This window comes from Streptomyces sp. BF23-19 (assembly GCF_041106355.1).
Taxonomy (GTDB): Bacteria; Actinomycetota; Actinomycetes; order Streptomycetales; family Streptomycetaceae; genus Streptomyces; species Streptomyces virginiae_A.
In genome coordinates this window covers 1-55,640 of record NZ_JBGBPT010000035.1, presented here as the reverse complement: position 1 = coordinate 55,640, position 55,640 = coordinate 1, and the positions used below count along the sequence as shown (strand labels likewise).

The following is a 55,640-nucleotide window of genomic DNA, read 5'->3' as shown; positions in this document are numbered from 1 at the left end:
TGAGCATGCCCAGGGAGAAGTCGCAGGGGACGACGTACGCGCCGGTGGCCGCGAAGGGCAGCGAGGAGGTGGCGGTTCCGGCGGCCAGGTCGAGGACCACGTGCCCGGGACGCGCCCCGACCGCCTTGGCGACCTCCTTGCGCCACAGTCGGGCCTGGCCCAGCGAGATGACGTCGTTGGTGAGGTCGTATTTCGCCGCGATGCCGTCGAACATGGAGGCGACTTCGTGCGGCTGCTTGTCCAGGGAAGCCCTTGTCACTGGCGTTCGCCCCTCGGTGTGCGATGCGGATCGGCGGGTACGCACCCATCCTCTCAGGCCGCACCCTCCGCGAGCCGCGCGGGCTCCGACACCCCCGCCCTCCCTTCCCACCGGACGGGTGTCGGAAACTGTTCCGAAGGACAGTTACGCGACGCCCCGGCGGACACGTTGACTGACAGGGTGCGGCCCGGTGAGGGTCACCCACCGGATCGGTGACCGAATCGTGGCCGGTCCGGCAGGGGCCGCCACGAACAGGAAGCTTCACGATGCCGGCAGGCCATTCCAACGGTCGCTCCCGCCGCAGCAGCCCGCGCGCCCAGCGCCGGGCCGAGCGGCGCAAGCGGCTGCGGCGCACGATCCTCCTCGGCTCGGCGGCGGTGGTCGTGCTCTCGGCGACCGCGTACACCCTGCTGCCCCAGGACGACGACGCGAAAGCCGCCGCGGGCCGGGCGGCGGCCCAGCCGGACCCGACGGCCGGGGAATCCGCGGACGGTTCCGGGAACGCCGTCCCGCAGGGCGGCCAGGAGTCCCCCTCCCCGCAGCCGTCCACCTCACCGGTGGCAGCCTCTCCCCCGGCCTCGCCCACACCCTCGACCGGCGCCGCGACACCCACCCAGCCGGGCGCCTTCAAGGCCTCCACCACCGCCGGCAAGGCGCAGGGCAAGGGACCCGCGCGCCGTTGGCGGGTCGAGGTCGAAGACGGCAGCGGGGTGGACCCGGAGTCGGCCGCCCGCTCGGTCGAGGCGATCCTCGGGGACCCGCGCGGCTGGACCCAGGACCCGAAGTACGGCTTCCAGCTCGTCGCGGCGGGTCAGCCGGTCGATTTCACCATCAAGATCGCTACGCCCAAGACCACGGACCGCCTGTGCGACGTGGTCACGCCCGAGCTCATCGGCGAGACCAACTGCAGCACCGGGCACACCGTCGTGGTCAACCTCAAGCGCTGGCAGGAGGGTTCGCCGCAGTTCGACGGCACGCCCGAGGAGTACCGGGCGCTGATCGTCAACCACGAGGTCGGACACGAGCTCGGCCGCGGGCACGAGAGCTGCCCGGCCCCCGGCAAGCCCGCTCCCGCGATGATGCAGCAGATCAAGGGGCTCCTCGGCTGCAAATCCAACGCCTGGCCGTACGACGCGAAGGGAACCTACCTGTCCGGTCCGTCCGTCCTATAGGGGGAGAGCCGACCAACAGGACGGGTCGGCCGGGGGGCTAGGAGAAACACGTGCGCGTCGTCAGCTTCAGCGTCCCGGCGTGGTTCCCCTCGTACGAGGAGCCGGGCGCGGAGGCGCAGGCACCCTCCGAGGACGCGCCGGACGGCACCGCGGCGAACGGGGACGGCCCCGCCGAGCGACCCACCGACGCCCAGCTGACCGAGCAGGAGTCGGCCGTGTTCCTGTGCCTGGCCACCGGCGCCTCCAACCGGGAACTCGCCGTCGAGCTTCAACTCTCCGTCAGCACCGTCAAGTTCCACGTGGTGAACATACGGGCCAAGCTCGGCGGCATCAGCCGCCTGCAGGCCTGCCTGCTGGCCGCCCTCGCCCGGGAGGACACCCGGCGCGCCGCCGATGCCTCCGTCGCCGCCGGGCCCTGCGACCGGATCGGGCTCAGCGACGGCGGTGGAGCAGCCGTCCCCCGATGACCGTGGCCACGCACGTGGTCGCACCCCGCTCCAGCAACTCGGCCTCGTCCGCCACCGCGAAGGCCGCGAACCGCGCCGGGACCCCCGCCTCCAGGATGCCGTGGAAGGCCTCCGCCGCAGCACCCCGCCCGGCGAAGGGATCCAGGTCGGGCAGCCCCTCGTAGGCGGCCGGTGGCAGGATCGCGAGCCCCGACCGGGACACCGCCGTGCGCACCGCCGGGATCGTGAAGCGGCCGCAGACCGCCACCACCCCGCGGGCCAGCAGCCGCTGCGTACCGCGCCGGGCGCTGTGACCCCACCGCGGCTCGGTCATCTTCAGCGCGTCCAGCGCGCTCGCACCCCGGATCGGTTCGGCGCCGAGCTCGGTGACCTCGTACGGGTCGTCCGGGTAGTAGGTGCGCTCCAGCAGCTCGTCCGCCCCGCGCACCACCAGCCCCGGGGTGATCACCCCGGGCCAGCGGCGGGTCCGGGCGTGCGGGTGGGCCGCGGCGACCTCCTCGTACGGCCCGACGCGGGCTATCCGGTCGCCGTCGACGAGGACCGCGCCGCCCGGCAGCGGCGCGGACCCCGGCCCTATGACCAGGAGTTCGGCGGTGTGCAGCGTCAGCATCGGTGGGCAGGCGTCGTCAGTTCGTGGAGATGAGCTTCAGCTCGGGGTGCGCCGTGCCGCCCTCGATGGCGGTGGAGGAGATGTGCGAGACCACCCGCTCGTCGACCGGGTCGTTCGCCGGGTCGTCGTGCACCAGCAGGTGCTCGTACGTGGTCGCGCGCTGCGCCGGGGTGCGGCCCGCCTTGCGGATCAGGTCGATGATCTCCTGGCGGTTGGAGCGGTGCTTGGCACCGGCCGAGGAAACGACGTTCTCCTCCAACATGATCGATCCGAGGTCGTCGGCGCCGTAGTGCAGCGAGAGCTGGCCCGCCTCCTTGCCGACGGTCAGCCAGGAGCCCTGGATGTGGGCGATGTTGTCGAGGAACAGGCGCGCGATCGCGATCATGCGCAGGTACTCGAAGATCGTCGCCTGGGTGCGGCCCTTGAGGCGGTTGTTCTCGGGCTGGTAGGTGTACGGGATGAAGGCGCGGAAGCCGCCCGTACGGTCCTGGGTGTCCCGGATCATCGCGATGTGCTCGATGCGCTCGGCGTTGGTCTCGCCAGTGCCCATCAGCATGGTGGAGGTGGACTCCACGCCCAGCTTGTGGGCGATCTCCATGATCTCCAGCCAGCGCTCGCCGGACTCCTTGAGCGGGGCGATCGCCGTACGCGGCCGCTCCGGCAGGAGCTCGGCGCCCGCGCCCGCGAAGGAGTCGAGGCCGGCGGCGTGGATGCGCTGGATGGCCTCCTCCGCCGAGACGCCCGAGATACGGGCCATGTGCTCGACCTCGGACGCGCCGAGGGAGTGGATGACCAGCTGCGGGAAGTCCTTCTTGATGGCGGAGAAGTGGTGCTCGTAGTACTCGACGCCGTAGTCCGGGTGGTGTCCGCCCTGGAACATGATCTGCGTGCCGCCGAGCTCGACGGTCTCCGCGCAGCGGCGCAGGATGTCGTCGAGGTCGCGGGACCAGCCCTTCTTCGTGTCCTTGGGGGCCGCGTAGAAGGCGCAGAACTTGCACGCCGTGACGCACACGTTGGTGTAGTTGATGTTGCGCTCGATGATGTACGTCGCGATGTGCTCGGTACCGGCGTAGCGGCGACGGCGCACGGCGTCGGCCGCCTGGCCCAGCGCGTGCAGCGGCGCGTGGCGGTAGAGGTCGAGCGCCTCTTCCTTGGTGATCCGGCCCCCCGCGGCGGCGCGGTCGAGGACAGACTGGAGAACGGCCTGGTCGGTCACCGGTGAGTCACCTTTCGGCGGTGTGTCTGTGTCAAGGTCCGGACCGATCCAGCCTACGCCAGGGCCTGAAGCGCCAAGCCCTGGGGCTCGGCGCGCGGGCTTCAGGGGCTGCGCCTGAGATCGCCCTCGGGGTTTCCGGCCGGGGTGTCGCCCGACTTGTAGTGGAGTGTCCCGTCCGCGTTGAGCGTGAAGCGCTCGTCGGCGGAGCCGTTGGAACAGACCCCCGGGGCCGGGTTGGGGCCGCCCGCGGTGTCCAGGACCAGCGAGCGGTCGGTGGCCGAGGAGAGCTTCCAGTCGCCGCTGCAGTCGGTGCCCAGGATGTCCAGGACGGACTTGTCCCGGCCGACGACCTCACCGACCCGGCCGGCCTTGATGGTGATCTCGAACTCCGAGGAGAGGCCGAGCCGGGCGGTGGTGACCGTGCCCTTCCAGGTGCCGACGAGCTCCTTGGGGACGTCCTGCCGGGTCCCCTTGGGCGCGGCCTGGCTTCCGCTCGCGGTGGGGGTCCCCGTCGGATTCGGGGCCGAGGCCGCCGGGCCCGGCGCCGAGGCGGAGGTGGAGGGACGCGCCCCGGCGTCGGCCAGGTCCCGCTCCTTGCCGCCCTGACCCGGCAGGACGTCCATCCAGTACAGCCCGCCGGACAGCACCGCCAGCACGGCCGCGGCGGCCAGGACCACGGTGCAGCTGAACCGGCGCCCGGCCGCCCTGACGGTGACCTGCCGCCCCGGATCCTCCGCGCCGGTCCGCTGCCCGGGCAGCCCCCCGCCGGCGGTTCCCGGGCCGGGGGTCGCGTACGGACCGGATCCACCGGGCGGGTCCGCGGCCGCGGTCGGCGAGCCGACGCCCGGCCCCGGCGCCCCGTACGCGGGGTCCGGCGGCCCGAAGCCGACCGCCCCGGCCGGGCCTCCGTACGAGGCGGCCGTGAACGGCACCGGCCCTGACGGGCCGTCCGCGTACGGAGAGTGCGACGGGAGCGGGGCGGCGAAGCCCCGGCCCGCCGACGCCTCGGGCTCGCCGCCGGAGGTGTCCGCGTCCAGGTCGAGCAGCGCCACCGCGGCCCGGCTGGCCTCCTCCACCAGCGGTCCGGGCAGCCAGCCGGGGGCGCCCAGCGCCCCGCCCAGGGCCGCCGCGACCGCCTCGGGGGCCGGCCGCTCGGCGGCCGTCTTGGCCAGGCATGCCTCGATCAGCTCGCGCAGCTCCCCGGCCGGGAGCGCGCCGAGCTCCGGCGGCTCGTGGACCACCTTGTAGAGGAGGGTCGCGGAGTTGTCCCCGCTGAAGGGCGGCCGCCCGGTCGCCGCGAAGGCCATCACCGCGCCGAGCGAGAACACGTCGGCCGCCGCGGTGACCCCCTTGCCGAGGATCTGCTCGGGCGACATGTAGCCGGGCGAGCCGATGGAGACCCCGGTGGAGGTGAGGGAGGCGGTGCCGTCCGTGGCCCGCGCGATCCCGAAGTCGATCAACCGCGGCCCGTCCAGGGTGAGCATCACGTTCGACGGCTTCACGTCCCGGTGCACGAGGCCCAGGCCGTGCACGGCCACCAGGGCGCGGGCCAGCCCCGCGCCGATGGCCCGTACCGAGGTCTCGGGGAGCGGGCCGTGCGCGGCCAGCGCGCGGTCCAAGGAGGGCCCGGCCACGTACCCGGTGGCCACCCACGGCACCGGAGCCTCGGGATCCGCGTCCAGCACCGGCGCGGTCCACTCCCCGCCCACCCGGCGGGCCGCCTCCACCTCACGGCGGAACCGGGCCCGGAACTCCTCGTCGGAGGCGAAATGCGGGTGCACGATCTTGACGGCGACGGTCCGGCCGCCCGCGCTGCGCCCCAGGTAGACCCGGCCCATGCCACCCGCGCCGAGCCGGCCGAGCAGCCGGTAGGCGCCGATGGTGCGCGGCTCACCGGCTTCGAGCGGCTGCATCGCGTCCCCCAATTCCCCGTGATCCCGGGCGCCTTGTGCCGCCCGGCCGAGCAGCAGCCTAGTGTCGGGGTGGGGTGGGGGCGGAGCACGGTCACCCTTTTGTATTTCCACACCGAGCCGAGAAATGCAAAAAGGGCGGGAATTCCCGGTAAACCGCACATTCGACCGTCCGACCTTTGGACTACCCCCGGGTAAACCCGCTCAGCACTCCTGGACCACCGTGCTCAGCAGCTCCACGGCGACATCCGCGGGATACCCCGTCGTCGCTCCCGTACGGCGCGCGAATTCACGTACGCCGGCCAGCTGATCGGGACCGAAGCGGAAGTCGAGCGTCGTGAAGTACCGCTCCAGCAGCTCCGCGTCGAAGGCCTCCCAGCGGGCCGCCTGCTCGGCCACCTTGGTGACCTCCTCCAGGGACACGTCCCGGGAGGAGAGGAAGGCCTCGTGGACCTCCCGCACGACGGCGGGCTCGCGGGCGAGGTAGTCCTTGCGGGCGGCCCAGACGGCGAAGACGAACGGCAGCCCGGTCCACTCCTTCCACATGTGGCCCAGGTCGTGCACGGTCAGCCCGAGCCGGGGCGCGTCGTGCAGGGAGGCCCGCAGCGCGGCGTCCCCGATCAGTACGGCCGCGTCCGCCTCCTGCATCATCACGCTCAGGTCGGGCGGGCAGGTGTAGTAGTCGGGTCGTACCCCGTACTGCTCGGAAAGCAGCAGCTGAGCGAGGCGTACGGACGTACGAGAGGTGGAGCCGAGTGCGACGCGAGCTCCGTCGAGCTGCTCCAGGGGGACCTGCGAGACGATCACGCAGGACATCACCGGACCGTCGCAGCCGACGGCGATGTCGGGGAAGGCGACGAGCTGGTCGGCGTTGCGGAGGAACTCCACGAGGGTGATCGGGGCGATGTCCAGGTCGCCCTGGACGAGGCGCTCACTGAGTTTCTCGGGGGAGTCCTTGGTCAGCTCCAGGTCCAGCAGAGTGCCGGTTCTGGCCAGCCCCCAGTAGAGGGGCAGGCAGTTCAGGAACTGAATGTGGCCGACACGGGGCCGGCTGCGATAGGCGTCCACATCGCGAGACTAGCCCCCCTCTCAGCGTCAGCCTTGCGGCGGGTCTCAAACGTCCGGGTGACGTGATCTTTCCCTCTGGTCTCCGCCGCAGGGTGCGTGCTAGGCTCGACGCAAGTTGCAGTTTGGTTTCCCTTGCAGTACGAGGCCTGCGGAGAATGTGACCCGCAGGCTTTTGTAGTTTTCAGACTTCTTAGCAGGTTCTGGAGCAGGGCGACCCTTTGGCCCATAGGAGGGCTCATGGCTACCGGAACCGTGAAGTGGTTCAACGCTGAAAAGGGCTTCGGCTTCATCGCCCAGGACGGCGGCGGCCCGGATGTCTTCGTCCACTACTCCGCGATCAACGCCTCTGGCTTCCGCTCCCTCGAGGAGAACCAGACGGTGAACTTCGACGTCACGCAGGGTCCGAAGGGCCCGCAGGCGGAGAACGTCACCCCGGCCTAGTCGCCTGGGCCAACCTAAATCGCGGGTTGGAAAAGCAGTACCCAAGGAGCCCTGTCCCCTCTGCGCGAGCAGATCAGGCAGGGCTCCTGCCTTTCCCCCTCCCCCCGGCGGGGTGGAGAGGGGCCACTGGCGTACGGGCCTCAGGGGCGGGCCGGGTCCTTCGCGGGGACCGGGTCCTTCGCCGGAACCGGAACCGGGTCCGGGGTCGGGGTCGGCGTCGTCGGTGTGGTCGGGCTCGTGGCCGGAGCGGTGACCTTGAGCTCCAGGACGAAGGTCACCTTCTCCTTGGTCGTCAGGCGCACGAAGTAGGGGCCCGGGGCCACGTCCGTGGTGAACAGCTCCGGCAGGACGATCTTGCCGTCGGCCGCGGACTTGGCCAGCAGCCGACCGAAGACCGGCTTCCCGGCCTCGTCCTTGAAGAACGGGGCCTTCGCCGTCTCCGGGTCCACCGGGACCCACGCGCCGTCCTTGTCCTTCACGACCAGGTCGGCGATGGCCTCGGTACCCGCGACGGGCTTCCCGGCGGCCGTCGCGAAGACCTCCACGCCGGTGAAGCTCTTACCGGCGACCGCCTCCGGCACCTTCGCGCCGTCCGCACGGGCCAGCTTGTCGGCGACCGTCACGGTGACCTTGCCGTCGAAGTTCACGGTGAACCCGCCCTGCGGGTCGTAGGCCGAGGCCCGCAAGGTGAAGGTGCCGGCCTTGGAGCCCGCCTTGAGCCCGGGTGCGGCGGCGATGCCGTCGGCGCCCGCCTTGACCACCAGGGAGTCCGCGGTCCCGAAGCGGGTGCCGCCGGTGGTGTCCTTCTCGACCGCGAAGACCACCTCCTGGTTGACGGCGGGCTTGCCGTCGCCGAGGAGCACCTTGACCCGGGGAACCTCCGCGAAGGTGGCGCCGGCCTCGGCCGTGAGGCCGGGACCGTCGAGGACCGTCAGCGACGCCAGGCGCGGCGTGGTGGGCTTCGGCTGCTCCGGGGTCGGGGTCGGCGTGGGCTTCGGCGTCGGCGTGGGGGTCGGCTTGGGGGTCGGGGTCGGCGTCACCGGATTCGACGGGGTGACCGGCACCTGCGGGGTGGGCAGGGTGCCGGGCGGCTGCGTCGGATAGTCCCCGACGGGCGGGTTCGCCACCTCGCCGACGCCGGCCTGGTACTGGCGCATGAAGCCGAGCACGGTGTTCACGTACTCGCGAGAGTCGTTGTAGCTGAGGATCGCCTGGTCGAGCTTGGCCTCGTTCGACAGGTCGCGGTCACCCGCGCACAGGTAGAGGCCCGCGCCCAGCGCCGCGTCGTAGATGTTGTTCGGGTCCCGCTTGGCGTCGCCGTTGCCGTCGGCGCCCCACTTGGTCCAGGTGGACGGGATGAACTGCATCGGGCCGACGGCCCGGTCGTACACCGCGTCCGCGTCCCACTCGCCCTTGTCCGTGTCCCGGATCTCCGCGTAGCCGTTGCCGTCGAGGCGGGGACCGCGGATGGGCTTCTCGGTGTAACCGTCCGCCTTGAGCCCGTAGCCCGAGGCGTGGACGGACTCCACCCGGCCGATGCCCGCGAGCAGCTGCCAGGGCAGCTTGCAGTTGGGGAGCGCGGCAGCCACCGACAGCTCGGCACGGTGATAGGCGTCGAGGGCGGTCGCGGGTATCCCACTGGCCCCCTCCGGAGCCCCCACCCCGGTGGGCGGCGGGTCGGCGACGATGTCGGGCAGATCCAGCCGGGCGTCACCGCGGTCGGCGGCCTGCGGACTGTCCGGAGTGGGCTCGGACTCTCCCGCGTCTGCGGTCGACGGACTGGTCACGACCGCGGCGGTGGTCAGGCTGGCCGCGAGCGCGGCCGTGCACAGGACCTTGCGCGAGGTGTTGACGAGGTGGCGGTGAAGCGGCTTCACAGTGCGGCGATCCCCCCAAGGAGCCGTCAAATGTATACGGCTGGTCCAGCCGTGAATATCCACTGTCTATCAGGTATTCGCCCCCGACTCGCCGTCCCTTCGCGAGATGTGACGCACCATTCGTCTCGACTTCACCCAGGTCTCATGACCGAATGGACAGACGTCCGACACCCTCGCCCGAATCACCCCTTGGCGGCCCTTTTCTACCATCTCCCGCCGGTCGCGTCGGCGGCCGAAGGTACCCACGGAACCCGCCGCCGCCGAGTACGGTGCCCGGGAGTCACCGATGATGTGACCCGGATCACTCGGCAAGGCTCGGCCGGGCGCGATGAGTTCCGGGGAGCACGACGGTCTCCCCTCCGTACACCCCGGACCGAGGCAGAGGAACGACCCCATGCGCATCGTCATCACCGAGTTCATCAGCCTGGACGGCGTCGTACAGGCCCCGGGCGGCCAGGGCGAGGACGACGACGGCGGCTTCGCCCACGGCGGCTGGTCGCACCCGTTCTTCGACCCGGAGGTGGTCGGCGGCTCCTTCACCGAGGCGATGGAGAACGCCGAGGCCCTGCTGTTCGGGCGCCGCACCTGGCAGACCATGGCCGCGGCCTGGCCCGACCGGGCGGGCGACCCGTTCGCCGACCGGATGAACTCCATCCCCAAGTACGTCGTCTCCCAGACCCTGGGCGAGGGCGACCTGACGTGGAACAACACCACGCGCATCGCCGGCGACAAGGCCGTCGCCCGTCTCCGGGAGCTGCGCGAGACCGAAGGCGGCGACCTGGTGGTCACGGGCAGCCCCACCCTCGTACGCACCCTGCTGAGCGAGGGCCTCGTCGACGAACTCCGGCTGATGGTCATGCCGGTACTGCTCGGCGGCGGTAAGTCGATCTTCCCGACCGACGGCGGGCTGCACACGCTCGAACTGGTCTCCACGGCGATCAGCCCGGCCGGTGTGCACGTGTGCACCTACCGCCCGATCGCCAAGAGCTAGGGGAGCGGGGCGGCGCCGATCAGAAGATCAGCATGCCGATCTCGACCAGGATCCCGGCGACGGCGGCCGGCACCACGGCGATGACCAGGCCCGCCAGGGCCACGAAGACATAGCCTTCGCCGTCCGCCACCCTGCCGTGGCGCGCGCAGGCGAACAACCAGGCCGCCAGGACCAGGAACGGCACCAGCAGCAGGCCGATGACGCTGCCGAAGCGGAACACGGCGCCGCCCGACAGTTCGTACGCCCGCCCCCGCGCCGTCCTGACCTCCACCCGGGTGCCGGGCCGGTAGTCGTCGGCGGCCGTGTCCAGAACGATGTCGCGGGGCGGCCCGTCCGACCGCCGGGGGGTGTAGCGGCCGGTGCAGTCGGTACCGGTCGCATAGCCCTCGGCGTCGCTCGCCTCGTAGCACTCCTGGACGGAGACGACCCCGTCGACGGGTCCGTACCCGAGCACGGCGGCCATCTGCGGCCCGGGCAGCAGCCACGTCAGCCACGCGGCGAGACCGAGGATCACCACGGCCCCGGCCCCGGCAACCCCCCGCCCCCACACCCGACCAGCACGCCCCACCACACCCCGCCCCCTCGATCCCTTGGAAGGCGAATACCCACGGGGAGGGGCGGCGACGCGGGGGTGTCCGGGTCGGGCCGGTGCCCCGAGGCCCCCGCGCCCTCATTCCCCGTACAACCCCGCGATCTCCCTCGCGTACCGCTCCGCCACCACGCCCCGGCGGAGCTTCAGCGACGGCGTCAGGGTGCCCGCCTCCGGGGTGAAGTCCTGCGGGAGGACGTGGAAGGCGCGGATGCGGGACGGGCGGGAGACCGTGGTGTTGGCTTCCGTGACCGCCGCTTCGACGAGGGCGTGCACCGCCGGGTGCGTGGTGGGGGTGGGGCCCAGGTCGAGGGCCTCGCGGGCCGCCCAGGCCGTGATCTCCTCCGCGTCCAGGGTGATCAGGGCGACCGCGTACGGGCGGCGGTCTCCGATCAGGACCGCGCGGGAGACGTAGCGGGAGCGCTGGACGGCGAATTCGACCTCCGTCGGGGTGATGTTCTTCCCGGCGGAGGTGATGATCAGCTCCTTCTTGCGGCCGGTGATGCGGAGATGGCCGTCGGCGTCCAGTTCGCCCAGGTCGCCGGTGTGGAGCCAGCCGTCCGGGTCCAGTGCCTCGGCGGTCGCGGCCTCGTTCGCGTGGTAGCCCGGGAACACCATCGCCCCGCGCGCCAGCACCTCCCCGTCGTCCGCGATCCGCACCTCGCAGCCCGCGATCGGGTGGCCCACCGTCCCGTGGCGCACCGCCGCCGGGTGGTTGATCGGACTCGGATCCATGGGGAGGCGGACGGTCACCGTGCACCATGTGCGTGCCCTGCTCGCCGGGGCCCGCCGCAGTGGCATCGACACCGTGCCGCTGCTCCAGGAGGCGCAGATCCCGCCGCTGCTGCTGGGCGACGACCGGGCGCGCGTCACGCCCGCGCAGTTCGCCCGGCTCTTCCGGGCGCTGTACCGGATCACGCAGGACGAGTTCCTGGCCCTCGGCCAGGTCCCGAGCCGCCCGGGCACCTTCGCGATGATGTGTCACGCCTCGCTCGGCTGCCGCGATCTGGGCGCGGCCATGGAGCGTGCCGCCGCCTTCTACGGGCTCTTCCCCGGCGGGCCGGAGCTCGCGCTCGAAGTCGTGGGCTCGGAGGCTTGGTTCGCGGTCCGCAACGACTTCGCCCGGGACGAGGACCGCTTCCTCACCGAGTGCGTGCTCGCGATCTGGCACCGGCTGAGCAGCTGGCTGGTGGGGCGGCGCATCCCGCTCGCGCACGCCGCCTTCCGCTATGCCCCGCCGCCGCACAGGGGATCTCCGACCTCACCACGCGCGACCCGCTCGCGCGACCGGACTGGCAGGCCGCGCTGAACCGGAGCCGGCTCGGGGGGGACGGCCCCGGCCGCGCCGGTGTACCAGTACCACGCGCTCGGCGACGAGTTGATCCCGTACGGGGTGGGCCGCCGGCTGCGCTCCGACTGGTGCGCGCGGGGCGCGAACGTCGAGTTCGACACCGTCTGGGTCGGTGAGCACGTCAGCGGCGTGATCACGCACTCCCTGGCGGCCGGGAACTGGCTGGCGGACCGCTTCGCCGGGCGTCCGACGCACGCCAACTGCTGAGAGGGCGGGCACGGTTGCCGCCGGGGCCGGGGCCGGTGCGGTCGGTGCGGTCGGTGCGGCCGGTTCACTCTCCGGCCGGGCAGGACCGGGTCCCGGACGGCAGCCGCCCGTAGAGGAGGAACTCGTTGATGTACTCACGTACGCAGCGCGAGCCGGCGAAGCCGGTGTGCCCGTCGCCCTTGTGGTCCACGATCACCGCCGAGCCCAGCCGTTCGGCCGTCTCCTCCGTCCACTCGTACGGCGTCGCCGGGTCGCCGCGGGTGCCGACCAGCAGCATCGGCGGTGCCCCGGGGTGGTCGATCTTCCGGATGAAGTCGGTGCCGGCGGGCCATCCGTAGCACGCGAGCACGGTCACCAGCTGCCGCGGCCCGAACACCTTGGAGACCTTGAGGAACTCGTCCCCCAGTTCGCTGAACTCCTTCTCCAGGGCGGCCGGGGTGGCCTTGTCGATCGACCGGTCGGGGTCGTCGGCGCAGGACACGGCGGCGAGGGCGGCGGCGCCGTTGTCGGCGGGCACCGGTCCGAATCCGTCGCCCCGCGCCGCGTCCGGTGACGCCGGCGGGTCGGTCGGCGTGGCCGGTTCGGTCGGGTCCGGCGGGTCGGTCGGCTCCGTCGGGTTCGTCGGGTCCGGCGACTCCCCCAGACCGAGCAGAGCCAGCAGTCCGGCCGGGTCCTTCTTGGTCTCCGCCAGGGCCAGCGACTTGGCGAGCAGGGGCCACGCGCTCGGTGAGTACAGGGCCTGGCCGATCGCGAGGGAGGCGGCGAAGCCGGTCAGGTTCGTGCCGTCCCGCCCGACCAGCGGCTCCTGGTCGAGCCGCTCCACGAGGGCGGCCACCTTCTCCTTGGCGGTACGGGTGTTCGTCCCGTAGACGCAGTCGGTCTGATGGGCGCACCAGGTCAGGAAGTTGTCCAGGGCCCGTTGCTGGGCCCGGGCCGACACGAGGGCCTGCTCGGTCATCGGTTCGGTGAGGGTGTCGATGCCGTCCAGGACCATGCGGCCGGTGGTCCGGGGGAACTGGGCGGCGTACACGGCTCCGAGCCGGCTGCCGTAGGAGAAGCCGAGGTAGTTGAGCTTCTCGTCCCCGAGGACGCGGCGGATCACGTCCATGTCCCGGGCCACGTCGACGGTTCCGATGTGCGCGAGGACCGGGCCGGAGGCGCGTCGGCACCGGTCGACGGCGTCCCGCATGGCGGCGAGGACCGCGGCGGTGTCGGCGTTCGGGTCGATCTCGGGCTCCCGGGAGCCGGCGCAGGAGACGGGGTCGCTGTGGCCCACGCCGCGGGGGTCGAAGCCGATGAGGTCGTAGCGTTCGCCGAGGTCGGCGAACGACTTGGGGTCGGCGGCGAGGCCGGCCATGCCCGAGGCGCCGGGGCCGCCGAAGTTGATCAGGAGCGAGCCGATGCGCCGGTCCGGGTCGGTGGCCGGGATCCGGCCCAGGGCCACCTCGACCGTGCCCTTGCCCGGGGCCGCGTAGTCGAGCGGGACCTCCACGACGGCGCACCGCATCTCGGCGGGGACCGGTTTGTCGGGGCATTCGCCCCAGGGGACGCGCTGGGTGTGGAACCGCGCCAGGGGGTCGTCGTCGCCGTTGGGCGCAGGGGTGGTGGGCGCGGGGGTGGGGCTACGGGTCGGGCTCGAGGTGGTCGTGGGCGTGGGCGGCGGGGCGGCCCCCAGCGAGGCCAGGAGCAGCGCGCCGGCGGCCGCGCCGGTGGCTATGACCGTACGGACTCGGGAACGGTGCACTGCGCCCTCCTCGGGCGGCCCCCCGGACCCATCTGCCCACCATAGACCGGGGCCGCGGGGCCCGCCCGCCCAGTGCGCGGGGCCCCGCCCGGCCCCGGCCCCGGGCCCGATCAGTCCTCCCGCGGCCCCCGGTACAGCTCCTGGATCCGGTCCGCGTAGTCCCGGGCGATCGCTCCCCGCCGGAGCTTCAGGGACGGGGTCAGGTGGCCGCGCGCCTCGGTGAAATCGGCGGCCAGGACGGTGAAGCGGCGGATCGACTCGGCCCGTGAGACCAGCCGGTTCGCCTCGTCCACCGCCCGTTGGAGGTCCGCCCGCAGTTCCCCGTCCCGCACGAGGTCGCGCATCGGCATGTTCTGCTTCTTGTGCATCTGGCGCCAGTGCTGCAGCCCGTCGGGTTCGAGGGTGATCAGCGCGGTGATGTAGGGCCGGTTGTCGCCGACGACCATGCACTGACCGACCAGCGGATGGGCCCGCAGCCAGTCCTCCAGCGGTGCCGGAGCCACGTTCTTGCCGCCGGAGGTGATGATCATCTCCTTCTTGCGGCCGGTGATGGTCAGGTACCCGTCGGCGTCGAGCTCGCCGATGTCGCCGGTGGCCAGCCAGCTCCCGTACGGGGCCGCGTGCGCGGCGTTCCAGTAGCCGGCGAAGACGTGGCGGCCGCCGAGCAGCACCTCACCGTCGTCGGCGATCCGTACGGCGGTGCCCGGCAGCGGCCAGCCGACGGTGCCGAGGCGGGGCCGCAGCGGCGGGGTCACGGTGCTGGCGCCGGTGGTCTCGGTCAGCCCGTAGCCCTCGAAGACCTCGATGCCGGCGCCGGTGTAGAAGGCGGCGAGCCGTCGGCCCAGCGGTGATCCGCCGCTCAGGACGTAGCGGACGCGGCCGCCGAGCGCGGCCCGGATGCGCCGGTAGACGAGGGGGTCGTAGACGGACCGGGCGAGGCGCAGGACGAGCCCGGGGGTCTTGTCCTCGGCGATCTCGGCGAAGCGCTGCGCGATACGGGCGGCCCGGTCGAAGGAGGAGGCCCGGCCCATCTTCTCGGCGGTGGCGCGGGCGGTGTTGTAGACCTTCTCCAGCACGTAGGGGATGGCCAGGAGGAAGGTGGGCCGGAAGCCGGCGAGGTCGGCGAGGAGGTCCTCGGTACGGATGCTGGGCGCGTGCCCGAGTTTGACGCGGGCCCGCATGCAGCCGACGGCCACCATCCGCCCGAAGACGTGGCTGAGCGGCAGGAACAGCAGGGTGGAGGCGGGGTCCTTGCTGACGGATCTGAAGACGGGGTGCAGCAGCTCCACCGCGTTGTCCACCTGGGCGAAGAAGTTCGCGTGGGTGATCACGCATCCCTTGGGCTGCCCGGTGGTGCCGGAGGTGTAGATGAGGGTGGCGACGGAGTCCGGTGTGCGGGCGCCCCGCCGGTGGTGCACCACCGCGTCGGGGATGCGCTCCCCGGCCTTGACCAGCCGGGCCAACGCGCCGGTGTCGAATTCCCACAGGTGGGTCAGCCAGGGCAGGTTGCCGCGTTCGCCGCTGATGAGCCGGGCCTGGGCGGTGTCCTCGACGGCGCAGGCCACGGCCCCGGAGTCCTGGATGATCCAGCGTGCCTGAAGGGCGGAGGAGGTGGGGTAGATCGGTACGGTGACCAGGCCGGCGGCCCAGCCGGCGAAGTCGAGCAGGGTCCACTCGTAGGTCGTGCGGGCCATGATGGCGAGCCGGTCGCCCTCCCGGAGTCCTTCGGCGATCAGGCCCTTGGCCACGGCGAGCACCTCGGCCGCGAACTGCGCGGCCGAGACGTCGTGCCAGACGCCGTCCCGGTCCTTGCGGGCGAGCACCGCTTCCCTCGGGGCCTCCCGGGCGTTGTGGAAGGGGATGTCCCCGAGGGATCCTCGGTCCGGGGGGCCCACCAGCGCGGGCACCCGGACCTCGCGGACCACTCCGTCGATCACGGTCTTGACGGGTTCGACCGGTTCTACGGCCCCGACCGGCCTCAGCTCGGCTCCCACGGCGCACTCTCCTTGGCTCGGTGCGAGGGTTACCGCCGGTAATTTACGTAGGGGTAACCCGCTCCGACCAGCCCCTGGAGCCGTTCTTCACCGACGCTCCACGCCACCGCCACCGCCCCACACCCCGGACGCGGCAGCCGTCCGCACGTAGTCCCCGAAGTCGCGGGGCTCCCGGCCGAGCACCCGCTGCACACCGTCGGCGAGGGTGGCGAAGCGGCCCTCGGCGATCCACCCGTAGAGCATGTTCAGCAGGCCGACGAACTCCTCCGGCACACCGTGGCCCCCGGCGTAGGCCGCGAACTCCCCGGGCGGGAGCGGACGGTAGGTGACCACCCGGCCGGTGGCCCGGGCGATCTCGTCGACCACGGAGTCCAGGCTCAGCAGCCGCGGGCCGGACAGCTCGTAGGCCTGCCCGCCGTGCCCCTCCTCGGTGAGGGCGGCCACCGCGACCGCGGCGATGTCCTCGGCGTCGATGAACGGCTCGACGCCGGCACCGGCCGACATCACGACCTCGCCGCCCTGGACCTGCGCCCGGATGAACGGGTCCTCGCTGAAGTTCTGGAAGAACCAGGACGGCTTGAGGATGGTCCACCGCGCCCCGGACTCGCGGACCGCACGCTCGCAGGGGAGCTTCTCCTCGCCCTCCGGCACCACCCAGTCGCGGGCGGACAGCAGCACCAGCCGCTCCACACCGGAGGCCACGGCCAGCTTGGAGAAGGAGCGCATCGTCTCGGCGGCGTCGGGGAGCTGCGAGTCGACCAGGTAGGCCGCGCCGGCCCCCTCCAGCACCTGCTCCCAGGTGTTCTCGTCGTTCCAGTCGAAGGTGACCGGCCCCTTGCGGGAGGCGCCCCGGACCTCGTACCCGCGCTGCCGCAGCTGGGCGGCCACGCGGCTCCCGGTCTTGCCGGTGCTGCCCAGGACCAGGATCGGCTCGGCCGTCGTGTCGTTCGCGGTGTTCGCGGTGTTTTTCTTCGTCTTCGTCATGTGACCAGTCAATCCGGCCCCGCTGGGACGCGACATGGCTCTCCCGCTCACAAACATGTCCCAGCGTCCAGGTGGTGTCTTGGGTGGGATCACGGGGCGGGCAGCCCGCGGGCTGTCGGCGGCGGAAGGTAGCGTAGGGGCGACGTAAAGGCCACGGGCAGGAATGCGTCGGTGCGTTGCGACTGCCGGACCGTTCGTTGCGTCTCACCCTCTGAGCAAGGAGCTCCACACGCATGTCCATACCACCGCAGCCTCCGTCGTCCCCGGGCCCGTACGGCCGGCCCGGCCCGTACGGCCAGCCTGGTCAGCCCGTCCCCCCGCCCTACGGCGGTGCGCCGCAGGGCTGGTACCCCCCGCAGCCGCAGAAGACCAACACCCTGGCCATCGTCGGGTTCGTCATGGCGCTCGTCTGCGGAATCCCGCTGGTCCCCATCATCCTCGGCATCATCGCCCTCTCCCAGATCAAGTCCCGCGGTGAGAAGGGCAAGGGCCTCGCCATCGCGGCGATCGTCATCCACAGCCTGGTCATCGTGTTCTACGGGACCTTCCTGATCCTCGGCCTCACGGGATCGCTGGACGACGACGCCCCGACGAAGCGCGACACCACCGGCCAGGTCACCGGACCGACCGCCACCGCGCCGGCCGCCACCCGACCGGCCTCCAGCGGCTTGACCGAGATCCGCAAGGGCGACTGCTTCAACACGAAGGACGATCTGGCCCAGTACGGCGACGAGGGCGGCACCCAGGCCGCCCGCTCGGTGACCATCGTGCCCTGCGCCCAGCCGCACAAGGGCGAGGCGTACGCGGTCTTCAAGCTGGACGCCGGAACGTACCCGGGCAACGAGAAGGTCACCAAGTCCGCCGAGGAGAAGTGCAGCGGCAACGCGCTCACCTCGTACGTGGGCGACAACCCCAAGGTCTCGGAGAAGCTGGAGGTCTACTACTACTACCCGCAGGCCGCCAGCTGGCTCCTCGGCGATCGCGAAGTCACCTGCTTCGTCGGCGACCCCAACGGCCCGAGCACCGGCTCGATCCGCGCCGCCGGCTCCTGACCGACCCGGCGAGGCCGTGCCCGCCGCTCACGCCGCCGCGCCTTCCTCCGGCGGGCAGTACCGGCAACGGCCGGGGCGGGGGGCGCGGAAGGCCCGGTCGCAGCCGGTGCAGTTCTGCAAGGGGTCCGGCCGTCTGATGTCCCGGGTCTCCGGGGGCGGCGGGGCCGGGGGCAGGTGGGGTGGGAGCAGTGCGGTGAGGCGGTACGCGAGGACGGACGCGGGGCGCCGCATCTGCGCGGGGAGGTCCGCGGACAGGGCCCTGGTGACCGCGTCGGGGGTGACCCCGCGCTCCAGCCAGGCCGACACGTCCGGCGCGAGCCGCCGTACGTCGCGCTCCGAGAGCAGGAGCCGCGGGTCGTGACGCCGCAGCCCGGCGAGGAGTTCGAGCGCGCCGGGGTCCGGGGCGGACACGGCCGCCGGCGGGCCGGCGGGTTCCGGCCGCAGCTCCGGTTCCGGCTGCGGCTCCGGTTCCGGCTCCGGCTGCGGCTCCGGCTGCGGCTCCGGGGTGGCGGACCGGTCCGGGGGCGGAGGTGGAAGCGGAGCCTCGGTCGGGGCGGTGGATCCCGGCTTGTTGTACGAGTACGTCCGGGTCACCACCCGCCCGGTCGCCAGTCGTTCGCGCCGCCGCTCCAGGTAGCCGTGGGTCTCCAGCTCCCGCAGGGCGGAACCGATCCGGATCTCCCCTTCGGGGAACCGCGCCGCGAGGACCTTGATGCCGATCGGGGTGCCCTCCGGCAGCGACTGGATGTACGCCGCGATCCCGATCGCCGTCGCCGACAGCGCCTGGTGCTGGAGGAGGTGGTTGCCCACCACCGTGTAGTGACTCGCGTGCCGCGTGTTGACGTGGACGACACCGGATCGGGGGGTCGCGGCCCGATCCGGGCACGGGACGCGCGAGGGCGCGCTAGGGTTTCCAAGAGCCATGGGGAAGCTGCTTACTTCCTACGATGGTCAGGCCCTCGCCGGGATTCGCCGTCCCGTCGGGGGCCGTCTCATTTCTACGGTTGTCGGGGCGAGCATATGCCCGCGAACCAGTAGGAAATCCAGTTGAGTTGGCACGATTCACCCGACCGAGCGAAGCGGGCCCGCCCGCGCCGCGGTGGGGTGGGGTCGGTTGGTTCTTTCTCCCGGTTCTTTGGTTCTTTACGCGTCCGAGCACGCCGGATCGCGGCCCCCCGCGACCCGGCCCGGGGGCCGTCTCCCGCACAGCGCCTCGGGCCGCGTCGCGGCCCGCCGCGATCCGGTCCGAGCAGGCCCGGGGTCGATCGACGGGCCGGAGCACGCGCTCCGAGCCTCCGCGCCGCCGCGCGCATCTCCCGTACCCCCATCAGACCTCCGCCCCCCGTCGGTCGATCGCCGCGGAGCGACTACAGGCCCACCCCCGCGGCCCGTTGCGGAACCGGACGACCACCTACCGCGTCTCCGGTCCATATCGGCACCGCGAGGTTCCGGATGCGGAAATCCCCGTATTAGCATGGACATGACCAGCTGATTCTGGCCATGTCCAGTTATCAACTATCCAGGGGATACATGTCGTTCGACGCGGAATGGGCCCAGCACAAGGCCGCCGTCCTCGCACAGCAGTCACCCGCCATGCGCCTCGACCACGCGCCCGCGGACGGCAGTGTGCCGGGGAGCCCCGCCGGCAGTCTGGAGGCCGGCGCCGCCTCCATCAACGGCAACGCCAACCTGCTGATCGAGATCGCCGCCCTCCTCCACGAGGGCCGGCCCGACGGAGACGCGAGCACGATGGCCCGCGCACCGCGCGCCCACGCCGACGTCTCCACGCAGGTCCTGCGCTTCGCCCGGTTCGCCGACGACCAGTTCAAGGACACGATCGGCCTGCTCGCCGCCCTGGCCACCCGCCTGAAGACGGCCGGCACCGGCTTCGCCCAGGTCGACGACGACACCGCCCGGTCCTTCCTCGCGGGCCTCCTCGAATCGGGTCGGTACGTGAAGCCGGAGGCCAAATGAGCGGGCTCAGCCACCGCAAGGACGTCGAGTTCCTGGAGGAGTGCAACCCGGCCCTGGTGGAGCGCAACGCCGCCGAGTTCAAGCGCCTGCGCGAGCTGCTCGTACAGGTCGAGGAGCCCGCCCGGCGTGCCGAGACCGGTACCCGATGGCAGAGCGACGGGAGCCACACCTACACCTCGCGCCTGTCCGAGGCGCGGCAACTCGTGCAGCACATCGCCGAGGGGTACGACAAGGCCGCGAGCGCCCTGCACGCGTACGCGGCGGCCCTGACGACCGCCAAGTCCCACTACGCGAACGGCAAGGGCTCCGAGCGGAAGCTCGCCTCCCTGATCGCCACGAAGGGCACCGCGGTCACGCGCACGGCTCAGGAGGCGGAGCCGATGCGCCAGTGGGAGGACATGCGGGCGACGACCGGCTTCCTCGACGGTCTCGCCGAGCTCACCATGGACGTGGACGACATCCGCGACGAGGCCGACCGCCTCCACGACGACGCGGGCGGCAACTTCCGGCTGGCGAAGACCGTCGAGCAGGAGGCGCGCAGCGTGTGCGTCCACGCGCTGAAGCAGGCGTACGAGCTGCTGCCCGAGTTCCGGCTGAAGGGCGGCGGGGGCGGGGTCGACCTCTACGCGGCCATGGCCGACATCCGCCGCGAGGCGGCCGAGGCCCGCGCCGACCCGCTCACCCATCTGCCGGGCAGCGGACCGAAGAAGGACATGACCGGCCCGGTGGGGCCGGACACCCCGGTCTCCCCGCAGCTCCGCGACATCCGGATGCGGGTCGCCGGGCTGCCGGACGCCGCCGACAACTACTGGGTCCCCCTGGTCACGGACGGCATGCACGCGGACTGGATCTCCCAGAACAAGGAGGTCCTGCGGGCGGCGGCCAAGAACGCGGGTCTGCCGGAGGAGCTGGTCGCGGGCGTGGCCTGGCAGGAGATCGGCGGCTACCAGCCAGGACTGCTGGACGACGTGACGGGCACGATCCGCGAACAGGCCGCGGCCCCCTGGGGCCTGAGCCCGGTCACCCCCGAGAACCTTCCGTGGCGACTGGGCGGCAAGCTGGACGAGACCTCGTACGGGCCGATCGCCATCCAGCTCCGGCGCGGCGCCGAAGTGCTCGGCTACGATCCGGCGAACCTCACCGACCACCAGCGGACCCTGGTGGAAGAGGCGCTCCAGGACCCCAAGCAGAATGCGTTCATAGCGGCCGGCTTCCTGGCCCAGATCAAGGCGGAGAGCGGTCTCGCCGACGTCCCGGCCGACCGGATGACGGAGGCCCAGATGCGGGAGATCGCCGCCCGCTACAACGGGGGTCCTTACTGGGACCTCCCCAAGGCCCAGGGCTACGGTGACCGCTTCGTCGGGAACCTCGGCCAAGCGAAGGACGCAATGCGATGACGTACCCCCGCGAGAGCGTCGACCTGCCCGAGGACCAGGGCTGCCTGCGGTGGGTGTTGGGTGTTCCGCTCGGGATCATCCACCTGCTGAACGCGGCGGCCGTGTTCGGGGCCCTGTTCGCCGGACCCCAGGGCGAGTGGGACGACCAGGGCTACGAGAACGTCGGCGCGCTGTGCATGGTCTCCGTGTCCCTGAGCGTGCTGGGCCTGCTGATCACCGCCGCCCCGAGCGTGCGCCGGGCCATGGGTCCGTGGTGGTTCGCCCCGCCCCTCCTGCTGGGACTGATCGCGTTCGTCCGCGGCGCGACGCTCGGTTGAGGCGCGGATGAGGCTCCCCCGCGAGAACATCGACCTGCCCGAGGACCGCGGCTGCCTGCAGTGGGTCCTCGGGATACCGCTGGCCCTCTCCTACATCCCGGCGCTGTTCACCTGCTGGACGGCCCTGTCGATGCGGCCGGACCCCGACGACGAGGTGCTGCGCGGGGACGTCCGCTTCCTGGCCGGCTGCTGCCTGGTGCTGTGCCTCGTAGGACTGCTGATCACCATCACCCCGCTGTTCCGGCGGACCATGGGCCGGTGGTGGTTCGCCCTGCCGTTCCTGCTGGCGACGGTCGCCTACGTCCGCGCGCAGACGGTCTGACGCCGCAGCCCCCGCCCGGTCGGGGGCGGGGGCTGCGGCGAACGATGTGCGGGGCGGGGCGGGTCAGGCCGCGACCACGACCTGCTCGGCGGCCGGGGCGGGCTCGTCCAGCGGGGAGGCCGAGGCGGAGGCGTAGGCCTCCTTGTCCAGGATCCCCTCGCGGGCCGAGACGATGACCGGGACCAGGGCCTGGCCGGCCACGTTGGTGGCGGTGCGCATCATGTCCAGGATCGGGTCGATCGCCAGCAGCAGGCCGACGCCCGCGAGCGGCAGGCCCAGCGTGGACAGGGTCAGCGTCAGCATGACGGTGGCTCCCGTCAGACCGGCCGTGGCGGCCGAGCCGATGACCGAGACGAAGACGATGAGCAGGTACTCCTTGATGCCGAGCTGCACGTCGAAGATCTGCGCGATGAAGATGGCGGCGAGGGCCGGGTAGATCGCGGCGCAGCCGTCCATCTTGGTGGTGGCGCCGAACGGGACGGCGAAGGAGGCGTACTCCTTCGGGACGCCGAGGCGTTCGGTGACCTTCTGGGTGACCGGCATGGTGCCGACCGAGGAGCGGGAGACGAAGGCCAGCTGGATGGCGGGCCAGGCACCCTTGAAGAACTGCAGCGGGCTGACCTTGGCGACCGTCGCGAGCAGCAGCGGGTAGACGCCGAACATCACGAGGGCGCAGCCGATGTAGACGTCGGCGGTGAAGGTCGCGTACTTGCCGATCAGGTCCCAGCCGTACGTGGCGATCGCGGTGCCGATGAGGCCGATGGTGCCGATCGGGGCGAGGCGGATGACCCACCACAGGGCCTTCTGCAGCAGCTCCAGGGCGGACTCGGCGAGGTCGAGGACCGGCTTGGCCTTGGCGCCCAGTTGGAGGGCGGCGATACCGGCGACGACGGCCAGGAAGACGATCTGAAGGACCTTCAGCTCGGTGAACGGCGTGACGATGTCCGTCGGCACGATCCCGGTGAGGAAGTCGATCCAGGAGCCGGTCCGCTTCGGGTCCTTGCCGTCGGCCGCGGTGAGGCCGGTGCCGGAACCGGGGTCGGTCAGCAGGCCGATGGCGATGCCGATGCCGACCGCGATCAGCGAGGTGATCATGAACCAGAGGAGGGTGCGGGAGGCGAGGCGCGCCGCGTTGTTCACCTTCCGCAGGTTGGTGATCGACACCAGGATCGCGAAGAAGACGAGCGGGGCGATGGCCAGCTTCAGCAGCTGGATGAAGATGTCGCCGGTCTTCTCCAGGGTGGTGCCGAGCCAGCTGATGTCCTGGCTGCGGGCTATCCAACCGAAGAGGACACCGAGGGCGAGACCGGTGACGATCTGGGCCCAGAAGGGGAACTTGAACGAGGCCTTGGCAGGGGCCTGGGGGGTCGCGGACACGGACACTCTCCGGAGGTGGCGCACGAAGACAGGGGGGAAGTACTGCGGTGGTGAAACGGTGCGGCAGCAGCCAGAAGGGCCGGCCGGGACGGCTGCTGTATCGATTCAGCTCAACAGCAACAGGCCGCGGACGCGCGGCGGCAGAGGTCGACGTGCAGGCGCATCACGAGCGGAACGCTCGTGATCATGGGGTGCGCAACTGTGGTCAACATGTTGAACACGCTAACACTTCCCCTTTGAGAATCTCAAAGGGGCGCTTTGAGACAACGGCGCACGAGGCCCTCTTGCGCAGGCCCGGAAAACACGAACGCCCCAGCGTTACGGGCGGTATACCCGGTACTGGGGCGGTTCGATGTGTGATGAAGCCAACTGTGGCGTTACGAGGTCACGCGCGCCGCGTCGTCCGCCCGGTCCTCCTGGCTGCGGTTCGCGGCGAGCTTTTCCTTCGCACCCGCGACGCGCCCGGAGATCTGCGTGGACATCTCGTCGCGCTGCTTGCGCAGCAGGACGAAGGAGAGGGGGGCGGAGATCACGATGGCGAGCAGGACGACCCAGGCGGCGTTGGCGTCCCCGAGCCCTGCGGGCACCCAGCCGAGCCGGACGAAGCCCGCGACGGCGACGAGGCATCCGACGAAGATGCCCAGGCGCATCGCGGTGTAGCGGATCGTTGCGCTCGGCTTGAGGGACACGGTGACCCCTTCTCTCTCGTCGTGGTCTGCGGCTGGTGCCCGTCCAGTGAAGCACGCCGGGGACCCATCACCGCCCTCCGGGGTGCGGCGGCGGGCGCCGGCGCACGTCAGTGCAGCGGCAGCAGCATCGTGATGTCGTCGCGGTCGTCGCCGGGGGCCACGCGGATGGCTCCGGGGACGCGGCCGACCTCCTTGTAGCCGCAGGAGGCGTAGAAGTGCTCCAGGCCGAGACCGCCGCGGCAGGCGAGGCGGATGGCGTCGACGCCGTCGAGCGTGCGCGCGGCATCGGCGACGGCGTCCATCAGCGCGCGGCCGTCGCCCCGGCCCTGGAGGTCGGGGTGGACCATGACCGTGTAGACCCAGATCCAGTGCCGCTGCAGCCGGTGCGTGTTGAACGCGAGGAACGCCGCCGCCCCGATCCGGCCGTCCCGGTCGCGTCCCACGACCAGGCGGCGCCGGCCCTCGATCAGCGCGACGAGGTGCTTGATCAGCTCGGGCCGGACGTCATCGCGGGTGACGGGCGGTACGAAGCCGATGGCTCCGCCGGCGTTGGAGGCATCCGTCCACAGATCGACGAGGCCCTCACGCAGGGCGGGATCGACGACCGGATCGAAGGTGAAAGTAAGGGTCACAGATGAAGAGTAGTCATTACTGGAAGGCGGGGCAACGGACACGGGGCACTCCGCACCCCAGCCGTACGGCCCGCCGCGACGCGGAACGCCGGAAGCCCCGGTCCACGGGGGACCGGGGCTTCCGGCGGCTCGAACCGGGATCGACGCGTCAGACGCGCATCGCCTGCGGGGTCTCGCGCAGGCCCGCGTCCGGACCGGGGTACTCGCGGATGATCTCGTAGCGCGTGTTGCGCTCGACCGGGCGGAAGCCCGCTTCCCGGATCAGCTCCAGCAGATCGTCACGACCCAGCTTGTTCGGGGTGCCGTAGTTGTCCGCGTCGTGCGTGATCTTGTACTCGACGACCGAGCCGTCCATGTCGTCCGCGCCGTGCTGCAGCGCGAGCTGGGCGGTCTGCACACCGTGCATCACCCAGAAGACCTTGACGTGCGGCACGTTGTCGAAGAGCAGTCGCGAGACGGCGAAGGTCTTCAGCGCCTCGGCGCCGGTCGCCATCGTCGTACGCGCCTGGAGCTTGTTGCGCACCTTGCCGTCCTGCATGTCCACGAAGTCGTGCTGGTAGCGCAGCGGGATGAAGACCTGGAAACCGCCGGTCTCGTCCTGGAGCTCGCGCAGCCGCAGCACGTGGTCCACGCGGTGGCGCGGCTCCTCGATGTGCCCGTACAGCATGGTCGAGGGGGTCTTGAGACCCTTCTCGTGCGCGAGCCGGTGGATGCGCGACCAGTCCTCCCAGTGGGTGCGGTGGTCGACGATGTGCTGGCGGACCTCCCAGTCGAAGATCTCCGCGCCGCCACCGGTGAGCGACTCCAGGCCGGCCTCGATCAGTTCGTCGAGGATGTCGGAGGCCGACATCCCCGAGATCGTCTCGAAGTGGTGGATCTCGGTCGCCGTGAACGCCTTCAGCGAGACGTTCGGCAGCGCCTTCTTCAGCTCGGAGAGCGAGCGCGGGTAGTAGCGCCACGGCAGGTTCGGGTGCAGACCGTTGACGATGTGCAGCTCGGTGAGGTTGTCGTTCTCCATGGCCTTGGCCAGGCGCACGGCCTCCTCGATGCGCATCGTGTACGCGTCCTTCTCGCCCGGCTTGCGCTGGAACGAGCAGTAGGCACACGAGGCGGTGCACACGTTCGTCATGTTGAGGTGCCGGTTGACGTTGAAGTGGACGACGTCACCGTTCTTGCGCATGCGCACCTCGTGGGCGAGGCCACCGAGCCAGGCCAGGTCGTCCGACTCGTAGAGGGCGATGCCGTCCTCACGGGTCAGCCGCTCGCCGGAGCGGACCTTCTCCTCCAGCTCACGCTTCAGCCCAGCGTCCATGTACCGGTCGCCTCCTCTAGATGCCTCTGTCTGCCTGTCCTGCAAACCCTGCCCAACCGTACTCTCAGGCTTCCTCGGGCAGCTCCCCGACCCGGTTCTCCCACTTCGTGGAGAGCACGATGGTGGTGCGGGTGCGCGAGACGCCCTTGGTGCCGGAGAGCCTGCGGATGATCTTCTCCAGGCCGTCCACGTCGTTGGCGCGCACCTTGAGCATGAAGGAGTCGTCGCCGGCGATGAACCAGCAGTCCTCGATCTCGTTGAGGTCGCGCAGCCGCCGGGCCACGTCCTCGTGGTCGGCGGCGTCGGACATCGAGAGTCCGATCAGCGCCGTGACGCCGAGGCCGAGGGAACGCGAGTCCACCGTCGCGCGGTAGCCGGTGATGACCCCGGCCGTCTCGAGCCGGTTGATGCGGTCGGTGACGCTGGGGCCGGAGAGGCCCACGAGACGGCCCAGCTCCGCGTACGAGGCACGACCGTTTTCCCGGAGTGCCTGGATGAGCTGCCTGTCCACCGTGTCCATTACGTGGAGCCTTCCATTATTCGGCGATCCTGCAAGTCTAGGTATAGAATCTAAGGCACACAGGGTCAACACCCTGTGAAATCTTTCAGCTGATCAATGACGATCTTCAGGAGTGGTTCACCGTGTTCACGATCGAGATGGCCTACGCACACATGCGGGAGCTCCAGGAGCTGGCCAACCGATCCCGTGCCCACCAGCCCGCCGCGGCCCACCGCGTCGACAAGGCCCGCAAGCCGCTCGGCCGTAAGAAGAAGGCCTAGTCACCGGCGCTTGCCTCCCGGGGAGTACGGGAGCTTCCGAGCTCCCCCTCCCAACGGCGGTACAGCTGGTGCGGCACCCCTGCCGCGTCCAGCACCCGCCCGGCGACGAAGTCCACCAGATCCTGGATGTGCGTCGCCCCCGTGTAGAACGCCGGAGAGGCGGGCAGCACGATCGCGCCCGCCTCGTCCAGCGCCACCAGATGCCGCAGCGTCTGACCGTTCAGCGGGGTCTCCCGCACCGCGACCACCAGCCGGCGCCGCTCCTTGAGCGTCACGCTCGCCACGCGCTGGAGCAGGTCCTTCGACAGTCCGAGCGCCACCCCCGCCACACAGGCCGTGGACGCGGGGACGATGAGCATCCCCTTGACCGGGTACGAGCCCGAACTCGGGCCCGCCGCCAGGTCCCCCGCACCCCAGTACCGGACGTCGTCCAGCTCAGGGCGCGCGAAGGTCTCGGGCTTCCCGTCGGCCCCGCGCCCCAGCCACTGCGCCAGGTCCTCGCGCCAGTGCGCGTCACGGAAGGCGATCCCGGTCTCGTCCAGCAGGGTGAGGCGCGAGGCGCGGCTCACCACCAGGTCGACACTCTCCCCCGCGGCCAGCAGCCCGCGGAGCACCGCCGCCGCGTACGGCGTCCCGGATGCCCCGGAAACCCCGACCACCCACGGGGTGCGCTTGCGCTCAGTCATACCTCCGAGACTATCCGGCCACCGACGATGGGCACTCAGTAAGGTGTCGGGACGTTCCTGTGACGGGACGCGGTGAGGGGGAGAAGATGAGCACGACGGTGGATGCGGGCTGGACACAGCTCGACCGGGCCAAGGCGGCCGGGAAGCTGATGGTCGGCTGGGTGGCCCTGTTGTGGCTGATCGAGCTGGTGGACCTGGTCACCGGACACGCCCTGGACGGGTACGGGATCATCGCCCGTGAGCCGGACGGGCTCAGGGGGATACCGCTCGCGCCCTTCCTCCACTTCGGCTTCGACCATCTGGCGTCCAACAGCGTCCCGCTGCTGGTCCTCGGCTTCGTCGCCGCCCTCAGCGGCATCCGCCGCTTCCTCGCCGTCTGCGTCGCGGTGACCGTGGTGGACGGGCTCGGCGTCTGGCTGGTCTCCCCGTCGTACAGCATCACGGCGGGCGCCTCGGGCCTGATCTTCGGCCTCTTCGGCTACCTGCTGGTCCGCGGCTTCGTGGAACGGCGGCCGCTGGGCGTGGTGGTGGCGGTGGTGATCGCCGCCGTCTGGGGCGGCACGATCTTCCTCGGCATCCTGCCGACGGACTCGGGCGTCAGCTGGCAGGGCCACCTCTTCGGCCTCCTGGCGGGCGCCGCGGCGGCCTTCGCCTTCCCGCGCCGCGCGCCGGACGCCGCCTAGCCGCCCGGCCGCCCGGCCGCCTAGAGGGCCAGGCCCCGTACGGCCAGGTCGGCCAGGGCGCACACGAACAGGGCGATCCCGATGAAGCCGTTGACCGTGAAGAAGGCCCGGTTCAGACGGGACAGGTCGTGCGGCTTCACGATCGTGTGCTCGTAGAGGAAGGCGGCGACGACGATCGCCAGGCCGATCCAGAACAGCACGCCCGCGTCCGTGGCCAGCGCGTACCAGGCCAGCAGGACCGTGGTCACGACGTGCGCGCCGCGGGCGCCCCAGAGGGCGGCCGGGACGCCGAAGCGGGCCGGGACGGACTTGACGCCCTCCGCGCGGTCGGCGGCCACGTCCTGGCAGCCGAAGATCAGGTCGAAGCCGCCGATCCACACGCCCACCGCCAGGCCCAGGATCACCGCGTCCCAGGACCACTCGCCGGTGACCGCGAGCCAGGCCCCGACCGGGCCCATGGCCTGGGCCAGGCCCAGGATGGCGTGCGGGAAGTTCGTGAACCGCTTGCCGTACGGGTAGACCACCATCGGGATCACGGCGACCGGCGCGAGCGCCAGGCACAGCGGGTTCAGCAGTGCCGCCGAGCCGAGGAAGACCAGGAGCGCGATCCCGGCGCCGGTCCAGGCCGCGCGGACCGAGACCGCGCCGGTGACCAGCTCACGGCCGGCCGTGCGCGGGTTACGGGCGTCGATCTCGCGGTCGATGATGCGGTTGGCGGCCATCGCGAAGGTCCGCAGTCCCACCATGCAGATGGTGACGAGCAGCAGGACGCCCCAGTGGACGCTCCGGTCGAGCTGGAACATCGCGGTGAACGCCGCGATGTAGGCGAAGGGCAGCGCGAAGACCGAGTGCTCGATCAGCACGAGTCTCAGAAAGGCCTTGACCTTCCCGACCTGCGGCGCGGCGGGCCCGGGACCGATGACCCCTTCGGCTGCCGATGTCATGCGACGCTCCGGTGGAACTCGACGACGTGCTCGCGGACCTCCGCGACCGCCAGCGTGCCGAGCTCCACGTCGAGCGGTCCGGTCGGCGACCCCGGCTCCTCGGAGTCGGCCGGCGGTACGACCCGGGCGCTCAGGGAGACGCGGTCGTCACCGGCGCGGGTGACGGAGAGGACGATGATGCCGTCGGCCAGTTCGAGTTCTGCGTCGCCCGCGCCGGCCAGCGCGTACAGCAGCTCGTCCGCGAAGACCGCGGCCTCGTCGTCGGTGAGCTCGGGCAGCTCGAAGGTCCGCCCCTCGCCGTCCGTACGGTCGGCCATGACCTGCCAGACGCCGGACTCCCCGGCGAACTCCTCGGGGGTGACCCCGGCCTGCTCGGCCGCGAGGCGCAGCCCCGGGTCGTTCACGTCGAGTTCGGGGCGTACCAGTGCCACGCAGGGCGTGTCGTCGCCCAGGAACAGGGCGGGGCCGCCCGCAGCGATCGGGCTCACAGTCCGTACTCCTTCCAGCGGCGGTCCACGAGGGCGGCGGTGGCCGGGTCGGACTCGACCATGTCGGGCCAGCCGCCGTCGCGGGTGTAGCCCTCCTCGGGCAGTTTCTTGGTGGCGTCGATACCGGCCTTGCCGCCCCAGAACTGCTGGTACGAGGCGTGGTCCAGGTGGTCCACCGGTCCTTCGACGACGGTGAGGTCGCGGGAGTAGTCGGTGTTGCCCAGCGCCCGCCAGGAGACCTCGTGCAGGTCGTGGACGTCGCAGTCCTTGTCGACCACGATGATCAGCTTGGTCAGCGACATCATGTGCGCGCCCCAGATGGCGTGCATGACCTTCTGCGCGTGCTTCGGGTACTTCTTGTCGATCGAGACGATCGCGCAGTTGTGGAAGCCGCCCGATTCCGGGAGGTGGTAGTCCACGATGTCCGGCACGATGATCTTGAGCAGGGGCAGGAAGAACCGCTCCGTCGCGCGGCCGAGCGGGCCGTCCTCGGTCGGCGGGCGGCCGACGACGATCGACTGGATGAGCGGACGCCTGCGCATCGTCACGCAGTCGATCTTCAGGGCCGGGAAGGGCTCCTGCGGGGTGTAGAAGCCGGTGTGGTCACCGAAGGGACCCTCCGGGAGCATCTCCCCGGGCTCCAGCCAGCCCTCGATCACGACCTCCGCGTTGGCCGGGACCTGGAGCGGGACCGTCTTGCAGTCGACCATCTCGATCCGCTTGCCCGCGACGAAGCCGGCGAAGAGGTACTCGTCGATGTCGCCCGGCAGCGGCGCGGTGGACGCGTACGTCACGGCGGGCGGGCAACCGAAGGCGATCGCGACCGGCAGCCGTTCGCCCTTCGCCGCGGCGACGGCGTAGTGGTTGCGGCTGTCCTTGTGGATCTGCCAGTGCATGCCGATGGTGCGCTTGTCGTGGCGCTGGAGCCGGTAGAGGCCGAGGTTGCGCACGCCGGTCTCGGGGTGCTTGGTGTGGGTCAGGCCGAGGTTGAAGAAGGACCCGCCGTCCTTGGGCCAGGTGAAGAGGGCCGGGAGCTGGTCGAGGTCGACGTCGTCGCCGGTGAGGACGACCTCCTGGACGGGCGCGGAATCGCCCTTCACCTTCTTCGGCGGCACGTGAACCATCGAGCCGAGCTTGCCGAAGGCCTCGCGGACCCCGATGAAGCCCTGCGGGAGTTCCGGCTTCAGCAGGCCGCCGATCTTCTCGCTGATCTCGCCGTACGACTTGAGGCCGAGGGCCTTCAGGAGGCGGCGGTCGGTGCCGAAGACGTTCATGGCCAGCGGCATCGCCGAGCCCTTGACGTTCTCGAAGAGGAGCGCCGGGCCCCCCGCCTTGTTCACTCTGTCGACGATCTCCCCGACCTCCAGGTACGGGTCGACTTCGGCCTTGATGCGCTTGAGGTCGCCCTCCCGCTCCAGGGCCCGGAGCAGCGAGCGGAGATCGTCGTAAGCCATAGGGGTCAGTATCCGTCACCAACTACCCTGGAGGCGTCACCGGGGCCCTGACGCGGGCCCCCCGTCACTGACTGGGAGTCGGTCCCACACCGTGCTGCGCTATCTGCCGTTCCTGCTGATCCTCGCGCTGACCATCTACGCCTTCATCGATTGCCTGAACACGCCGGAGGCGGAGGTCAAGCACCTCCCCAAGGTGGTCTGGGTGATCATCATCCTGCTCTTCTCCATCGTGGGGCCGGTCGTGTGGCTGTTCGCGGGCAAGGACCGGGTGGCCTCGGGCGGCGGTGGCCGGGCGCGCCGGACGCAGTGGGTGGCGCCCGACGACAACCCGGAGTTCCTGAAGTCGCTGCGCGACGAGCAGGAGAAGAAGGACAAGGACAAGGACAAGGACAAGGACTAGGCCGGACCGGGATCCAGGTCCCCTACCGGGCCCAGGGCAGTACGCGGGTGCCCTCCTCCCCGGGGACCGTGACCACGCCGTCCGCGCGCATCACGACGTAGGCCTCGAAGGTCTCGGCGGAGTGGATGCGGCGCAGCACGTCCGCGGGCAGGACGAGGGTGCGGCCGGCGGTGACCTTCTCGGTGCGGCCGTCGCAGGTGACCTCCAGGGTGCCGGCGGTCAGGGTCCACACCTGCTCGCGGCTGACGGAGTGTTCGGGGCCGGTGCTGCCGGCGGGCATGACCACCTGCCAGCTGCTGAGCTCGGCGCTGCCGCGGCTGGGGGCGGCGAAGCCGGTCATGGTGGCGTTGGGGGTGGCGGTGACGTTCTCGGGGGCAGGGCTGATCACGTGCAAGGCAGGACCTCGTCTTCCGATGACATGCGAGTAAAGCTCCTTTACTTCGAGTGAGTAAAGCAGCTTGACCCAGCTGTGTCACCATATTTGTGTGAAGAGAGACGAGAACGAGGGCGTCGAGCTGCTGTTCCTGCTCGGCCTGGGCTTCCAGGCGCTGCTGGGGGAGTTCACCCGGCGCGTCGCCGAGGCCGGATACCCGGACCTGCGGCCGGTGCACGGCATGGCCTTCCAGGCCCTCCAAGGCGCCGGCGCCACCGCCACCGAGCTCGCCGAGCGGCTCGGGGTGACCAAACAGGCCGCCGGGCAGATCGTCGACGACCTGGAGAAGCGCGGCTACGTCCGCCGCGAGCCGCATCCCGAGGGCGGCCGCCGCAAGCTGGTCGTGCTCACCGCCGCGGCCCGCGACCACCTCGCCGTCGCGGGCCGGATCCTGCACGAGCTGGAGGCCGAACTGGGCCGCGGCACCGATCTCACCGCCCTGCGCGCGGGGCTCGGGGAGGTCGTGCGCACCTTCCACGGGGAGGGGCCGCTGCCGCCGCTGCGCCCGGTGTGGTGAGAGGGACGGGAAGGGCCTACGCCCGGGCGAGGGAGGCGTAGGCCTCGCGCAGCGTCGACCGGCGGGCGTCCGTCCAGGCGGGCCAGTCCGCCGGTCGGCCGGCCAGGGCGGAGTCCAGCAGCTCGAAGTGCTCGTGCCAGCCGGCCAGGCAGTCCAGGCGCTCCTCCTCCGGACCGCGCCGCTCGTTCACGAACCGGATCACGGTCGAATCGGTGCCGACGGGCTCCAGGTGGAAGCGGATCCGCCCGTGTTCGGTGACCGTGTACTCCGCGACCCGCTCCACGTCCCAGGCGGTGACCCGCCCGGTCGCCACGGTCCCGGTGTTCAGCCAACGCAGCGTGATCGCCCCGCCGAGCCGGCGCTCCAGGACGTCCGCCGCGGCCAGCCAGCCGCGCAGCCCGTCCGGCGTGGTCAGGGCGGGCCACAGGGCGGCGTAGGCGTGCGGCAGGTGCAGCTCGAAGCGGAGCAGCCAGTGGTCCTCGCCCCGCTGCTCGCTGGTGGCATGGCTCACGAGAGTCATGCCACCAGCGTCCCACTCCCGCCGGTCAGACGCCCGCGTACGAGTGCTTGCCGCTGAGCAGGATGTTCACGCCGTAGTAGTTCCAGATCCAGCAGGCGAAGGCGAAGAGCGCGAGGTACGCGGCCTTGCGGCCCTTCCAGCCGGCGGTGGCACGGGCGTGCAGGTAGCAGGCGTAGGCCACCCAGGTGACGAAGGACCAGACCTCCTTGGGGTCCCAGCCCCAGTAGCGGCCCCAGGCGTCGCCGGCCCAGATCGCGCCCGCGATGATCGTGAAGGTCCACAGCGGGAAGACGGCCGCGTTGATGCGGTACGAGAACTTGTCGAGGGAGGCCGCGGAGGGCAGCCGCTCCAGGACCGAGCTGCGGAACCTGCCCGGCGTGCGGCCGGCCTCCAGCTGGCTCTCGTAGGAGTCGCGGAAGAGGTAGAGGACCGCGCCCGCCGCGCCGATGTAGAAGACGGCGCCGCAGAAGATCGCGGTGGAGACGTGGATCCACAGCCAGTACGAGTGCAGGGCCGGGACCAGCTGGTCGCTGTCGGTGTAGAGCCAGGTGACGGCGATACCGAGGTCCAGCAGCACGGTGGTGACCAGGATCAGGCCGAGCCAGCGGACGTTCTTCTTCAGGGCGAGCAGCACCAGGTACGCGCCGACGGCCACCGTGGAGAAGGTGATCGAGAACTCGTACATGTTGCCCCAGGGGGCCCGCTGCACCGACAGGGCGCGGGCGACCACCCCGGCCGCCTCGACGAGGAAGGCGAGCGCGGTCAGCGAGATCGCGATCCGCCCGTACAGGTCGCCCTGCACGGTGCCGCCGGCGGCGCCGGGGCCGTCCGGGACGTCGCGGGCGCCGGTCGCGGAGCGGGTGGTGACCTTGGGCTGGTCGAGGACGGCGGTGGCCCCGCCCTTGCCGCGGACCTGCACGGCGGGGGCGGACGCGGTCGCTCCGGCCGCCGCGGCCTCCTTGGCGCCGGTCAGCGCGGCGGCCGTCCGGCCCACCTTGCTGCGGCTGCCGAAGGTCCACTCGGCGATGTGCGCGAAGAAGGCGAGCATGTAGACCGCCATCGACGAATAGATCAGGTAGTTGCTGATCTCAGCCAGGTTCTCGTTGGCTGCGGCTGCGAGCGGCGTCATCCGCGCTCTCCTTCAGGGGTTTCTTCAACAGGATCAGGCGCCGTGGGCGCCTGCTGGTGCAGCTGGGCGGCGAGCTCCGCCAGCTCCTGCGGGAGCTTGGTGGACTCGCTGCGGCCCAGGCCCGCCATCTCGACGACGGTCACGCCGTCCTTGCCGGTCACCGCGCGGACCCAGATCCGGCGGCGCTGGATGAACAGCGATCCGGCCAGGCCCGCGATGGCGGCGATCGCACCCGCGAGGGCGAGGCCGCTGCCGGGCTGGTGGGTGACGGAGAAGGTGGCCCACCGCTCGATGCCCTCGAACTTCACGGTGCCCGCCCCGTTCGGGAGGGTCATCGTGTCTCCGGGCGCCAGCTTCTGCTTGAACTGCTGGCCCGACTCGTCCTTGAAGGGCTCCATCTTGGTGGTGGTGAGCCGGTAGACGTTCTGCGGCAGACCCGAGTCCACGCCGAGGCTGCCGTGCCAGGCGTTGAGCATGAGCTGCGGGTTCAGGAGGGCGGGGAACTGCGAGAACATCGTGCCCATGCCCTCGCCGGCGAAGCTGGGCACGAAGACGGCGTTGAAGCCGAGCTGCTCCTTCTTGCCGTCCTTGTCCTTGTAACCGTCGGTGACCTTGACGGCTCCGGTGGAGGTGAGGTTGGCGTCCTGCGGGAGCACCGGCACGGCGTCCTTGAAGATCACCTTGCCGGTGGGGTCGGTCACCGAGACGATCGGCGCGTAGCCGTGGCCGAGCAGGTAGACCTTGGAGCCGTCCACCTCCAGGGGCTTGTTGACCTGGATCTCGCGCTTCTGCGGCGTGCCGTGGGCGCCGTCCGAGAAGGTGACGTACGCCTTGAAGTCGCGCGGGGTGCCCCGCTGCGGGCCGGTCATCTCGTACGTCGCGTCGAACCGGTCCAGCGTGAAGCTGAAGGGCGGCAGGTCGTCCGGGTCGAAGAGGGTGCCGGACTTGAAGTCGTCGTACTGGGTGAGCGTGTTCGAGAAGCCGGTGCCGCGCAGGACCAGCTTGCCGCCCTCGGACTTGAAGTACTGGCCCCAGGCGAAGGCCACCAGCATCACGATCAGCGCGACGTGGAAGATCAGGTTCCCGGCCTCGCGGAGGTAGCCCTTCTCCGCCGCCACGTGGTCCTCGCCGGCCTCGGTGCGGAAGCGGCTGCCGCGGAGCACCGTGCGCGCGTGCGCGAGGACCTCGTCCGGGGTCTTCCCGGTGCGCCAGGTGGTGTGGGCGGGCAGCCTGTCGAGGCGTCGCGGCGCGGCCGGCGGGCGGCCGCGAAGCTGGCCGACGAACTGCCAGGAGCGCGGCACGATGCAGCCGATGAGCGAGATGAACAGCAGCAGGTAGATCGCGGAGAACCACACCGAGCTGTAGACGTCGAAGAGCTGGAGCTTCTCGGCGACGCCGACCCAGGAGGAGTGCTCCCGCTTCCAGTCGACGACCTTCAGGGCGTCGACGTTGTTCTGCGGGACGAGGGAGCCGGGGATGGCGCCCAGGGACAGCAGGAAGAGCAGGATCAGCGCCACCCGCATGGAGGTGAGCTGCCGCCAGAACCAGCGGGCCCAGCCGATCACACCGATGCCGACGGCCGGCCCGGTGGGGCTGTCGTCCAGCGGGGCGGTGGAGAGCTGGGCACCGGCGGCGGCGTCGGCGGAGTCCGCCGCGGCGGACGCGGGCGAGGCCTCGTCGGGCGTCTCGGTGGTCGCTTTGTCTGTCGTACTCATGTGCCTTTAGTCCTCAGATCCCCACCGTGAAGCTTTGGGTCCAGCTCTGCATGTCGCTGACGATGCTGGCCCACATTCCTGTGACGAGCAGCAGACCGGTCAGGATCAGCATGCCTCCGCCGATGCGCATCACCCATGCATAGTGCTTCTTCACCCAGCCGAACGCACCGAGCGCCTTGCGGAAGGCGATCGCGGTGAGGATGAACGGCAGGCCGAGTCCGAGGCAGTAGGCGACGGTCAGCAGTGCGCCCCGACCGGCGCTGGCCTGGTCGAGGGAGAGCGTGGTGACGGCCGTGAAACCGGCGATGAACAGGAGCGCACCGGCCAGCATCCGCCCGCGCCGGGCCTCGGCCAGGTCGGCGCCGCTGACGCCGGTCACGTAGGACAGGTAGCCGGGGACCAGCGGGAGCACGCAGGGCGAGAAGAAGGAGACCAGGCCGGCGAGCAGCGAGACCGGGAGCGCCAGCATCAGCGCTCCGTTGAGGACCGTCGTGTTCACGCCGGTGGCCTCGGCGGCGAGGACGTACGCGACCACGTGGTCACTTCTCCGCGAGGATCGGCTCGATCATCGACCGCAGCTGCTCGTCGTTGATCGGGGCCAGGGTGCGGGCGGCGATCCTGCCGTCCTTGTCGAGGACGATCGTGGAGGGGATGGCGTTCGGGTTGAGCGTGCCCTTGGGGAAGCGGAGCATCAGCTTCCCGGCGGGGTCGTAGAGGCTCGGGTAGGTGATCCCGTAGTTCTCCTCGAAGGAGATCGCGCTCTGTTTGCTGTTGTCGCGCGTGTTGATCCCGACGAAGGCGACGTCCTTGCCGGCGTCGGCGTACTCCTTGGAGACCGTCGCGAAGTACTTGGCCTCGTTGCGGCACGGCGGGCACCAGGAGCCCCACACGTTGAGCACCACGACCTTGCCCTTGAGCGTGGTGGTGTCGAGGGTCTCGTCGCGGACGGTCTCGCCGTCGAGCTTGGGGGCCTCGGTGCGCTCCGCCCGGGACACGGTGGAGATGCCGCTCGCACCCGTGACGTAGTTGCCGCCCGACCCGCTGACCGGCTTACCGCCGTCCGAACCCCCGCACGCCGACAGCGTGAGGGCACCGGCCAGGGTCGCCACGGCCAGCAGGGTGGCACGGCCGCCGGTCGTGCGGCGGCTACTACGACGGAAACGCGCGCGGACAAGGCTCATGTGAAAAGTTTCGCATGAGCAATTCGCCGATCTTCCGCGCCCCCCGGAGCGGTGCGCGTGCCCTGGTCAGGCGATGCTTCGCCGCCCCGGTCAGGCGGCGGTCAGGTACGCGCTCCAGCCGCCGGCCGGTGACTGGGCCGGGCCGAGGCCCTGGAGCCTGGCGAGCACCTTGGGGTCCTGGACCTCCAGCCAGTCGGTGAACTGCCGGAAGGACACGAGCCTTACATCCCTTTTGTCCGCCATGCCCTTGAGTGCCTCCTCGACGGCGTCCATGTAGATGCCGCCGTTCCACTGCTCGAAGTGGTTGCCGATGAACAGGGGGGCGCGGTTCGTCTCGTAGGCCCGCCGGAAGCCACCCAGGTAGGTGGCCGTCGCCTGGGTGCGCCAGCCCGGGTAGTTGGCGGGGACGCCCTGGGTGGTGTTCTTCGACTGGTTGGCGAGGATGTTGTAGTCCATCGAGAGGACCTCGAAGGAGTGGCCGGGGAACGGCAGCGACTGCAGTGGCAGGTCCCAGATTCCGGACCTGCGCACCGGCCAGACCTGGAGGCCGCCGGGCGAGCTGGAGTCGTAGCGCCAGCCCAGCCGCTGAGCCGTCGGCAGGAGGCTGTCCCGGCCGAGCAGGCAGGGGGTGCGGGCGCCCTTCAGCTCCTTGGCGTAGTCGAAGGGCAGGGGTTCGAGATCGGTGAATCCGGTGTTCGTGCGCCAGTTGGTGACGAACGACACGGCCTGCTCGATCTCGCTCTGCCAGTCCTCCGGCGTCCACCTGCCGACCGAGCCGGATCCGGCGCAGAAGTGGCCGTTGAAGTGGGTCCCTATCTCGTGCCCGTCCAGCCAGGCCTGGCGGACGTGCGTGAGGGTGGAGCGGACGTTCTCGTCCTTGAGGTAGCCGATGTCCGAGGCCCCGACGGGGTTGTTCGGCGGCCGGTAGAGGTGCCGCTTCGACTCGGGCAGCAGATAGACGCCGGAGAGGAAGAAGGTCATGGCCGCGCCGTGGTCCTTGGCGAGCTTGAGGAAGCGCGGGAAGAGACCGTTGCCGATCTCCCCCGCGCCGTCCCAGCTGAAGACGACGAACTGCGGCGGGGTCTCGCCCGGCTGGAGCGGCACGGGCGCGTCCGGTTGGTTCGGCTGCGGGCCGGTGTCGGCGGTGGAGCCGTCACCGATCGGCCTGGCCGCCGGCTTCTCGCCGGGCTTCGGGTTCTTCGGGTTCCTGACGGGTCCGGGAGAGCCGGGACCGGACGTGTCCGATGAGCCGCAGCCCGCGATTCCCATCGCGGCGGCCGCACCAAGTCCCAGTCCCAGCAGCCCCCTCCGACTGACTCCCCTGATGTCGCGCATGTCACCGTCCCCACTGTCGACCACCCATACCGACCCGAAGTCCATATAAACGGACAATCAGATCGGACATGCGAGCTGACACGGTGATTCCCGCGCGACTTGTCTTTAGTTGGGCAGAACCGTAACGGCCTGTAACAGTCGGCCGATCAAGACCCGATCAGCCCGGCCGCGCCCCGATCGGGCACAGATCGGGCACGGACCGGGCACGGACCGGGCACGGATCAGGCCCGGATCGAACAGGGGTCAGGCGCCGAACGCCTTGGACGCGCCCTTCACCGGCTTGGCCCCGGCCAGCAGATGAGCCGGCACCAGATCCCGGGCCGGCTCGCTGTACCCCACCGACACCAGCTTGTCGCCCTGGAAGGTGAACGAGGTCATCGAGGCCAGCGTGCACTGCCGGCGCCGCGGGTCGTGCCACAGCCGGCGCTTCTCCGCGAAGCTGCGCACGATCCAGATCGGCAGCTGGTGGCTGACCGCCACCGCCTCCCGGCCGCGGGCCGCGTCGCGCGCCGCCTCCAGCGCGCTCATCATCCGGACCACCTGCTCGACGTAGGGCTCGCCCCACGACGGCTTGAACGGATTCGTCAGGTGCTTCCAGTTGCCGGGCTTGCGCAGCGCGCCGTCGCCGACCCCGAAGGTCTTGCCCTCGAAGACGTTCTCCGCCTCCAGCAGGCGCGCGTCGGTCGCCAGGTCCAGGCCGTGGACCTTGGCGACCGGCTCCGCCGTCTCCTGCGCCCGCTCCAGCGGGGAGGACACCACGTAGGCGATGTCCCGACCCTTGAGGTGGTCCGCGACCCGGTCCGCCATCTGCCGGCCCAGCTCGGACAGGTGATAGCCGTCACGGCGCCCGTAGAGCACCCCGTCGGGGTTGTGCACCTCGCCGTGGCGCACCAGGTGCACGACGGTGAGCTCGGGGGTGGCGGGCGTGGCGCTGCTGCTCATGCGGTGGCCTCCGCGGCGGCTCGGGCGGCGGCCGGCAGTGCCGCCGCGATGCGCTCGATCGCCTTCTCGTCGTGGGCGGTGGAGACGAACCAGGACTCGAAGGCGGACGGCGGCAGGTACACGCCCTGCGCCAGCATCGAGTGGAAGAACCCGTTGAAGCGGAAGCTCTCCTGCTTCTTGGCGTCGTCGTAGTTGCGCACCTCGTCCTCGGTGAAGAAGACGGAGAACATGTTGGACGCGGTCTGCAGCCGGTGCGCCACGCCCTCCTTGGTGAGCGCGCCGGTGACCAGGCCCTGGATCTCCTTCGAGACCGCGTCGACCTTCTCGTACGCGGCCGCGTCGAGCAGGCGCAGCTGCGCGAGACCGGCGGCGGTCGCGATCGGGTTACCGGAGAGCGTGCCGGCCTGGTAGACGGGACCGGCGGGGGCCAGGTGGCCCATGACATCGGCGCGGCCGCCGAAGGCCGCGGCGGGGAAGCCACCACCCATGACCTTGCCGAAGGTCATCAGGTCCGGCTCGACCCCGTCGACGCCGTACCAGCCGGCGCGGGAGGTCCGGAAGCCGGTCATGACCTCGTCGGAGATGTAGAGCGCGCCGTTCTCCCGGCACAGGTCCGCGAGCCCCTGGTTGAAGCCGTCGGCGGGGGTCACCACACCCATGTTGCCGGGCGCGGCCTCGGTGATCACGCAGGCGATCTCACCGGGGTGCGCGGCGAAGGCCGCCCGGACCGCTTCGAGGTCGTTGTAGGGGAGGACGATCGTGTCGCCGGCCTGCGCGCCCGTCACACCGGGGGTGTCCGGAAGCGCGAAAGTCGCCAAACCGGAACCGGCGGCGGCCAGCAGCGCGTCCACGTGACCGTGGTAGCAGCCGGCGAACTTCACGACCTTGGCGCGACCGGTGAAGCCGCGGGCCAGCCGGATCGCCGACATGGTCGCCTCGGTGCCGGAGGAGACCAGGCGGACCTGCTCCACGGGTTCGATGCGCGCGACGATCTCCTCGGCGAGCGCCACCTCTCCCTCACCGGGCGTACCGAAAGAGGTACCGCGGGCGACGGCCGCCTGGACGGCCTCGATCACCTCGGGGTGCGAATGGCCGAGGATCATCGGTCCCCACGAGCACACGAGGTCGACGTACTCACGACCGTCGGCGTCGGTGAGGTACGGACCGGTCCCGGACACCATGAACCGGGGCGTACCGCCCACGGCGCGGAAGGCGCGCACGGGAGAGTTCACGCCGCCGGGGGTCACGAGGGAGGCGCGCTCGAAGAGCGTCTGCGAAACTGGGGCTTCATACGGGTACGGGTAGCTCACACCAGCCATGGTCTCAGAGGCCGCGACAGACTTGCGGACGGGCGTTTCACCGCGTCGCCGCGGGGGAGGTCACTGCCATGATGATCAGGCTGCGTGGCGGGGGCCGCGGGGCCGGGGCAAGCAAGACCAGTCGGGTGGAGATATGCAACGCGGTGGTGGACCGGGCGAGGGAACGGACGGCCTCGATCCGCAGCGCGCCCGCGAGGCCCGCCGCCGGGGCAAGCACCGCCGCCGCGGAACGGAGGCGGCCGACGCCGTCCCCGTGCCCACGTCCCCGTCCGACGACCTGCCCAAAGGCCGCGGTATGGGAGTGACGTACAAGTACTTCGGCGCCCCCGACGGCGCCACCGCCGCCCGGGTCCCGGTCACGATGCGGCCGGAGGAGCTCGGCGGCGACGAGCTCGGCATGGGCGGCCTCTTCACCAAGATCAAGCCGGAGACGGTGGCCGCGATGGTCCTGACCGGCATCGAAGGCATACCCCTCCACAAGGTGCCCCCGCTGGAGCTGGTCGTCCTCCACCCCGACTACGCCGTGGTCAAGCTCCCCATGACCGTGGTCGACCCGCTGCGCGGAATCGGCGAGGAATCGGTGGGCGCGGCGGCCTTCATCTGGTCCACGGTCCCGGACCGCGGCGGCCCCAGCGACGCCTTCAACGTCTACCAGCTGCTCCACGAGTGGCAGGACTTCAGCCACCGCCTCCACGAGGCCGGTCACCAGCCGTACTGCCTGGTCTGGCCCTGACCTCCGGATCTACGCCAGAGGTGCCCATGGGCAGCGGCGGGTGAGCGGGAGGGGTCTCGTGCGCGCGAAGGCAGACGACCGCAGCGGTTCCACCGGCGAGCAGCTGGTCCGGCCCGACCGCACACCCCGGCCCCGGCAGCCGCGGCCGCCCGTAGCGGCGACGGGACCTACCGGCAGGTAGCCGCGGCAGACAGCCTGCAGAGCGGTTGGGTCTTCCCCCGGGTGTGCCCGAACGGGCATGTCGCCGGGCGGACGTCGCGGGTAAGCAGGTGCACGTCCCGCCGCGTCCCCCGAGAGGCATGCCCATGCGTATCCCCGCCCGTGACAGAGCAGCAGCCGATGCCTCCAAGGACAGCTCCGCCCCGTCCCGGCAGGCGCGTACGGCTGAGGAGCGGGCCCCCGCCGCTCCCGCGTCGGCGACACTGCCGGCGCTCCAGCGGTCCGTCGGCAACGCGGCGGTGACGCGCATGCTCGCGGCGGGCCACGGCGCCGGTCCCGGGCACGAGGACACCCCGGTCCAGCGGGCGACCGCGCATGACGTGCTCCGGTCGCCCGGGCGGCCGCTCGAAGGATCCCTGCGCGAGGAGATGGAGAGCCGGCTCGGCGCCGACTTCTCCGACGTACGGGTCCACTCCGGTCCTCTCGCACAGCGGTCCGCGGCCGAGATGGGGGCCCGGGCGTACACCTCCGGCAGGGACGTCGTGATCGGAGCGGGCGGCGGTGACAAGCACACCCTCGCACACGAGCTCACCCATGTGATCCAGCAGCGGCAGGGGCCGGTCTCGGGGACCGACACGGGCCACGGGCTGCGGGTCAGCGACCCCGGCGACCGGTTCGAGCGGGAGGCCGAGGCCAACGCGAGCCGGGTCATGGCCGGGCCCGCGCCCGTCCAGCGCGCCGCCTGCGAGGAACACGGCACGCACGGCCCGCACGCCACGCACGCGCCGGGATCCGGCGGGCGGGTCGCCGTCCAGCGCAAGGGGCCCGAGGAGCTCGGCCCCACGCTGCCGGCCGACCCGCCGCGTCCCGGGAAGCTGCTGGGCCGGCTCCTGGCGCGCAACCCGGCGCCGGCGGACCCGTTGGTGGCGCAGGTGCGGGCGGGCATCGCCGCGTACGACAGCGATCCCGTCCGCGACCCCATGCACTGCATGATCGAGCTGTCGCGCCTCACGCAGGAGATCGCCCCGGCCGAGGACGACGCGCCCGCGGCCGTCAAGCCCTGGCTGGCCGCCGCGCTCGAAGTCGTCAAGGCCGAACTGGTGCTGGTGAACGACCAGCTCGTCCGCGACGCCGAGCTCCCCGTCGAGGCGGGGGCGCCGTTCAGCGCGATGACCACGAACGGCATGCTGTGGCAGGAGGCGCAGTGGGCCGACAGCGCGGCCGCGTTCCAGATGCACGGGCCCAGCTACTTCCGCGAGCTGTCGGAGCTCAACCGGGCCGGGATGGCCAAGGAGATCGCCGGGGGCCAGGGTGACCGGAACTGGGTCCCCGACGTCAGGGCCAAGCTGACGACCGCGCTGCAGCAGAGCGTGCTGTGCCACTACACGGGCAGGTCACGGGCCGAGACGATGCTCGCCCAGGGACAGATGAAGTCCAAGACCGAGCTGCTCAGGGCGAACCCGGACGCGCCGAACAACTCTGAGGCGTACGACAAGCACGTCCTGGCCAACGAGGGCTTCGTCTTCTTCTTCCTGGAAGTGCAGGACAGCCCGTTCCGGCCGACGCGGTTCAGCGGCGACGACGAACCGGCCCGGATCCAGATCCCGCTCACCGAGTCCCCCCTCATGAGCCAGGGCTGGCTGATGCTCAGCGACTTCGCGCAGCGCGAGTACCCCACCGTGCGCGCGCGGCCCGAGGACCCGGCGCAGACGGAGAGCAAGCTGAACACCCGTGAGGACGCCTTCTCGGAGGGGTTCACGCTGCCGGTGCGGAAGTTCGACGTCGGCGCCGGGGCGGCGGCCGGCTCGCTGGACATGGAGGCGGTCATGGACGCGATGGGCAACGAGTCGGACCAGGAGCGAAGGGGTCAGATCCTCTTCTCCACGACCCAGGCTCTGTCGGACGCGCACAGCACCATGACCTACGGATCCGGTGCGCAGGAGCAGGCCCATTCGGAGCGGCTGCGGTCCAACACCCTGATGGGCCGGGACATCGTGCCGGGTCTGGCGGAGCGGGCCGTCGTGGAGATCCAGCGCCTCGAAGCGGTGAACCCGCAGCTCGCGGTCCGGCTCAAGGCGATGTCCGGCGCCGATCTGATGCGTTTCCTCCTCAAGGACCTGCTGCGGCCACAGGCGATGCTGCCGAACACGGTCGACCTCGGCGCGGCCACGGTGGTCCTGGAATCCGGTCAGCAGGTGGGAGTCCCCACGCACTGACCGGACCAAAAGGGAGAGACCAATTCAAGCCATGCTTGGCGCTTCGTCAACTGGCGTCATGGCTACCGGGGTTAACCGTTCCAGGCACTGCCGAAACGAAAGCGTGCGGTTGCGAGGAGAACGCCCGATCGATCCTCAGGAGTACCGATTTCCGGACGCCGGGGCAAAGGCCCCCTTTGCCCTGGCGTACAACCTGACCGACTATGTCCGTGCCGCTCGGGTCACCGGAGGTCGCTCAGCACGCCGCTCACGTTGAGCACCTCGTGACACTCCTGCGCCTGACGGCCGGTGGCCGGGGTGCCTGGTTTTGCACAGGTCACCTGCACGGTCACAGTCTGGCTCTCGGTGATGCTGATGGGGGTGACCCAGTGGTAGTCCTGGTTGCGGAACGTCTCCAGCGCGATCGTCGTGATCTTGCGGTCGCCGAAGTCGATCGTCACCACTCCTTCGTCGCCCTGGAAATTCGCGACAACGATGTCCGTGATCCCGAAGGCCTTGCCCGCGGGCACCGTGTAGGTACCGGCCTTGGTCTGCCCGCCACCGGTCTGCAGGTCGATGGTGGCCGAGCTCTGCTGTCCTCCGGCCCCGGTACCGCCGCCTCCGGTACCGCCGCCGGTGCCGCCTCCCGTACCGGCTCCACCCGCCCCGGGCTGGGTGCCCTTGCCGCCGCCCGGCTGCTTGCCGTCGCCGGTCACCGGGGTCTGCCCGTTCAGGTCCGCGCTGGGCGTCGGCTTCTTCTGGACCGCCTCGTCGGCGGCCTCCTTGGCCGTACTACGCACGGCCGGACGCACCAGCAGGAACCAGGCGAGCAGCAGCGCGAGCAGCGCGGCCAGTACTGCGAGCAGCCACGTCGGGAAGATCGGGATCTGGACGAACTCCGCATCCAGCGGCGCCCGGACGGGGTCCGGCTCCGGCCGCGCCCTGCCGTCCTCACCGTCACCGTCACCGCGGGCTTCGACTTCGGCTTCGGCCACGGCGACGGTGAACGGCCACGTCACCGGGGCCCCGAACCACACCGGCCTGCCGGTGCGGACCCGCAGCCCCACCTCCGCCGACTCCCCCGGCTCCAGCTTCAGCGCCGTGGGGGTGAAGGCGAACTTCAGCTCTTCTCCCGCCTGGGCGGGCGTGAAGTCCAGCCGTACGGGGCAGTTGCCCTCGTTGCGCACGGCCAGTCGATAGCGTCCGCGCAGCCAGCCGCGGCGCCGCCTGGGAGCGCTCTCGGCCCGCAGCTCCCGGAACTCCTCGATGTGCACGGTGGTCTCGGGGACCCGCACGGCCTCGGGCTGCTCGGTGGGCAGCACACGGACGGCGAGCGGCACGTCCCCCGCCCGTACCTGCGGTGAGCGGGGCGGTGCCAGACGGATCGTCACCGTTTCCGACGTGCCGGGGTAGAGCGAGACGCGCTCGGGTTCCACCGTGGTCCAGGCAGCGCAGTCGCCGACGACCTCCAGGCGGTACGCCTCGACGATGTCGCTGTCGTTGCGGACGGTCAGGCTGGTGGATGCGGTACCGCCCGGCGTCACCGACACCGGCGGGATGTCGAGGCCGGGCGCGCCAGGGCTTGAAGAGGCTGCTGGGGATATCACACCACGACGCTATGCCGCCGCCCCCGCCACCTCCACGGACGCGAGGGCAACGCCCCGGGCAACCCGGATGCCCCCTCAGACGCTCATCAACTACGAGTGCCCAACCACTTGTTGATCATTCCTCTCCATCCGTGACCCCACATACGCATCATGGAACAGGTACGACACATGACCCAGCCTGACAACAACGGACCCGTCTCCTCGTCCGGCGCCGGCGAACGCGTCACCGTGGCCGTGTACGCACCGGACCCGATCCTGCACGTCGGGGTCGTCCACCAGCTGCGCCAGCGCCCCGAGATCGAACTCGTCGACGCCGCCGACGGCGCGCAGGTGTCGCTCGTCGCCGTGGACAGCGTGGACGACGAAACGGCCGCCCTGCTGTACCGGCTGCGGCACGACTCCAGCACGCGCACCGGGCTCGTGGTCGGCACGTTCGAATCCGGGGACGCCTTGCAGCGCGCCATCGAATGCGGGGTCACCGCGGTGCTGCGACGCAGCGAGGCCGACCAGGACCAGCTCCTGCGTCTGGTCCTGGCGATAGCCAACGGCGAGGGCATGCTGCCCGGCGACCTGCTCGCCAAGCTCCTCGACCACGTGGGCAGCCTGCAGCGTTCGGCCCTCGACCCGCACGCCGTGTCCCTGTCCACCCTGACCGCGCGCGAGGCCGACATGCTGCGCCTGGTGTCGGAGGGTCTGGACACCGCGGAGATCGCGCGCAAGACCTCGTACTCCGAACGGACCGTCAAGAACGTGCTGCACGAGATCATCACGCGGCTGCACCTGCGCAATCGCACACATGCGGTGGGCTACGCCCTGCGCAACGGGCTGATCTGAGCGTACGGCGGAGGCCGGCGGCGGGAGCCGGCAGCCCGCCGGCCCGGACGGCCCGCACCCCCACTGCCCGAAAGCGCACCGGGTGCTTCCCCCGGGTGCGGCCCCGCGGCCCTGCCGGCCGTACGTTCCGGGCCGCAAGGTGGCGGGGTCATACGTGAATGCTGTACCGGACTGTGAGGTGGACCGTGATGGGCACGGGTGGCTCCGGCAGTCGTCGACGCCGCTGGGGGAGGGCCGGCGCGCCACTGCTGCTGCTGGTCCCCCTGCTCGTGGTGACGGCGGCCACCGGCCCTGGCGACGCCGAGGCGCGCCCCCTGGCGGCCGACGCCGGTGACGGCCGGGTCGTGTACGCCGGTACGCGCCACCGCAGCCTGGGCCGGGTGGCGACCGGCACGTCCAGCACCCCGCTGTTCGGGGAGGGCCCGGCCCACCTGGACACCCAGCCCGCCGCACTGGGCGACCAGCTGGTCTTCGCCGGCCGCCGCGACGAGCGGACCCCGCAGGTCTACCTGCGCTCCGCGGACGGCTCGGTGCGCCGCCTGACCAGCGGCCTGGACGTGGCGAACCCCCGGCTGACCCCGGACGGCCGGTCGGTCGTCTTCGACTCGGCCCAGCCCGCCCAGGCCGGCGGCATCCAGCGCGACCTGTGGCTGGTGCGCACCGACGGCACCGGCCTCACCCGGCTGACCGACTCCCCCGCGAACGAGGAGCACCCCACGGTCTCGCCGGAGGGCGGACGCCTGGCGTACTCCTCGGACGGCGACGCGGCCGCCGGCCGGCAGGTCTACGTACGCCCCCTGCGGGGCGGCGCCGCCACCCGCGTGACCGACCCCGCCAACGGCAAGGCCACCGAGCCGGTGTGGAACCCGGTGGACGACAAGACGAACCGGGACGTGATCGCCTACACGGCCACCGGATCGGCCGGGCCCCGCCTGCGGTGGACCGACGGGCGCACCGACGGCCCGCTGCTGGCGGGCGCCCAGGCGGGCTGGCGTACCCGCGGGGCAGCGTGGCTGCCCGACGGGAACGGCGTGCTCTTCCTCAGCCCGGACCGCACCTGCGACTGCAAGGGCGACTGGGACCACGTCTTCCGGGTGCCCGCGCATTCGGCCGACACGCCCCAGCTGGTGCTCAGCGAGGACCGCGAGGTCGGTTCGGCCACCTGGCTCGGCCCGCTGACCGGCGGCGGCGTCGTCGTCGAGCGGACCTCGGCGGCCGGACCGCACGTGGTGACCCTGCAGGACGCCCGGATGGACGGCTCCGACCCCCGCGATCTCAACCTGACCATCCTCAAGGAGGACCCGGCGGCCGACACCAACACCGACCCGGCCAAGGACCCGCTGTTCCAGCCCGCCCCAGGCTTCGACCCGTGGACCGAGCGGCAGAACTACACGCCCGACGGGCGCCGGATCGTACTGACCCGCTTCGAGGACACACGCGACGGCCGGATCGAACGGATCTGGATGGCGGACGCCGACGGCACCAACGAGGCGGCCCTGCCGCTCGCCGGCCGCGGCCCCAAGGACTGGGACACCGACCCGGCGTTCTCCCCCGACGGCAAGCTCCTGGCGTTCACCCGGACCTCGCCCGGTGGCGTCGGCGGTGACACGGGCATCGCGCGCATCCTGATCGCGGACGCCGCCACCGGGGCGATCCGCGGCGAGATCACCCCGCCCGCCGGCCAGGACCGGAGCGGCGATGCCCAGCCCACTTGGTCCTCCGACGGCACGACACTGGCCTTCACCCGCAACCTCGTGATCAACGACCGTGGCGGCAACAAGCACATCTGGACCGTGCCCGTGGACCACCTGGACCGGCAGCGCGACCTGAGCGCCACCATGTGTCCCGGTTCCTGCGAAGTCATCGACGACAGCCCGGCGTTCTCACCGGACGGCGCCACCATCGCCTTCAACCGCAAGAACGGCGGCGGCCGCGTCGACGAGCGCAGCGGCATCCTGCTCGCCTCCGCGGCCGGCGGTGCCTGCCGGGTCCTGCTGCCCGACGCCGCCCGCGACCTGCCGGGGGCCTGCGGCCGGGAACTGCCCGAGCCCACGGCCAAGGGACCGTTCCAGCCCCGCGACGCCGCATGGACCGCCGACGGCAAGAGCCTGGTGCTCAGTGCCCGCGGCTCACGGGCCCCCAACAGCCCGGAGAAGCTGAAGCTGGTGGACGTGGCCTCCGGCGACCACAACCTGCTCGTCACGGGCCTGCCGGGCCGCCAGAAGGAGCCCGGCGTGCAGCAGTCGGTCGACCTCGCGGTGCGGGCGCCCGAGAAGGCCGCGCCGCTCACCGTCGGCGGCTCCGGCACGGTCCGGGTGGACGTCGTCAACCAGGGCCCGGCGGCCTCGCCCGGTACCCGGCTGACCGTCGCACCCCCGCTCGGCGCGAGCGTCACCGCTCTCACCGCCCCCGGAGCCACGTGTGACGCGGCGGCGCTGACCTGCGCCCTGGGCGTGGTGCCCGCCGGCGCCACCGTCCCGGTGACCGTCACCCTCACCGGCGTCACTCCCGGGGACCAGCCGGTGGACTGGTCGGTCACCGGCACCGTGCTCGACCCCCGCCCCAGCGACAACTCCGGACGGACCGTGGTGCCGGTGCGCGAGGCGCCCGTGCCTCCGAAGCCCACCCCGCCGACGCCGACGCCGACCCCGCCGACGCCGACCCCGCCGACCCCTGTCCCGCCGACGAAGCCGCCCGCGCCGCAGCCGGAGCCGCCCGCGCCCCCGGCCGGCCCCGGGCTGAGCATCACGGCGCAGCCGAACCCCGGCTACGTGGGCGGCCGCGTCGTCGTCACGTACACCGTCCGCAACGGCCGCAACGCCCTGGCCACCGGCCTGCGGCTGCGCATGGGCCTTCCGCAGGGCGTGCCGAGCGCCGGGCCGCCGCCGGGCTGCGACCGGAACGGGGAGTGCGCACTGCCGGACCTGGCGCCGGGCGCACGGACCGTCCTGCGGGTCGTCCTCAACCCGGACAAGGCGCTCACCGCTCTGGTGACCGGCAGCCTGACCACGACCGGCACGGACGCCGACCCTGGTGACAACACCGCCCAGCAGCAACTGCGCATCCTCCAGCCGCGCATCGTCGCCGTGCCGCCGATCGGCAAGCCCGGCTTCGTCACCTCGGTGCGCGGCGAGGACTTCCCGCCCGGCGTGCCGGTGCGGTTCACGTGGAAGCCGGGCATCACGGCAGCGGCGGCACCGACGTTCCCGCAGCGCGACGGCACGTTCATCGGCCAGCTGCTGATCCTGGCCAAGGACCAGACGGGCCCCCGCGTCATCACCGCGAGCGGTCCCGGCTTCTCGCCGGTGCAGACCGACTTCCTCGTGGTCAACGGCTCGGTGCAGCCGCCCGACGAGGTGACCCGCCGGTGATCCACGAAGTCGACGAGGGGCTGCGCCGGCTGCTGGCGGAGTCCGGCCTGGAGGCATCGGGCATCGAGGTGGTCTTCGACGCCCCGACGAGCGAGTGGGCGGCCCGCCGCAGCGCGCCCACGGTCTGCGTGTTCCTGTACGACATCCGCGAGGACCACACCCGGCGCGGCAGCGGCGCGGGCGAGGTGTACGACGCGGACGGCTTCGTCGTCGCGCGCCGCACCCCGCCGCGCTGGTTCGAGCTGACGTACCTGGTCACCGCCTGGGCGAGCCGACCGCAGGACGAGCACCGGCTGCTCTCCCAGGTGCTCTCCCGCCTCGTGAACACCGACACGCTGCCCCCGCACACGCTCACCGGCACGCTCGCCGAACTCGGCCTGCTCGTGGACGTGGACGCGGGCGGTACCGGCATGGACGCACCGGCCGCCTCCGACGTGTGGTCGGCGCTCGGCGGCGAGCTGAAGCCGTCCCTCGGGCTGCGCGTCAAGGCACCGCTGGCGGGCATCAGCAGGGTCACGGCCCCGCCCGTCACCGAGGGGCTCGTCGTGAACTCCGTACCGCAAGCCGCACCGGACGGTGCCGAGAACGGGCGCCGACTGCGCTACACCGGGCTGGGCGAGCCGGGACCGGAGGGCTTCGGCGGATCCCGGGAACGGCCGAACGCCCCCGCGCGCCGCCGACGGGGGGAACGGCAGCCGTGACGCACACCATCCGGCCGGCGACCACGCCCGCGGTCCCGGCCGACACCACCCCGTACCTGTGGACGCGGCTCCAGCTCGTCGAGGAGCGGGTACGCCGGGCCGTGGAGCTCCGGCGGGCCGTCGATCCCGACCCGGACGACCCCTACCGGGGCCAGTACCTCACGCCTGAGGCGGTCGCCCGCATCCTGGACGCACCGCACGGCCCCGGCCTGCCCGCGCTCGCACCGGCCGCGCCCCCACCCGGCTCGCCGCTCGACGTCCTCGCCGCGCGCTTCGCGCTGGAGCCGCTCGACGTGGACCTGCTCCTGGTGGCCATGGCACCGGACCTGGACGCCCGCTTCGAACGGCTCTACGGCTACCTCAATGACGACCTGACGCGCCGCCGGCCCACCGTCGGCCTCGCCCTCGAACTGTGCGGCCGCACCGGGTCGGCCGCCGCGCGGTTCCGGCTCTCCCCCACCGCACCGCTCGTCGCGGGCGGTCTGCTGGAGGTCACCGAGCCCGAACGGCCGCCCCTGTCGCGGGTGCTGGCCGTCCCGGACCGGGTCACCGCCCATCTGCTGGGCGACGCCTCGCCCGACCCGCGTCTGACCGATGTGCTCGGTCACGCCCACGACGACCCGGCCGTCGACCCGGCCGAGCTGCGGCGGGCCGTCGCCGCGGCCGGCAGCGGCACCCGCCATGTCCACCTGCGGGCCCGCGGCGGCGATCCGCAGGGCCTGGCCGCCGCCGCGCTGCACGCGTGCGGGCCGGGCCCCCTGGCCCTGGAGGCGGCGGCACTGGCCCAGCACGTCCGCGCCGTGCCCGAACTCGCCCGCGCCACCGCCCGCGAGGCCCGCCTGACGGGTGCCGGTGTGCTGCTGGGGCCGCTGGAGGAACTGCCCGACAAGCCCGACGAGCGGGCCCGCGTCCTGCGCACGCTGTGCACCGCGCTGCGCGGCATCCCCCTGTTCACCTACGGAACGAGCGGCTGGGAACCCGCCTGGGCGGCCGACACCCCCGTCACCCTGACGGTGGCGGCTCCCACCCCCGACCGGCACGTCGCCCGCTGGCGGCACGCGCTGGAGGGCGCCGCCGGAGAACACGGCGCGGGTGGCGACGCCCATGCGCTCGCCCGGTCCGTGTCCGCGCACCGCCTCGACGCCGGGCAGCTGCGGCGCGCCGCCGACACCGCGGTGCGCACCGCCGCGCTCGACGGCCGCCCGCTCTCCCCCGACGGCCTGCGCACCGCCGTACGGGCCCAGAACGGCGCGGGGCTCGCCCGTCTCGCCCGTCGGGTGGAGCCCGCGGTGGGCTGGGACGACCTGGTGCTGCCCGCCCCCACCCACCGCCGGCTGCGTGAACTCGCCGTGCGCGCCCGCCACCGCGACCAGGTGCTCGGGCAGTGGGGCATGCGGCCCGGCGGCGGGCGCGGGCGCGGGGTGATCGCGCTGTTCGCCGGGTCCTCCGGCACCGGCAAGACCATGTCCGCCGAGGTGGTGGCGGCCGACCTGGGCATGGACCTGTACGTGGTGGACCTGTCCACGGTCGTCGACAAGTACGTCGGCGAGACCGAGAAGAACCTGGAGCGGATTTTCACCGAGGCGTCGGCCGTCAACGCGGTACTGCTGTTCGACGAGGCCGACGCGATCTTCGGCAAGCGCTCGGAGGTGAAGGACGCCCACGACAAGCACGCCAACATGGAGTCGGCCTACCTGCTCCAGCGGATGGAGTCGTTCGACGGCATCGCCGTCCTCACCACCAACCTGCGGGCCAACCTCGACGAGGCGTTCACCCGCCGCCTGGACGTGGTCGCGGACTTCCCGGTGCCCGACGCCGCCCAGCGCCTGGCCCTGTGGGAACGGTGCCTGGGCGACCGGCTGCCCCGGGCCGGCGACCTCGATCTCGGCTTCTGCGCGGACCGGTTCGAACTGGCCGGAGGCTCGATCCGGGCCTGTGCCGTGACGGCCGCCTACTTCGCGGCCGCGTCGGGTGAACCGCTGACCATGCGCCAGGTGGTGACGGCGGTCGCCCAGGAGTACCGCAAGCTCGGCCGCCTGGTCCTGGAGGGCGAGTTCGGACCGTACCTGAGCCAGGTCGCCGGCGTGTGAGCCGTGGCGGCCGACGGGCCGGGCACGGTGCCTGGCCGGTCCGGCGGGGGCGACCGGGAGGGCAGCGCACTTGCCCCCGGCCAGGTCCGAACGCCCTTGTCCCGGGCGGCGGCCGCCGGAAAGGCTGTGGTCAGACCTGATTGCGGAGCCGTAACCCGAAGGAGCGAGCATGCCGACGTACCTCACCCCGGGCGTGTACGTGGAGGAGGTGCAGTCCGGTGCTCGCCCGATCGAAGGGGTCGGCACCGCCGTCGCCGCGTTCGTGGGATTCGCCCAGAGCGGCCCGTTCCACGAGCCGACGCTGGTCACCAGCTGGGACCAGTACTCCCAGCGGTTCGGCGGCTTCACCGAGGGCACCTACCTGCCGCACGCCGTCTACGGGTACTTCGCCAACGGCGGCGGCGCCGCGTACGTCGTCCGCATCGGCGGGCCGGCCCAGGACGCCTCCGCACCGGCCGCCGCGGGCGCCGTCCCCCAGCCCCGCGCCGCGGAGCCGGTCGAGCTCGGCGGCTTCCTGATCGCGGCCCGGCCGGGCGTCGCCGGAGTCTCCGTGGAGATCGCCGACGCGGACGGCGAGAACCCGCCCGAGGACCGCTTCAAGATCCTTGTCCGCCAGGGCGAGCAGGTGGCCGAGACCTACGAGGTGTCCGCCCGCAAGAACGTCAAGGGCTACCTCGTCACCCAGGCCCGCGCCTCGAAACTGATCGAGGTCACCGAGCAGCGGGGCGCGGCCCAGACCCGGCCCGCCGGGCAGACCGTCCTCGTGCCCGACGCCTCCTCCGCGTCGCCCGCACCGGCCGGCGGCAGCGGCGTGGCCCGGCTCGACCCGGCCGAGTACGTCGGCGACTCCGCCGCCCGCACCGGGTTCGCCGGCCTGGAGACCATCGACGAGATCACCATGGTCGCGGTACCGGACCTGATGAGCGCCTACCAGCGCGGCGACATCGACTCCGAGGGCGTACGCACCGTGCAGCTCGCGGTGATCTCGCACTGCGAGCAGATGGGCGACCGGGTGGCCGTCCTGGACACCCCGCCCGGGCTCTCCGCGCAGCAGGTGCGCACCTGGCGCAACGACGAGGCGGGCTACGACTCCCGCTACGCCACCCTCTACTACCCGTGGGTGCGGGTCTTCGACCCGGCCGCCGGGCGCAACACGACCGTCCCGCCGAGCGGCCACGTCGCCGGTGTGTGGGCGCGCAGCGACGCCGAGCGCGGTGTGCACAAGGCCCCCGCCAACGAGGTGATCCGCGGCGCGGTGGACCTGGAACTGCGCCTGAGCAAGGGCGAGCAGGACCTGCTGAACCCGATCGGTGTGAACTGCGTACGGGCCTTCCCCGGCCGGGGCATCCGGATCTGGGGCGCCCGCACCCTCTCCTCGGACCCGGCCTGGCGCTACCTGAACGTGCGCCGCCTCTTCAACTACCTGGAGGAGTCCATCCTCCTGGGTACCCAGTGGGTGGTCTTCGAGCCGAACGACGACCGGCTCTGGTCGAGCATCCGGCGCAACGTCACCGCGTTCCTCACCGAGGAGTGGCGCCGCGGCGCGCTGTTCGGCCGCACGGCGGCGGAGGCGTTCTACGTCAAGTGCGACCGGGACAACAACCCGCAGGAGTCCATCGACCAGGGCCGCGTGGTCTGTGAGATCGGTGTGTCGCCCGTCAAGCCCGCCGAGTTCGTGGTGTTCCGGCTGGCCCAGTTCTCCGACAGCACCAGCCTCATCGACGAGTGACCCTCCGGGGCAGCAAGGAAAGGTGAAGGACAGTCATGGCAGAGGGCGATGCTCTTTCCACCCATATCTTCGGCGTGCAGCTCGGCGGCTACCTGGTCGAATCGATCCAGGAGATCAGCGGCCTGACCGTCGAGGAAGAGGTCGTCGAGGTCCGCCAGGTCAGCGCGGAGGGCAAGCAGATCATCCGCAAGCAGCCCGGCGCGCGCCAGGCGGGCGAGGTCACGATCACCCGGGGACTCGACAAGAGCAGCGAGTTCACCAAGTGGATCAAGGAGACCCTGAACAACGGGGCCGTCGACACCGCTCGACAGAACCTCACCATCGAGATCAAGGACTCCACGGGCGCGACCGTCCGCCGCATCCAGCTGATGCAGGGCTGGGCCTCCAAGTGGGAGGGCCCCTCGCTCAAGGCCGGCGAGTCCGCCGCGGCCACCGAGTCGGTGACCATCGTGTTCGAGGAGATCATCGTCGAATGAGGCGCCGTACGGTGACGGCGGGCAACCTGGAGGAGATACTCCAGGTCACTGCGCCCGCGGCGGCCCCGGAGCAGGCGGCGGCGCACCCCTCCGCCGCCGCTCCGGCGGCGCGCGAGGACCACGGGCTGCGGACGGAGTTCGAGTTCGAGCTGCCGCGCGGGTACGTCGACGAAGCGGGCACGGTGCACCGGCACGGCTCGATGCGCCTGGCCACCGCCCGTGACGAACTGCGCCCCCAGATCGACCTGCGGGTCAAGGAGAACCCGGCGTACCTGAGCGTGGTGCTGCTCAGCCAGGTGATCACTCGGCTCGGCACCATCACCGACGTGCACGCCGGGATCGTGGAACGGATGTACGCGACCGACGTCGCGTTCCTCCAGGACTTCTACCGGCGCGTCAACAGCGAGGGACACACCCGCGCGGCGGTCACCTGCCCGCACTGCGAAGGCGGCTTCGAGGTCGACCTCTCCGGTGGGCGCCTGGGGGAATCGTGACGTACGCCCTCCCCCGGCTCAGGGAGGAGATCGCGTACATCGCCTACCACTTCCACTGGCAACGCGACGAGATCCTCGACCTGACCCACGGCGAGCGCCAGGAGTGGGTCACCGAGATAGCTCGCATCAACACCCGTGTGAACGAAGGCGGTTGAACCCATGGCATGGCGGGACAGGCTGCGTCGGCGCGCCGCCGTGCCGGACGCCGCGACCGCGGCGCCGGTAGCCCGGAACACGGCTGCCGCGCGGGACGTGACCGTACCCGGCGACTGGGACGGCGGCTGGCGCATGACGGCGCCGCCCGTACTGACCGTGTCCCGCGCGGCCATGAGCGTCAGCGACGGGCTCGCCTTCCGATCCGGCCTGGCCGCGTGGCGCGATCCGTCGTTCGACACCGGGCTCGCCCACGCCGTGCTGCCGTCCGCCCCGGCCGGCCTCGTGCGCGGTGTCACCCGCGCCGCCGGCGCCGCACGCCCCACCCCGAGCGGCGGCGGCCCGCTGCTGCTGCGGGCACTGCGGCAGCCGCCCGAAGCGGACCGGCCCGGTGCCGGTGACACCCCACAGATCTCGCGCCGGGTAAGCCCCGACGCCCCCGCGCCCGCCACCGCGTCGTCCCGTCCGAGCAGCCCGGGCACCCGCGGCCCGGCCGCCGATCCCGTGGTGTCCGGACCGGGCGCGCCCGTGCCGAACGCCGCGTCGCCGTCGCGCGGCGGCGCACCGCAGGCACCCGGGGGCCGGGCCCCCGCAACCGGGGCGCCCGGCGCACGCGGCCT

General features: G+C 71.7%; 55 protein-coding genes and 2 pseudogenes (1 of these 57 running past the window's edge). 26 read left to right on the top strand and 31 right to left on the bottom strand.

Annotated elements, in window-relative coordinates; translation table 11 throughout:
* Positions 1-259, bottom strand: the 5' end (the start) of a protein-coding gene (locus tag AB8A24_RS20855) for a demethylmenaquinone methyltransferase (RefSeq protein WP_328962124.1). Its footprint begins 434 nt before the window's first position; only the first 259 of its 693 coding nucleotides appear in the window; it begins with the start codon at positions 257-259; its stop codon lies off the left edge, out of view.
* A gap of 266 nt (positions 260-525) precedes the next feature.
* Here AB8A24_RS20855 and AB8A24_RS20850 point away from each other — a divergent pair, with 266 nt between their 5' ends.
* Positions 526-1,431 (top strand): DUF3152 domain-containing protein, encoded by a 906-nt coding sequence (locus AB8A24_RS20850; RefSeq protein ID WP_328962125.1) that lies wholly within the window; start codon positions 526-528, stop codon positions 1,429-1,431.
* A gap of 50 nt (positions 1,432-1,481) precedes the next feature.
* A complete protein-coding gene (locus AB8A24_RS20845; RefSeq protein ID WP_328962126.1) occupies positions 1,482-1,898 on the top strand; it encodes a helix-turn-helix transcriptional regulator in 417 nt (138 codons plus the stop codon).
* Here the strand turns inward: AB8A24_RS20845 and AB8A24_RS20840 are convergent.
* The 4 genes from AB8A24_RS20840 to AB8A24_RS20825 all read right to left on the bottom strand — a co-directional run bounded on the left by AB8A24_RS20840 (position 1,864) and on the right by AB8A24_RS20825 (position 6,702).
* Positions 1,864-2,508, bottom strand: coding sequence for a hypothetical protein (locus tag AB8A24_RS20840; protein WP_369477065.1), 645 nt, complete (start codon positions 2,506-2,508; stop codon positions 1,864-1,866). The two genes, AB8A24_RS20845 and AB8A24_RS20840, sit on opposite strands and share 35 nt — an antisense overlap.
* A 16-nt stretch (positions 2,509-2,524) precedes the next feature.
* On the bottom strand, positions 2,525-3,724 hold the full coding sequence (mqnC, locus tag AB8A24_RS20835) for a cyclic dehypoxanthinyl futalosine synthase (RefSeq protein ID WP_328962128.1): 1,200 nt from the start codon (positions 3,722-3,724) through the stop codon (positions 2,525-2,527).
* A 101-nt stretch (positions 3,725-3,825) separates the two neighbouring features.
* Positions 3,826-5,637 (bottom strand): serine/threonine-protein kinase, encoded by a 1,812-nt coding sequence (locus AB8A24_RS20830; RefSeq protein WP_328962129.1) that lies wholly within the window; start codon positions 5,635-5,637, stop codon positions 3,826-3,828.
* A gap of 201 nt (positions 5,638-5,838) precedes the next feature.
* Positions 5,839-6,702, bottom strand: a complete 864-nt coding sequence (locus tag AB8A24_RS20825; RefSeq protein WP_266381695.1) for a menaquinone biosynthetic enzyme MqnA/MqnD family protein — start codon at positions 6,700-6,702, stop codon at positions 5,839-5,841.
* Between the two features lie 237 nt (positions 6,703-6,939).
* Here AB8A24_RS20825 and AB8A24_RS20820 point away from each other — a divergent pair, with 237 nt between their 5' ends.
* A complete protein-coding gene (locus AB8A24_RS20820; protein ID WP_030012116.1) occupies positions 6,940-7,143 on the top strand; it encodes a cold-shock protein in 204 nt (67 codons plus the stop codon).
* A gap of 140 nt (positions 7,144-7,283) precedes the next feature.
* Here AB8A24_RS20820 and AB8A24_RS20815 read toward each other — a convergent pair whose 3' ends face one another.
* Complete coding sequence (locus AB8A24_RS20815; RefSeq protein WP_369477061.1) at positions 7,284-9,020, bottom strand: lytic transglycosylase domain-containing protein; 1,737 nt, start codon at positions 9,018-9,020, stop codon at positions 7,284-7,286.
* Positions 9,021-9,414: 394 nt separating this feature from the next.
* Here AB8A24_RS20815 and AB8A24_RS20810 point away from each other — a divergent pair, with 394 nt between their 5' ends.
* A complete protein-coding gene (locus AB8A24_RS20810) occupies positions 9,415-10,011 on the top strand; it encodes a dihydrofolate reductase family protein (protein WP_369477059.1) in 597 nt (198 codons plus the stop codon).
* Between the two features lie 19 nt (positions 10,012-10,030).
* Here AB8A24_RS20810 and AB8A24_RS20805 read toward each other — a convergent pair whose 3' ends face one another.
* Together AB8A24_RS20805 and AB8A24_RS20800 are read right to left on the bottom strand one after the other, a co-directional pair.
* Positions 10,031-10,528 (bottom strand): hypothetical protein, encoded by a 498-nt coding sequence (locus tag AB8A24_RS20805; protein ID WP_369477058.1) that lies wholly within the window; start codon positions 10,526-10,528, stop codon positions 10,031-10,033.
* 153 nt (positions 10,529-10,681) lie between these two features.
* Entirely contained in the window at positions 10,682-11,335 is a 654-nt protein-coding gene (locus tag AB8A24_RS20800) for a hypothetical protein (RefSeq protein ID WP_369477056.1), read from the bottom strand.
* A gap of 19 nt (positions 11,336-11,354) precedes the next feature.
* Here AB8A24_RS20800 and AB8A24_RS20795 point away from each other — a divergent pair, with 19 nt between their 5' ends.
* Both AB8A24_RS20795 and AB8A24_RS20790 read left to right on the top strand, forming a co-directional pair.
* On the top strand, positions 11,355-11,909 hold the full coding sequence (locus AB8A24_RS20795; protein WP_369477054.1) for an AraC family transcriptional regulator ligand-binding domain-containing protein: 555 nt from the start codon (positions 11,355-11,357) through the stop codon (positions 11,907-11,909).
* 39 nt (positions 11,910-11,948) lie between these two features.
* Positions 11,949-12,158 (top strand): lipase family protein, encoded by a 210-nt coding sequence (locus AB8A24_RS20790; protein ID WP_328962135.1) that lies wholly within the window; start codon positions 11,949-11,951, stop codon positions 12,156-12,158.
* 64 nt (positions 12,159-12,222) lie between these two features.
* Here AB8A24_RS20790 and AB8A24_RS20785 read toward each other — a convergent pair whose 3' ends face one another.
* The 3 genes from AB8A24_RS20785 to AB8A24_RS20775 all read right to left on the bottom strand — a co-directional run bounded on the left by AB8A24_RS20785 (position 12,223) and on the right by AB8A24_RS20775 (position 16,880).
* Positions 12,223-13,902 (bottom strand): alpha/beta hydrolase, encoded by a 1,680-nt coding sequence (locus AB8A24_RS20785; protein ID WP_328962136.1) that lies wholly within the window; start codon positions 13,900-13,902, stop codon positions 12,223-12,225.
* A gap of 110 nt (positions 13,903-14,012) precedes the next feature.
* The gene (locus tag AB8A24_RS20780; RefSeq protein WP_328965890.1) at positions 14,013-15,884 is read right to left on the bottom strand and encodes an AMP-dependent synthetase/ligase; all 1,872 of its coding nucleotides are present in this window, start codon (positions 15,882-15,884) and stop codon (positions 14,013-14,015) included.
* 99 nt (positions 15,885-15,983) lie between these two features.
* On the bottom strand, positions 15,984-16,880 hold the full coding sequence (locus AB8A24_RS20775; protein ID WP_328962137.1) for an NAD(P)H-binding protein: 897 nt from the start codon (positions 16,878-16,880) through the stop codon (positions 15,984-15,986).
* A 233-nt stretch (positions 16,881-17,113) separates the two neighbouring features.
* On the opposite strand from AB8A24_RS20775, the gene AB8A24_RS20770 reads away from it, so the two are divergent.
* Complete coding sequence (locus AB8A24_RS20770; RefSeq protein ID WP_328962138.1) at positions 17,114-17,932, top strand: septum formation family protein; 819 nt, start codon at positions 17,114-17,116, stop codon at positions 17,930-17,932.
* A 27-nt stretch (positions 17,933-17,959) separates the two neighbouring features.
* On the opposite strand, the gene AB8A24_RS20765 is transcribed toward AB8A24_RS20770, so the two are convergent.
* Positions 17,960-18,742 (bottom strand): helix-turn-helix domain-containing protein, encoded by a 783-nt coding sequence (locus AB8A24_RS20765; RefSeq protein WP_328962139.1) that lies wholly within the window; start codon positions 18,740-18,742, stop codon positions 17,960-17,962.
* 720 nt (positions 18,743-19,462) lie between these two features.
* Between AB8A24_RS20765 and AB8A24_RS20760 the strand changes: the two genes are divergently transcribed.
* From AB8A24_RS20760 to AB8A24_RS20745, 4 genes are read left to right on the top strand one after another with little or no spacing between them, the layout of a single operon-like run.
* Entirely contained in the window at positions 19,463-19,906 is a 444-nt protein-coding gene (locus AB8A24_RS20760; RefSeq protein ID WP_328962140.1) for a hypothetical protein, read from the top strand.
* Positions 19,903-21,303 carry a hypothetical protein gene (locus AB8A24_RS20755; RefSeq protein ID WP_328962141.1) on the top strand — a complete coding sequence of 467 codons (1,401 nt, stop codon included), beginning with the start codon at positions 19,903-19,905 and terminating at the stop codon, positions 21,301-21,303. The genes AB8A24_RS20760 and AB8A24_RS20755 overlap by 4 nt, the downstream gene beginning before the upstream one ends.
* Entirely contained in the window at positions 21,300-21,620 is a 321-nt protein-coding gene (locus AB8A24_RS20750; protein WP_369477050.1) for a hypothetical protein, read from the top strand. Before AB8A24_RS20755 ends, AB8A24_RS20750 begins: the two co-directional genes overlap by 4 nt.
* Positions 21,621-21,627: 7 nt before the next feature.
* Positions 21,628-21,942, top strand: coding sequence for a hypothetical protein (locus tag AB8A24_RS20745; RefSeq protein ID WP_369477048.1), 315 nt, complete (start codon positions 21,628-21,630; stop codon positions 21,940-21,942).
* A 63-nt stretch (positions 21,943-22,005) separates the two neighbouring features.
* On the opposite strand, the gene AB8A24_RS20740 is transcribed toward AB8A24_RS20745, so the two are convergent.
* The 5 genes from AB8A24_RS20740 to AB8A24_RS20720 all read right to left on the bottom strand — a co-directional run bounded on the left by AB8A24_RS20740 (position 22,006) and on the right by AB8A24_RS20720 (position 26,472).
* Complete coding sequence (locus AB8A24_RS20740) at positions 22,006-23,325, bottom strand: dicarboxylate/amino acid:cation symporter (RefSeq protein ID WP_033224143.1); 1,320 nt, start codon at positions 23,323-23,325, stop codon at positions 22,006-22,008.
* Positions 23,326-23,696: 371 nt separating this feature from the next.
* A complete protein-coding gene (locus AB8A24_RS20735; RefSeq protein WP_328962144.1) occupies positions 23,697-24,008 on the bottom strand; it encodes a DUF4229 domain-containing protein in 312 nt (103 codons plus the stop codon).
* 107 nt (positions 24,009-24,115) lie between these two features.
* Positions 24,116-24,640, bottom strand: a complete 525-nt coding sequence (locus tag AB8A24_RS20730) for an N-acetyltransferase family protein (RefSeq protein ID WP_369477046.1) — start codon at positions 24,638-24,640, stop codon at positions 24,116-24,118.
* A 148-nt stretch (positions 24,641-24,788) separates the two neighbouring features.
* Complete coding sequence (gene mqnE, locus AB8A24_RS20725; protein WP_328962146.1) at positions 24,789-25,952, bottom strand: aminofutalosine synthase MqnE; 1,164 nt, start codon at positions 25,950-25,952, stop codon at positions 24,789-24,791.
* Between the two features lie 64 nt (positions 25,953-26,016).
* Positions 26,017-26,472, bottom strand: coding sequence for an Lrp/AsnC family transcriptional regulator (locus tag AB8A24_RS20720; RefSeq protein WP_030710106.1), 456 nt, complete (start codon positions 26,470-26,472; stop codon positions 26,017-26,019).
* A gap of 122 nt (positions 26,473-26,594) precedes the next feature.
* Here AB8A24_RS20720 and AB8A24_RS20715 point away from each other — a divergent pair, with 122 nt between their 5' ends.
* Positions 26,595-26,732, top strand: a complete 138-nt coding sequence (locus AB8A24_RS20715; protein ID WP_189733807.1) for a hypothetical protein — start codon at positions 26,595-26,597, stop codon at positions 26,730-26,732.
* Here the strand turns inward: AB8A24_RS20715 and AB8A24_RS20710 are convergent.
* On the bottom strand, positions 26,729-27,418 hold the full coding sequence (locus AB8A24_RS20710) for a UbiX family flavin prenyltransferase (protein ID WP_266381748.1): 690 nt from the start codon (positions 27,416-27,418) through the stop codon (positions 26,729-26,731). The two genes, AB8A24_RS20715 and AB8A24_RS20710, sit on opposite strands and share 4 nt — an antisense overlap.
* Before the next feature lie 86 nt (positions 27,419-27,504).
* Between AB8A24_RS20710 and AB8A24_RS20705 the strand changes: the two genes are divergently transcribed.
* Positions 27,505-28,101, top strand: a complete 597-nt coding sequence (locus AB8A24_RS20705; RefSeq protein WP_328962147.1) for a rhomboid family intramembrane serine protease — start codon at positions 27,505-27,507, stop codon at positions 28,099-28,101.
* Between the two features lie 20 nt (positions 28,102-28,121).
* On the opposite strand, the gene mqnP is transcribed toward AB8A24_RS20705, so the two are convergent.
* The 3 genes from mqnP to AB8A24_RS20690 are packed head-to-tail and all read right to left on the bottom strand — an operon-like array spanning position 28,122 to position 30,987.
* Entirely contained in the window at positions 28,122-29,045 is a 924-nt protein-coding gene (mqnP, locus tag AB8A24_RS20700) for a menaquinone biosynthesis prenyltransferase MqnP (protein ID WP_328962148.1), read from the bottom strand.
* Positions 29,042-29,533 (bottom strand): hypothetical protein, encoded by a 492-nt coding sequence (locus AB8A24_RS20695; RefSeq protein WP_369477044.1) that lies wholly within the window; start codon positions 29,531-29,533, stop codon positions 29,042-29,044. The genes mqnP and AB8A24_RS20695 overlap by 4 nt, the downstream gene beginning before the upstream one ends.
* Entirely contained in the window at positions 29,530-30,987 is a 1,458-nt protein-coding gene (locus tag AB8A24_RS20690) for a menaquinone biosynthesis decarboxylase (RefSeq protein WP_328962150.1), read from the bottom strand. The genes AB8A24_RS20695 and AB8A24_RS20690 overlap by 4 nt, the downstream gene beginning before the upstream one ends.
* Positions 30,988-31,078: 91 nt before the next feature.
* On the opposite strand from AB8A24_RS20690, the gene AB8A24_RS20685 reads away from it, so the two are divergent.
* The gene (locus tag AB8A24_RS20685) at positions 31,079-31,387 is read left to right on the top strand and encodes a PLD nuclease N-terminal domain-containing protein (protein ID WP_328962151.1); all 309 of its coding nucleotides are present in this window, start codon (positions 31,079-31,081) and stop codon (positions 31,385-31,387) included.
* 22 nt (positions 31,388-31,409) lie between these two features.
* On the opposite strand, the gene AB8A24_RS20680 is transcribed toward AB8A24_RS20685, so the two are convergent.
* Positions 31,410-31,775, bottom strand: a complete 366-nt coding sequence (locus tag AB8A24_RS20680) for a cupin domain-containing protein (protein ID WP_266381770.1) — start codon at positions 31,773-31,775, stop codon at positions 31,410-31,412.
* A 97-nt stretch (positions 31,776-31,872) separates the two neighbouring features.
* Here AB8A24_RS20680 and AB8A24_RS20675 point away from each other — a divergent pair, with 97 nt between their 5' ends.
* Entirely contained in the window at positions 31,873-32,337 is a 465-nt protein-coding gene (locus AB8A24_RS20675) for a MarR family winged helix-turn-helix transcriptional regulator (RefSeq protein ID WP_266483123.1), read from the top strand.
* A 16-nt stretch (positions 32,338-32,353) separates the two neighbouring features.
* On the opposite strand, the gene AB8A24_RS20670 is transcribed toward AB8A24_RS20675, so the two are convergent.
* The 8 genes from AB8A24_RS20670 to hemL all read right to left on the bottom strand — a co-directional run bounded on the left by AB8A24_RS20670 (position 32,354) and on the right by hemL (position 40,478).
* Positions 32,354-32,857 carry an SRPBCC domain-containing protein gene (locus AB8A24_RS20670; RefSeq protein WP_369477041.1) on the bottom strand — a complete coding sequence of 168 codons (504 nt, stop codon included), beginning with the start codon at positions 32,855-32,857 and terminating at the stop codon, positions 32,354-32,356.
* Positions 32,858-32,882: 25 nt separating this feature from the next.
* Positions 32,883-33,986: a c-type cytochrome biogenesis protein CcsB gene (ccsB, locus tag AB8A24_RS20665; RefSeq protein WP_328962154.1), complete on the bottom strand. Its 1,104-nt coding sequence runs from the start codon at positions 33,984-33,986 to the stop codon at positions 32,883-32,885.
* Positions 33,983-35,701, bottom strand: coding sequence for a cytochrome c biogenesis protein ResB (locus AB8A24_RS20660; protein ID WP_328962155.1), 1,719 nt, complete (start codon positions 35,699-35,701; stop codon positions 33,983-33,985). The genes ccsB and AB8A24_RS20660 overlap by 4 nt, the downstream gene beginning before the upstream one ends.
* A 13-nt stretch (positions 35,702-35,714) precedes the next feature.
* The gene (locus tag AB8A24_RS20655) at positions 35,715-36,170 is read right to left on the bottom strand and encodes a cytochrome c biogenesis CcdA family protein (RefSeq protein ID WP_369477090.1); all 456 of its coding nucleotides are present in this window, start codon (positions 36,168-36,170) and stop codon (positions 35,715-35,717) included.
* 70 nt (positions 36,171-36,240) lie between these two features.
* Positions 36,241-36,882 (bottom strand): TlpA disulfide reductase family protein, encoded by a 642-nt coding sequence (locus AB8A24_RS20650; RefSeq protein ID WP_328962156.1) that lies wholly within the window; start codon positions 36,880-36,882, stop codon positions 36,241-36,243.
* A 90-nt stretch (positions 36,883-36,972) separates the two neighbouring features.
* Positions 36,973-38,208, bottom strand: a complete 1,236-nt coding sequence (locus tag AB8A24_RS20645; protein WP_369477088.1) for a hypothetical protein — start codon at positions 38,206-38,208, stop codon at positions 36,973-36,975.
* A gap of 252 nt (positions 38,209-38,460) precedes the next feature.
* Positions 38,461-39,159 carry a histidine phosphatase family protein gene (locus AB8A24_RS20640; RefSeq protein ID WP_369477038.1) on the bottom strand — a complete coding sequence of 233 codons (699 nt, stop codon included), beginning with the start codon at positions 39,157-39,159 and terminating at the stop codon, positions 38,461-38,463.
* Positions 39,156-40,478, bottom strand: a complete 1,323-nt coding sequence (gene hemL, locus AB8A24_RS20635) for a glutamate-1-semialdehyde 2,1-aminomutase (protein WP_030722502.1) — start codon at positions 40,476-40,478, stop codon at positions 39,156-39,158. Before hemL ends, AB8A24_RS20640 begins: the two co-directional genes overlap by 4 nt.
* 133 nt (positions 40,479-40,611) lie before the next feature.
* Between hemL and AB8A24_RS20630 the strand changes: the two genes are divergently transcribed.
* The gene (locus AB8A24_RS20630; RefSeq protein WP_078851388.1) at positions 40,612-41,211 is read left to right on the top strand and encodes a hypothetical protein; all 600 of its coding nucleotides are present in this window, start codon (positions 40,612-40,614) and stop codon (positions 41,209-41,211) included.
* 467 nt (positions 41,212-41,678) lie between these two features.
* A pseudogene (locus AB8A24_RS20625) lies at positions 41,679-42,086 on the top strand (DUF4157 domain-containing protein); the annotation flags it as partial.
* A 1,721-nt stretch (positions 42,087-43,807) separates the two neighbouring features.
* Here the strand turns inward: AB8A24_RS20625 and AB8A24_RS20620 are convergent.
* On the bottom strand, positions 43,808-45,172 hold the full coding sequence (locus AB8A24_RS20620; RefSeq protein WP_328962157.1) for a hydrolytic protein: 1,365 nt from the start codon (positions 45,170-45,172) through the stop codon (positions 43,808-43,810).
* A gap of 168 nt (positions 45,173-45,340) precedes the next feature.
* Here AB8A24_RS20620 and AB8A24_RS20615 point away from each other — a divergent pair, with 168 nt between their 5' ends.
* The 9 genes and pseudogenes from AB8A24_RS20615 to AB8A24_RS20575 form a co-directional block, all read left to right on the top strand.
* Positions 45,341-46,006 carry a response regulator transcription factor gene (locus tag AB8A24_RS20615; protein ID WP_328962158.1) on the top strand — a complete coding sequence of 222 codons (666 nt, stop codon included), beginning with the start codon at positions 45,341-45,343 and terminating at the stop codon, positions 46,004-46,006.
* 188 nt (positions 46,007-46,194) lie between these two features.
* Positions 46,195-49,377, top strand: a complete 3,183-nt coding sequence (locus tag AB8A24_RS20610) for a hypothetical protein (protein ID WP_369477035.1) — start codon at positions 46,195-46,197, stop codon at positions 49,375-49,377.
* A complete protein-coding gene (locus AB8A24_RS20605) occupies positions 49,374-50,078 on the top strand; it encodes a DUF4255 domain-containing protein (protein WP_369477033.1) in 705 nt (234 codons plus the stop codon). The genes AB8A24_RS20610 and AB8A24_RS20605 overlap by 4 nt, the downstream gene beginning before the upstream one ends.
* Positions 50,075-52,168: an ATP-binding protein gene (locus AB8A24_RS20600; protein WP_369477031.1), complete on the top strand. Its 2,094-nt coding sequence runs from the start codon at positions 50,075-50,077 to the stop codon at positions 52,166-52,168. The genes AB8A24_RS20605 and AB8A24_RS20600 overlap by 4 nt, the downstream gene beginning before the upstream one ends.
* A gap of 169 nt (positions 52,169-52,337) precedes the next feature.
* On the top strand, positions 52,338-53,897 hold the full coding sequence (locus AB8A24_RS20595) for a phage tail sheath family protein (RefSeq protein WP_328962162.1): 1,560 nt from the start codon (positions 52,338-52,340) through the stop codon (positions 53,895-53,897).
* 35 nt (positions 53,898-53,932) lie between these two features.
* Positions 53,933-54,373: a phage tail protein gene (locus tag AB8A24_RS20590; protein ID WP_030388073.1), complete on the top strand. Its 441-nt coding sequence runs from the start codon at positions 53,933-53,935 to the stop codon at positions 54,371-54,373.
* A complete protein-coding gene (locus AB8A24_RS20585) occupies positions 54,370-54,867 on the top strand; it encodes a hypothetical protein (RefSeq protein ID WP_328962163.1) in 498 nt (165 codons plus the stop codon). Before AB8A24_RS20590 ends, AB8A24_RS20585 begins: the two co-directional genes overlap by 4 nt.
* Positions 54,864-55,022 carry a DUF6760 family protein gene (locus tag AB8A24_RS20580; RefSeq protein WP_167739575.1) on the top strand — a complete coding sequence of 53 codons (159 nt, stop codon included), beginning with the start codon at positions 54,864-54,866 and terminating at the stop codon, positions 55,020-55,022. The genes AB8A24_RS20585 and AB8A24_RS20580 overlap by 4 nt, the downstream gene beginning before the upstream one ends.
* 4 nt (positions 55,023-55,026) lie before the next feature.
* Positions 55,027-55,640: pseudogene (locus tag AB8A24_RS20575) on the top strand (hypothetical protein); the annotation flags it as partial.

What these genes read in the sequence shown, in the direction of transcription:
- AB8A24_RS20850 (WP_328962125.1), top strand. Translation starts at nt 526, where the DNA reads ATGCCGGCAGGCCATTCCAACGGTCGCTCCCGCCGCAGCAGCCCGCGC.
- AB8A24_RS20840 (WP_369477065.1), bottom strand. Translation starts at nt 2,508, where the DNA reads ATGCTGACGCTGCACACCGCCGAACTCCTGGTCATAGGGCCGGGGTCC.
- AB8A24_RS20830 (WP_328962129.1), bottom strand. Translation starts at nt 5,637, where the DNA reads ATGCAGCCGCTCGAAGCCGGTGAGCCGCGCACCATCGGCGCCTACCGG.
- AB8A24_RS20820 (WP_030012116.1), top strand. Translation starts at nt 6,940, where the DNA reads ATGGCTACCGGAACCGTGAAGTGGTTCAACGCTGAAAAGGGCTTCGGC.
- AB8A24_RS20810 (WP_369477059.1), top strand. Translation starts at nt 9,415, where the DNA reads ATGCGCATCGTCATCACCGAGTTCATCAGCCTGGACGGCGTCGTACAG.
- AB8A24_RS20800 (WP_369477056.1), bottom strand. Translation starts at nt 11,335, where the DNA reads ATGGATCCGAGTCCGATCAACCACCCGGCGGCGGTGCGCCACGGGACG.
- AB8A24_RS20775 (WP_328962137.1), bottom strand. Translation starts at nt 16,880, where the DNA reads ATGACGAAGACGAAGAAAAACACCGCGAACACCGCGAACGACACGACG.
- AB8A24_RS20770 (WP_328962138.1), top strand. Translation starts at nt 17,114, where the DNA reads ATGTCCATACCACCGCAGCCTCCGTCGTCCCCGGGCCCGTACGGCCGG.
- AB8A24_RS20760 (WP_328962140.1), top strand. Translation starts at nt 19,463, where the DNA reads ATGTCGTTCGACGCGGAATGGGCCCAGCACAAGGCCGCCGTCCTCGCA.
- AB8A24_RS20755 (WP_328962141.1), top strand. Translation starts at nt 19,903, where the DNA reads ATGAGCGGGCTCAGCCACCGCAAGGACGTCGAGTTCCTGGAGGAGTGC.
- AB8A24_RS20750 (WP_369477050.1), top strand. Translation starts at nt 21,300, where the DNA reads ATGACGTACCCCCGCGAGAGCGTCGACCTGCCCGAGGACCAGGGCTGC.
- AB8A24_RS20745 (WP_369477048.1), top strand. Translation starts at nt 21,628, where the DNA reads ATGAGGCTCCCCCGCGAGAACATCGACCTGCCCGAGGACCGCGGCTGC.
- mqnE (WP_328962146.1), bottom strand. Translation starts at nt 25,952, where the DNA reads ATGGACGCTGGGCTGAAGCGTGAGCTGGAGGAGAAGGTCCGCTCCGGC.
- AB8A24_RS20720 (WP_030710106.1), bottom strand. Translation starts at nt 26,472, where the DNA reads ATGGACACGGTGGACAGGCAGCTCATCCAGGCACTCCGGGAAAACGGT.
- AB8A24_RS20710 (WP_266381748.1), bottom strand. Translation starts at nt 27,418, where the DNA reads ATGACTGAGCGCAAGCGCACCCCGTGGGTGGTCGGGGTTTCCGGGGCA.
- AB8A24_RS20705 (WP_328962147.1), top strand. Translation starts at nt 27,505, where the DNA reads ATGAGCACGACGGTGGATGCGGGCTGGACACAGCTCGACCGGGCCAAG.
- mqnP (WP_328962148.1), bottom strand. Translation starts at nt 29,045, where the DNA reads ATGACATCGGCAGCCGAAGGGGTCATCGGTCCCGGGCCCGCCGCGCCG.
- AB8A24_RS20690 (WP_328962150.1), bottom strand. Translation starts at nt 30,987, where the DNA reads ATGGCTTACGACGATCTCCGCTCGCTGCTCCGGGCCCTGGAGCGGGAG.
- AB8A24_RS20670 (WP_369477041.1), bottom strand. Translation starts at nt 32,857, where the DNA reads ATGACTCTCGTGAGCCATGCCACCAGCGAGCAGCGGGGCGAGGACCAC.
- ccsB (WP_328962154.1), bottom strand. Translation starts at nt 33,986, where the DNA reads ATGACGCCGCTCGCAGCCGCAGCCAACGAGAACCTGGCTGAGATCAGC.
- AB8A24_RS20660 (WP_328962155.1), bottom strand. Translation starts at nt 35,701, where the DNA reads ATGAGTACGACAGACAAAGCGACCACCGAGACGCCCGACGAGGCCTCG.
- AB8A24_RS20655 (WP_369477090.1), bottom strand. Translation starts at nt 36,170, where the DNA reads ATGCTGGCGCTCCCGGTCTCGCTGCTCGCCGGCCTGGTCTCCTTCTTC.
- AB8A24_RS20650 (WP_328962156.1), bottom strand. Translation starts at nt 36,882, where the DNA reads ATGAGCCTTGTCCGCGCGCGTTTCCGTCGTAGTAGCCGCCGCACGACC.
- AB8A24_RS20640 (WP_369477038.1), bottom strand. Translation starts at nt 39,159, where the DNA reads ATGAGCAGCAGCGCCACGCCCGCCACCCCCGAGCTCACCGTCGTGCAC.
- hemL (WP_030722502.1), bottom strand. Translation starts at nt 40,478, where the DNA reads ATGGCTGGTGTGAGCTACCCGTACCCGTATGAAGCCCCAGTTTCGCAG.
- AB8A24_RS20630 (WP_078851388.1), top strand. Translation starts at nt 40,612, where the DNA reads ATGCAACGCGGTGGTGGACCGGGCGAGGGAACGGACGGCCTCGATCCG.
- AB8A24_RS20615 (WP_328962158.1), top strand. Translation starts at nt 45,341, where the DNA reads ATGACCCAGCCTGACAACAACGGACCCGTCTCCTCGTCCGGCGCCGGC.
- AB8A24_RS20610 (WP_369477035.1), top strand. Translation starts at nt 46,195, where the DNA reads ATGGGCACGGGTGGCTCCGGCAGTCGTCGACGCCGCTGGGGGAGGGCC.
- AB8A24_RS20595 (WP_328962162.1), top strand. Translation starts at nt 52,338, where the DNA reads ATGCCGACGTACCTCACCCCGGGCGTGTACGTGGAGGAGGTGCAGTCC.
- AB8A24_RS20590 (WP_030388073.1), top strand. Translation starts at nt 53,933, where the DNA reads ATGGCAGAGGGCGATGCTCTTTCCACCCATATCTTCGGCGTGCAGCTC.
- AB8A24_RS20585 (WP_328962163.1), top strand. Translation starts at nt 54,370, where the DNA reads ATGAGGCGCCGTACGGTGACGGCGGGCAACCTGGAGGAGATACTCCAG.